Annotated in this window: 50 protein-coding genes (1 of these 50 only partly in view); 23 read left to right on the forward strand and 27 right to left on the reverse strand. The window is 58.4% G+C overall.

From position 1 onward, the window contains the following. Nucleotides 1–737, forward strand: partial view of a protein YgjJ gene (ygjJ, locus tag OTG14_RS12555; RefSeq protein WP_048989336.1) — the 3' portion only. It extends 322 nt beyond the left edge of the window; the window shows 737 of its 1059 coding nt (coding positions 323–1059); the start codon falls outside the window, past its left edge; the stop codon is at nucleotides 735–737. 14 nt (nucleotides 738–751) lie between these two features. Continuing rightward, nucleotides 752–3097, forward strand: coding sequence for an alpha-glucosidase (gene ygjK, locus OTG14_RS12560; protein WP_267215144.1), 2346 nt, complete (start codon nucleotides 752–754; stop codon nucleotides 3095–3097). 102 nt (nucleotides 3098–3199) lie between these two features. Here the strand turns inward: ygjK and OTG14_RS12565 are convergent, their stop codons facing one another. From OTG14_RS12565 to aegA, 3 genes are all read right to left on the reverse strand, one after another. Further along, nucleotides 3200–4243, reverse strand: coding sequence for a DUF1176 domain-containing protein (locus OTG14_RS12565; RefSeq protein ID WP_048989367.1), 1044 nt, complete (start codon nucleotides 4241–4243; stop codon nucleotides 3200–3202). 101 nt (nucleotides 4244–4344) lie between these two features. Beyond that, the gene (gene nudK / locus OTG14_RS12570) at nucleotides 4345–4938 is read right to left on the reverse strand and encodes a GDP-mannose pyrophosphatase NudK (RefSeq protein WP_032646762.1); all 594 of its coding nucleotides are present in this window, start codon (nucleotides 4936–4938) and stop codon (nucleotides 4345–4347) included. A gap of 66 nt (nucleotides 4939–5004) precedes the next feature. Next, entirely contained in the window at nucleotides 5005–6981 is a 1977-nt protein-coding gene (gene aegA / locus OTG14_RS12575) for a formate-dependent uric acid utilization protein AegA (protein WP_048989331.1), read from the reverse strand. 152 nt (nucleotides 6982–7133) lie between these two features. Here aegA and narQ point away from each other — a divergent pair, with 152 nt between their 5' ends. Together narQ and acrD are read left to right on the forward strand one after the other, a co-directional pair. Next, a complete protein-coding gene (narQ, locus tag OTG14_RS12580) occupies nucleotides 7134–8828 on the forward strand; it encodes a nitrate/nitrite two-component system sensor histidine kinase NarQ (RefSeq protein ID WP_267215145.1) in 1695 nt (564 codons plus the stop codon). A 142-nt stretch (nucleotides 8829–8970) separates the two neighbouring features. After that, on the forward strand, nucleotides 8971–12084 hold the full coding sequence (acrD, locus tag OTG14_RS12585) for a multidrug efflux RND transporter permease AcrD (RefSeq protein WP_267215146.1): 3114 nt from the start codon (nucleotides 8971–8973) through the stop codon (nucleotides 12082–12084). A gap of 109 nt (nucleotides 12085–12193) precedes the next feature. Here acrD and ypfM read toward each other — a convergent pair whose 3' ends face one another. Continuing rightward, a complete protein-coding gene (ypfM, locus tag OTG14_RS12590) occupies nucleotides 12194–12253 on the reverse strand; it encodes a protein YpfM (protein WP_015572204.1) in 60 nt (19 codons plus the stop codon). 387 nt (nucleotides 12254–12640) lie between these two features. On the opposite strand from ypfM, the gene OTG14_RS12595 reads away from it, so the two are divergent. Genes OTG14_RS12595 through OTG14_RS12605 form a run of 3 tightly spaced genes read left to right on the forward strand, consistent with a single transcriptional unit; the run spans nucleotide 12641 to nucleotide 14351 of the window. Next, complete coding sequence (locus tag OTG14_RS12595) at nucleotides 12641–12991, forward strand: ArsC family reductase (protein ID WP_024907571.1); 351 nt, start codon at nucleotides 12641–12643, stop codon at nucleotides 12989–12991. A gap of 10 nt (nucleotides 12992–13001) precedes the next feature. Continuing rightward, nucleotides 13002–14129, forward strand: a complete 1128-nt coding sequence (gene dapE, locus OTG14_RS12600; RefSeq protein WP_267215147.1) for a succinyl-diaminopimelate desuccinylase — start codon at nucleotides 13002–13004, stop codon at nucleotides 14127–14129. Between the two features lie 24 nt (nucleotides 14130–14153). After that, entirely contained in the window at nucleotides 14154–14351 is a 198-nt protein-coding gene (locus tag OTG14_RS12605; protein WP_014171111.1) for a YpfN family protein, read from the forward strand. 38 nt (nucleotides 14352–14389) lie between these two features. Here the strand turns inward: OTG14_RS12605 and ypfH are convergent, their stop codons facing one another. From ypfH to dapA, 6 genes are all read right to left on the reverse strand, one after another. Beyond that, a complete protein-coding gene (ypfH, locus tag OTG14_RS12610) occupies nucleotides 14390–15085 on the reverse strand; it encodes an esterase (protein ID WP_048991268.1) in 696 nt (231 codons plus the stop codon). Between the two features lie 73 nt (nucleotides 15086–15158). Beyond that, nucleotides 15159–17105, reverse strand: coding sequence for a tRNA(Met) cytidine acetyltransferase TmcA (locus OTG14_RS12615; protein ID WP_248165342.1), 1947 nt, complete (start codon nucleotides 17103–17105; stop codon nucleotides 15159–15161). Next, complete coding sequence (gene ypfJ, locus OTG14_RS12620; protein ID WP_023308754.1) at nucleotides 17105–17974, reverse strand: KPN_02809 family neutral zinc metallopeptidase; 870 nt, start codon at nucleotides 17972–17974, stop codon at nucleotides 17105–17107. The genes OTG14_RS12615 and ypfJ overlap by 1 nt, the downstream gene beginning before the upstream one ends. A gap of 120 nt (nucleotides 17975–18094) precedes the next feature. Continuing rightward, complete coding sequence (gene purC, locus OTG14_RS12625; protein WP_023332985.1) at nucleotides 18095–18808, reverse strand: phosphoribosylaminoimidazolesuccinocarboxamide synthase; 714 nt, start codon at nucleotides 18806–18808, stop codon at nucleotides 18095–18097. Nucleotides 18809–18917: 109 nt separating this feature from the next. After that, nucleotides 18918–19952, reverse strand: coding sequence for an outer membrane protein assembly factor BamC (bamC, locus tag OTG14_RS12630; protein WP_032646781.1), 1035 nt, complete (start codon nucleotides 19950–19952; stop codon nucleotides 18918–18920). Nucleotides 19953–19968: 16 nt separating this feature from the next. Continuing rightward, nucleotides 19969–20847 carry a 4-hydroxy-tetrahydrodipicolinate synthase gene (dapA, locus tag OTG14_RS12635; RefSeq protein WP_008501633.1) on the reverse strand — a complete coding sequence of 293 codons (879 nt, stop codon included), beginning with the start codon at nucleotides 20845–20847 and terminating at the stop codon, nucleotides 19969–19971. A gap of 145 nt (nucleotides 20848–20992) precedes the next feature. Between dapA and OTG14_RS12640 the strand changes: the two genes are divergently transcribed. Together OTG14_RS12640 and bcp are read left to right on the forward strand one after the other, a co-directional pair. After that, nucleotides 20993–21562: a glycine cleavage system transcriptional repressor gene (locus OTG14_RS12640; protein ID WP_023325845.1), complete on the forward strand. Its 570-nt coding sequence runs from the start codon at nucleotides 20993–20995 to the stop codon at nucleotides 21560–21562. Further along, nucleotides 21562–22032 carry a thioredoxin-dependent thiol peroxidase gene (gene bcp, locus OTG14_RS12645; RefSeq protein WP_008501635.1) on the forward strand — a complete coding sequence of 157 codons (471 nt, stop codon included), beginning with the start codon at nucleotides 21562–21564 and terminating at the stop codon, nucleotides 22030–22032. Before OTG14_RS12640 ends, bcp begins: the two co-directional genes overlap by 1 nt. A gap of 95 nt (nucleotides 22033–22127) precedes the next feature. On the opposite strand, the gene OTG14_RS12650 is transcribed toward bcp, so the two are convergent. Then, nucleotides 22128–23192 (reverse strand): AI-2E family transporter, encoded by a 1065-nt coding sequence (locus tag OTG14_RS12650; RefSeq protein WP_024907566.1) that lies wholly within the window; start codon nucleotides 23190–23192, stop codon nucleotides 22128–22130. 221 nt (nucleotides 23193–23413) lie between these two features. Between OTG14_RS12650 and bepA the strand changes: the two genes are divergently transcribed. Continuing rightward, complete coding sequence (bepA, locus tag OTG14_RS12655; protein WP_208763149.1) at nucleotides 23414–24877, forward strand: beta-barrel assembly-enhancing protease; 1464 nt, start codon at nucleotides 23414–23416, stop codon at nucleotides 24875–24877. A gap of 18 nt (nucleotides 24878–24895) precedes the next feature. Next, on the forward strand, nucleotides 24896–25252 hold the full coding sequence (gene arsC, locus OTG14_RS12660; RefSeq protein ID WP_024907564.1) for an arsenate reductase (glutaredoxin): 357 nt from the start codon (nucleotides 24896–24898) through the stop codon (nucleotides 25250–25252). Here the strand turns inward: arsC and OTG14_RS12665 are convergent. Beyond that, a complete protein-coding gene (locus tag OTG14_RS12665) occupies nucleotides 25249–26073 on the reverse strand; it encodes an XRE family transcriptional regulator (RefSeq protein WP_208763150.1) in 825 nt (274 codons plus the stop codon). The genes arsC and OTG14_RS12665 overlap by 4 nt on opposite strands. Nucleotides 26074–26219: 146 nt before the next feature. Between OTG14_RS12665 and celB the strand changes: the two genes are divergently transcribed. From celB to OTG14_RS12680, 3 genes are read left to right on the forward strand one after another with little or no spacing between them, the layout of a single operon-like run. Continuing rightward, complete coding sequence (gene celB, locus OTG14_RS12670) at nucleotides 26220–27539, forward strand: PTS cellobiose transporter subunit IIC (RefSeq protein ID WP_024907562.1); 1320 nt, start codon at nucleotides 26220–26222, stop codon at nucleotides 27537–27539. A gap of 3 nt (nucleotides 27540–27542) precedes the next feature. After that, nucleotides 27543–28499 carry a glycosylasparaginase gene (locus tag OTG14_RS12675; protein ID WP_267215148.1) on the forward strand — a complete coding sequence of 319 codons (957 nt, stop codon included), beginning with the start codon at nucleotides 27543–27545 and terminating at the stop codon, nucleotides 28497–28499. Continuing rightward, nucleotides 28499–29917, forward strand: a complete 1419-nt coding sequence (locus OTG14_RS12680; RefSeq protein WP_267215215.1) for a leucyl aminopeptidase family protein — start codon at nucleotides 28499–28501, stop codon at nucleotides 29915–29917. The genes OTG14_RS12675 and OTG14_RS12680 overlap by 1 nt, the downstream gene beginning before the upstream one ends. 77 nt (nucleotides 29918–29994) lie before the next feature. Here OTG14_RS12680 and OTG14_RS12685 read toward each other — a convergent pair whose 3' ends face one another. From OTG14_RS12685 to OTG14_RS12700, 4 genes are all read right to left on the reverse strand, one after another. Next, complete coding sequence (locus tag OTG14_RS12685) at nucleotides 29995–30696, reverse strand: DnaA inactivator Hda (RefSeq protein ID WP_166792068.1); 702 nt, start codon at nucleotides 30694–30696, stop codon at nucleotides 29995–29997. A gap of 95 nt (nucleotides 30697–30791) precedes the next feature. Further along, nucleotides 30792–32087, reverse strand: a complete 1296-nt coding sequence (uraA, locus tag OTG14_RS12690; protein WP_267215149.1) for a uracil permease — start codon at nucleotides 32085–32087, stop codon at nucleotides 30792–30794. An 86-nt stretch (nucleotides 32088–32173) separates the two neighbouring features. Next, nucleotides 32174–32800, reverse strand: a complete 627-nt coding sequence (gene upp, locus OTG14_RS12695) for a uracil phosphoribosyltransferase (protein ID WP_008501641.1) — start codon at nucleotides 32798–32800, stop codon at nucleotides 32174–32176. A 215-nt stretch (nucleotides 32801–33015) separates the two neighbouring features. Then, the gene (locus tag OTG14_RS12700; RefSeq protein WP_048991281.1) at nucleotides 33016–34446 is read right to left on the reverse strand and encodes a 6-phospho-beta-glucosidase; all 1431 of its coding nucleotides are present in this window, start codon (nucleotides 34444–34446) and stop codon (nucleotides 33016–33018) included. Between the two features lie 266 nt (nucleotides 34447–34712). Here OTG14_RS12700 and purM point away from each other — a divergent pair, with 266 nt between their 5' ends. The 4 genes from purM to ppx all read left to right on the forward strand — a co-directional run bounded on the left by purM (nucleotide 34713) and on the right by ppx (nucleotide 40198). Next, entirely contained in the window at nucleotides 34713–35750 is a 1038-nt protein-coding gene (purM, locus tag OTG14_RS12705) for a phosphoribosylformylglycinamidine cyclo-ligase (RefSeq protein WP_024907556.1), read from the forward strand. Next, the gene (gene purN, locus OTG14_RS12710; protein ID WP_024907555.1) at nucleotides 35747–36388 is read left to right on the forward strand and encodes a phosphoribosylglycinamide formyltransferase; all 642 of its coding nucleotides are present in this window, start codon (nucleotides 35747–35749) and stop codon (nucleotides 36386–36388) included. The genes purM and purN overlap by 4 nt, the downstream gene beginning before the upstream one ends. A gap of 207 nt (nucleotides 36389–36595) precedes the next feature. Beyond that, nucleotides 36596–38656, forward strand: coding sequence for a polyphosphate kinase 1 (gene ppk1 / locus OTG14_RS12715; RefSeq protein ID WP_024907554.1), 2061 nt, complete (start codon nucleotides 36596–36598; stop codon nucleotides 38654–38656). Nucleotides 38657–38659: 3 nt separating this feature from the next. Beyond that, a complete protein-coding gene (ppx, locus tag OTG14_RS12720) occupies nucleotides 38660–40198 on the forward strand; it encodes an exopolyphosphatase (RefSeq protein ID WP_024907553.1) in 1539 nt (512 codons plus the stop codon). A gap of 4 nt (nucleotides 40199–40202) precedes the next feature. On the opposite strand, the gene OTG14_RS12725 is transcribed toward ppx, so the two are convergent. Then, nucleotides 40203–42443, reverse strand: coding sequence for an EAL domain-containing protein (locus OTG14_RS12725; RefSeq protein ID WP_148769808.1), 2241 nt, complete (start codon nucleotides 42441–42443; stop codon nucleotides 40203–40205). A 351-nt stretch (nucleotides 42444–42794) separates the two neighbouring features. Here OTG14_RS12725 and OTG14_RS12730 point away from each other — a divergent pair, with 351 nt between their 5' ends. Next, nucleotides 42795–42983, forward strand: a complete 189-nt coding sequence (locus OTG14_RS12730; RefSeq protein WP_021241815.1) for a YfgG family protein — start codon at nucleotides 42795–42797, stop codon at nucleotides 42981–42983. Here OTG14_RS12730 and OTG14_RS12735 read toward each other — a convergent pair. Further along, complete coding sequence (locus OTG14_RS12735; RefSeq protein ID WP_267215150.1) at nucleotides 42980–43870, reverse strand: LysR family transcriptional regulator; 891 nt, start codon at nucleotides 43868–43870, stop codon at nucleotides 42980–42982. The two genes, OTG14_RS12730 and OTG14_RS12735, sit on opposite strands and share 4 nt — an antisense overlap. A 97-nt stretch (nucleotides 43871–43967) precedes the next feature. Between OTG14_RS12735 and OTG14_RS12740 the strand changes: the two genes are divergently transcribed. Genes OTG14_RS12740 through OTG14_RS12750 form a run of 3 tightly spaced genes read left to right on the forward strand, consistent with a single transcriptional unit; the run spans nucleotide 43968 to nucleotide 46471 of the window. Continuing rightward, nucleotides 43968–45197: an MFS transporter gene (locus tag OTG14_RS12740; protein ID WP_267215151.1), complete on the forward strand. Its 1230-nt coding sequence runs from the start codon at nucleotides 43968–43970 to the stop codon at nucleotides 45195–45197. A gap of 51 nt (nucleotides 45198–45248) precedes the next feature. After that, nucleotides 45249–45716, forward strand: a complete 468-nt coding sequence (locus OTG14_RS12745; RefSeq protein WP_267215152.1) for a DUF6130 family protein — start codon at nucleotides 45249–45251, stop codon at nucleotides 45714–45716. Nucleotides 45717–45727: 11 nt separating this feature from the next. Beyond that, nucleotides 45728–46471: an alpha/beta fold hydrolase gene (locus OTG14_RS12750; RefSeq protein ID WP_267215153.1), complete on the forward strand. Its 744-nt coding sequence runs from the start codon at nucleotides 45728–45730 to the stop codon at nucleotides 46469–46471. A gap of 13 nt (nucleotides 46472–46484) precedes the next feature. On the opposite strand, the gene OTG14_RS12755 is transcribed toward OTG14_RS12750, so the two are convergent. Further along, nucleotides 46485–46928, reverse strand: a complete 444-nt coding sequence (locus tag OTG14_RS12755) for a winged helix-turn-helix transcriptional regulator (protein ID WP_032646804.1) — start codon at nucleotides 46926–46928, stop codon at nucleotides 46485–46487. 116 nt (nucleotides 46929–47044) lie between these two features. Here OTG14_RS12755 and OTG14_RS12760 point away from each other — a divergent pair, with 116 nt between their 5' ends. Then, nucleotides 47045–48259, forward strand: coding sequence for an MFS transporter (locus tag OTG14_RS12760; protein WP_232473027.1), 1215 nt, complete (start codon nucleotides 47045–47047; stop codon nucleotides 48257–48259). On the opposite strand, the gene iolB is transcribed toward OTG14_RS12760, so the two are convergent. From iolB to iolG, 8 genes are read right to left on the reverse strand one after another with little or no spacing between them, the layout of a single operon-like run. Beyond that, nucleotides 48225–49049 (reverse strand): 5-deoxy-glucuronate isomerase, encoded by an 825-nt coding sequence (gene iolB, locus OTG14_RS12765; RefSeq protein WP_267215154.1) that lies wholly within the window; start codon nucleotides 49047–49049, stop codon nucleotides 48225–48227. The two genes, OTG14_RS12760 and iolB, sit on opposite strands and share 35 nt — an antisense overlap. 9 nt (nucleotides 49050–49058) lie before the next feature. Continuing rightward, nucleotides 49059–49949 (reverse strand): myo-inosose-2 dehydratase, encoded by an 891-nt coding sequence (iolE, locus tag OTG14_RS12770; protein WP_048991300.1) that lies wholly within the window; start codon nucleotides 49947–49949, stop codon nucleotides 49059–49061. A gap of 11 nt (nucleotides 49950–49960) precedes the next feature. Further along, nucleotides 49961–51865: a bifunctional 5-dehydro-2-deoxygluconokinase/5-dehydro-2-deoxyphosphogluconate aldolase gene (locus tag OTG14_RS12775; RefSeq protein ID WP_267215155.1), complete on the reverse strand. Its 1905-nt coding sequence runs from the start codon at nucleotides 51863–51865 to the stop codon at nucleotides 49961–49963. 12 nt (nucleotides 51866–51877) lie between these two features. Beyond that, complete coding sequence (locus tag OTG14_RS12780; RefSeq protein ID WP_032646810.1) at nucleotides 51878–53011, reverse strand: Gfo/Idh/MocA family protein; 1134 nt, start codon at nucleotides 53009–53011, stop codon at nucleotides 51878–51880. An 8-nt stretch (nucleotides 53012–53019) separates the two neighbouring features. After that, complete coding sequence (locus OTG14_RS12785; RefSeq protein WP_008502116.1) at nucleotides 53020–54048, reverse strand: ABC transporter permease; 1029 nt, start codon at nucleotides 54046–54048, stop codon at nucleotides 53020–53022. A gap of 11 nt (nucleotides 54049–54059) precedes the next feature. Continuing rightward, nucleotides 54060–55607 carry a sugar ABC transporter ATP-binding protein gene (locus OTG14_RS12790; protein WP_024907543.1) on the reverse strand — a complete coding sequence of 516 codons (1548 nt, stop codon included), beginning with the start codon at nucleotides 55605–55607 and terminating at the stop codon, nucleotides 54060–54062. A 48-nt stretch (nucleotides 55608–55655) separates the two neighbouring features. Beyond that, a complete protein-coding gene (locus OTG14_RS12795; RefSeq protein ID WP_008502118.1) occupies nucleotides 55656–56585 on the reverse strand; it encodes a sugar ABC transporter substrate-binding protein in 930 nt (309 codons plus the stop codon). A gap of 31 nt (nucleotides 56586–56616) precedes the next feature. Beyond that, nucleotides 56617–57603 carry an inositol 2-dehydrogenase gene (iolG, locus tag OTG14_RS12800; RefSeq protein ID WP_267215156.1) on the reverse strand — a complete coding sequence of 329 codons (987 nt, stop codon included), beginning with the start codon at nucleotides 57601–57603 and terminating at the stop codon, nucleotides 56617–56619. Nucleotides 57604–57671: the final 68 nt, after the last annotated feature.

Below are 57671 nucleotides of genomic sequence, written 5' to 3' on the forward strand. Positions count from 1 at the left end.
GCTGGGGCGGATTCGAAGGTGGGCTTAACCGCTTTTACGGCGGCTACAAAACCGACGGCAACACCGAGATCATGCTCAGCCTGCGTCAGGACTCCTCCCTTGATGACCTGCAGTGGTGGGGAGATTTCACGCCCGATCTGGGCTACGTGATCCCCAACACTCGCGACATTATGTACGCGCTCAAGGTACAAAACCGCTCCGGGAACCTGCGCTACAGCGTCACCGCCACGCCTGCGGGGCACCATGACGAGAGCAAAGCCTGGCTGCATTTTGGTAAATACGATCGCTATGACGATAAGTATACCTATCCGGCGATGGCGAACGGCTATATCCAGTATGACATCGTCAAAGATGTCACCTGGATGAACGGACTTGAGGTCACCGACGGCACGGGACAACTGTTTCTGACCGGCATTCTGTCGCCCAACCTGGCAGCGCGCGCCTGGCATCACACCGGACGCGCCAGCGGCAAGGACGTCTCCGGGACTGAAACCGGCTATATGGTCAGCGCCATGGTTGAAGCGTTAAAAGGCGTCTATCTCTCCACCGCTTACAGCTACGCAAAGCATCGCCCGGACAATGCCGCCGATGAAACGACCTCATTTATGCAGTTCGGCATCTGGTATGAGTACGGCGGTGGACGCTTTGCCACCGCAGCCGACAGCCGTTTCTATATGCAAAATGCCTCCGGCGACCCGAGCGACCAGGTCTTCCTGATGCAATACGTCTACTGGTAAAAGGATCTTCCAATATGAAACTCAGCCTTACACCGCTGGCCTGCGCGCTGGCGCTCAGCTTTTCGGCTCACGCCACCGCTCCTGCTGATTTTAAAAACGTCATCAACCGTACCGGTGCGCCGGAATACATGCACGATTTCGACGCTGACGACCACCAGCGGTTTAATCCCTTTTTCGATCTGGGTGCCTGGCATGGTCATTTGCTGCCGAACGGGCCGCAGACCCAGGGAGGATTTCCCGGCGTAGCGCTGCTCACCGAAGAGTACATCAACTTTATGGCGACCAATTTCGATCGCCTGAATGTGTATCAGAACGGCAAAAAAATCGATTTTACCCTTGAGGCTTACAGCCTTCCCGGCGCGCTGGTGCAAAAGCTGAGCGCGAAAGATGTGCAGATCGTGATGACGCTGCGCTTTGCCACCGCGCGCACCTCGCTGCTGGAGACCCGCATCACCAGCAAGGCACCGCTGGAACTGGTGTGGGACGGCGAACTGCTGGAGAAGCTGGAGGCCAAAGAGGGCAAACCGCTGTCGGATAAGACCATCGACAGCGCGTATCCGGATTACCAGCGCAGGCTGGTCCCCACCCGTGACGGCCTGAAAGTGACCTTTGGCAAAGTGCGCTCCACCTGGGATCTTCTGACCTCCGGCAGTTCCGAATATCAGGTGCATAAATCCCTCCCCGTCGAGACCACCGTCGACGGGCATCGCTTTACCAGCCGGGCACACATTACCGGCAGCACCACGCTGTATACCACCTACTCCCATCTGCTGAATGCCGATGAGGTGAAGCGCGAGCAGGTGCAGATCCGCGATATTCTGGCGCGCCCGGCCGCTTATATGACGGCCTCGGAGCAGCGCTGGGAGGGCTATTTGCAGAAAGGGTTAACTAACCCTAACGCCACGCCAGAGCAAACCCGCGTGGCGGTGAAGGCCATCGAGACGCTGAACGGCAACTGGCGCTCGCCGGGCGGCGCGGTACGCTATAACACGGTGACGCCATCCGTCACCGGACGGTGGTTCTCCGGCAACCAGACCTGGCCCTGGGATACCTGGAAACAGGCGTTTGCCATGTCGCATTTCAATCCGGATATCGCCAAAGAGAACATTCGCGCGGTCTTCTCCTGGCAAATCAAACCCGACGATCCGGTACGCCCGCAGGATGCCGGCTTTGTGCCGGATCTCATCGCCTGGAACCTGAGCCCGGAACGCGGCGGCGACGGCGGCAACTGGAATGAGCGCAATACTAAACCGAGCCTGGCAGCGTGGTCGGTGATGGAGGTATATAACACCACGCAGGATAAAGCCTGGCTGGCAGAAATGTACCCTAAACTGGTGGCCTACCACGACTGGTGGCTGCGCAACCGCGACCATAACGGCAACGGCGTGCCGGAGTACGGCGCGACGCGTGACAAAGCCCATAACACCGCCAGCGGGGAGATGCTCTTTACGGTCAAAAAAGGTGATAAAGAGGAATCGCTTTCCGGCCTGAACAACTATGCCCGGGTGATCGACAAGGGCCATTACGACAGTCTGGAGATCCCGGCGCAGGTTGCGGCCTCGTGGGAATCAGGCCGCGATGACGCCGCCGTATTCGGTTTTATCGATAAAGCCCAGCTGGATAACTACGTCGAAAACGGCGGCAAGCGCAGCGACTGGACGGTGAAGTTTGCTGAAAATCGCGATAATGAGGGCAAGCTGCTGGGCTATTCGCTGCTGCAGGAGTCCGTCGACCAGGCGAGCTACATGTACAGCGACAATCACTATCTGGCGCAGATGGCGAGCCTGCTGGGTAAAGAGCAGGAGGCCAGCCGCTACCGCCAGCTGGCGGATAAGCTCGCGACCTACATCAATACCTGTATGTTCGACGCGAAGAGCGGTTTTTACTATGACATCCGTATCGAGGATAAACCGCTGGCGAACGGCTGCGCAGGCACCCCTATCGTCGCGCGCGGTAAAGGACCGGAAGGCTGGTCGCCGCTGTTTAACGGTGCGGCAACACAGGCGCATGCGGATGCCGTGGTGAAGGTGATGCTGGATCCGAAAGAGTTCAACACGTATGTGCCGCTCGGGACTGCAGCGCTAACCAACCCGGCCTTTGGTCCGGATATCTACTGGCGTGGCCGGGTGTGGGTCGACCAGTTCTGGTTTGGGCTGAAAGGGATGGAACGCTATGGCTACCGGGAGCAGGCTCAAACGCTGGCAGAAAACTTCTTTAAGCACGCGAAGGGGTTAACGTCCGACGGCCCGATTCAGGAAAACTACAACCCGCTGACCGGTGCGCAGCAGGGCGCACCTAACTTCTCCTGGAGCGCGGCGCATCTTTACATGCTGTATAACGACTTTTTCCGTAAACAGTAACGAGGGTGCGGTCTGCTTTGCCGGGTGGCGCTGGCGCTTACCCGGCCTACGGTTCGGGCTTTTGTAGGCCGGGTAAGGCGAAGCCGCCACCCGGCAGAAAAGCTACCGCGTAATCCACAGCGTGGGCCAGGCATCTGGCCCATTCCAGTTGTCGCAGCTGGGCTCCTCGGCGTAGCGCACCAGGCGGAAACGCTGGCCGTCAAAACGCCAGCGCGTCTGGATCCCACAATCGCCCATACCGCGTCCCAGCGCGAGCGTTGTCAGCTCGCGCGTCTTCTCATCGAAGCTGGCGTTCATCAACTCCATCTCACTGCCGTCGCTTGACGGCGTAAACGGCAGACGCAGCCTGACGCTGCGGGCGGTGAACGGTTTTTCACGTGATACCAGCCACGCCAGATCGACCGTGTTATAGGCCCCCGCCTCGCAGCTGACGATCAGCAGCGCTTTGTCATCGGTTAACGCGGTGACGCGCACTTCCCGGCGGTTAGGATCCAGCGAACACTGGCTGCTGTTCATCCGTCCGGTACCATAGTCCAGCAGGTCGTTCAGTTCGGCGTGGGAGAGTGGCGTCGGGGTCGGATTGACAACCGCCACCTTTTTTAAGGCGGGTGCGGGCGGAACGCTTAACGGCGGATCGTCACCTTTCTTGATCCACGCGGTTTCGCTGCCGACGCGCTTTTGCTGCGCATCAATGAACAGCAGCGCGGCTTTCAGACCGCTCAGTGAAATGACCTGCTTACCGCCGCGCAGGGTCAGGGACTTCCCTTCCTGGATGTTTTTCAGAAAGGCGGTGATGGTGGCCGCATCGTCCGTTTTCAGATGCCAGGGCGTGAGCTGCCAGCGCTGTTTGTCGAGCTTCAGAGGAATGTTATCCAGCAGCAGGCGGGGAGCAATCTCAGGCTCTTTAACGGAGGGAGTATCAAGACCGCCGAGATCGATACGCAGCGTGGCATCCGTTTTCGCCCCGGCGCTTCGGGTGAGCGTCATGACCAGACCACGATGTTCGCCCGTGTTGCGGGCAAGGCAAAAGTTCTGGTTATTGCAGGTCACCTGCCAGTCAGAAAAGGCTTGCTGCGCGGGTGCAGCCCGCACCTGCGGCGCGAGGAGCACCCAAAACAGGGAAAATAAAAAGACGCTGTAGCGCATGAATGACACAATCCCGGAACGAAAACGCATAACTGGGCAGTATCTTCGTGTTCCCGCCGGGGTTGCTCAATCGGATTTATCAGATATACCCGAAAAACAGGCTATATCCGTTCGAAAGGGGTATTCATCAGCCCGGTAGTCTGTAAATACTGCAGTAATATCACCGCCTTACCGTCCCTGATTTCTCCTGTTCGCACCATCTCCAGCGCTCGGGCAAAAGGAAGCTCCAGCACTTCGATATCTTCATCCTCGACGCCACCGCCCCGGTGAGTGCGCTGCGCGTCGCTGTATTCCGCGATGAAGAAATGGACGATTTCCGTCACGCCGCCGGGCGACATAAACAGCTCGAAGACCTTTTTGACCTCGCCCACTTCGAAGCCGGTTTCTTCAACGGCCTCTTTGCGGATGCAGACTTCCGGTTCATCATCATCGAGCAGGCCCGCGCAGGTTTCAATCAGACGTCCGTCAGGGTTGCCATTGACCCATGTCGCCACCCTGAACTGGCGGATCAGCACCACGCTCCGCTTTTCACGGTTATAGAGCAGAATAGTTGCTCCATTGCCACGGTCGTAGACCTCGCGTTTGTGGCGGATCACTTCACCGTTGTTACGTGTAAGATCATAGGTGATGTTACGCAGGACAAAGTAGTTTTCAGAGAGAATTTTGTCTTTGATAACGTCAATTTTCAGGGTCATACTGGCTCCACGACACAATGAGTCGTCCTATACTACGCCGTGAATCCCGCTTTGTCGCCCGCCGGTTTAATGATGTTTTGGCGCGTTAACCCCAAGCCAGTCGAGTATCCCTTGCGCCGCATGACGCCCTTCCGCCATGGCGGTCACCACCAGATCCGCGCCGCGTACCGCATCGCCCCCGGCGAAGATCTGCGGGTTAGTCGTCTGGTAACGGTAACGGCTCTCGACGGAGGCTACGATCCGCCCCCAGTCATCCGTTTCGACACCCTGCGCCTGCAGCCACGGCATCGCGTGCGGGTTAAAACCAAACGCCATGATGACTGCATCCGCGGCCATCACGAACTCACTGCCCGCCACGGGAACCGGTCGCCGCCGTCCCTGCGCATCCGGCTCTCCGAGTTCGGTACGCAGCATCCGGATACCGTTGACTCTACCGTTCGGATCCAGCGTCAGCTCAACCGGCTGGACGTTAAATTCAAACGCCGCGCCCTCTTCTCTGGCGTTCTTCACCTCTTTCTTCGAGCCCGGCATGTTGGCCTCATCCCGACGATAGGCGCAGGTCACCTTCGCCGCACCGTGGCGTAACGCGGTGCGGACGCAGTCCATGGCGGTATCGCCCCCGCCAAGCACCACCACGTTTAAGCCATGGGTGTCGATGAACGGTTCGCTGGCCGTCGCCTCCAGCCCCATAACATGCCGCGTGTTGCCCACCAGGAAAGGCAGCGCGTCATAGACCCCTGGCGCGTCTTCATGCGGGATACCCGCCTTCATCGAACGATAGGTTCCCACGCCAATAAACAGGGCGTCGTAATCGTGCTTTAACTGCGACATCGACACGTCCTGGCCCACCTCGCAGTTCAGCTCGAAGCGGATCCCCATCGCAGTAAATATCTCTCTGCGCCGCGCGAGCAGCGATTTGTCCAGCTTGAATGCCGGGATGCCAAAGGTCAGCAATCCACCGATTTCCGGATGCCGGTCATAGACCGTCACGCTCACGCCGCGACGCGCCAGCACGTCGGCGCACGCCAGCCCGGCAGGCCCCGCGCCGACAATCGCGACACGTTTATCTGTCGGCGTGACGGCGGACATATCCGGCCGCCAGCCCATCGCCAGCGCCCGATCGGAGATATAGCGCTCGATGTTACCGATGGTCACGGATCCCGCCTCTTCACGTATTGCGCAGGCCCCTTCGCATAATCGGTCCTGCGGGCAGACGCGGCCGGTAATTTCAGGTAAACAGTTGGTCTGATGAGAAAGCTCGACCGCGCCGGCGATATCCCCCGCGTTGAGGCGCTCAATCCACTGTGGGATGTGGTTATGCAGCGGGCAGGTCCATTCGCAAATGCTGTGCTCTCCGCATTTCAGGCAGCGCGACGCCTCGCGGGCGGCCTGCCCGTCCCGGAACGGCAGGTAAATTTCGTTAAAATGGCTTACGCGCTCTGCGGCAGCCAGTTTATCGGGCTCGCCGCGTGGCGCCGTCCCCTGCATCTGCTGCAGTTTGGTGCGCGGAGCATCTTCTCCGACGGCCTCCGCATGCCAGGGCCGCGCCTCCAGGCAGGCCGTGCGCTGTCGGCGCGATTTCGCCAGATGATCAAGGACAGCAGGCGTCGCCAGTGAGAGGACATCTGCCGGGCAATTTTCGATACAGGCCGGGCCGTGTGGCCGCGTCAGACAGAGATCGCATTTATTCGCCGAGGCCTTCACGCTGCCGTTGTCGAGCGGGGTGACGATAATCTCCATCGTGCCAAACGGGCAGGCCACCACGCAGGCCTTACAGCCGATGCATTTTTGTTGATTCACCTGTACGCTGTCATCGCATTTGCTGATGGCACCGTTCGGGCAGCTTTGCGCGCAGGGTGCATTTTCACAATGATGACAGGTCACGGGGCTGCTCTTCTCACCGGATCTCAGGACCGTAATACGGGGATGAAAATGGCGCTCGCTCAGGACATGCTGCTCATCGTTGTGCGCCATCACGCAGGCCACTTCGCAGGCGCGACACCCGATGCACTGCTGGCTGTTAGCCATAATAAAACGATTCATAACCACACCTGTTTTTGGTTCAATAACCTTTCTCTTTATAAGAGTATGGTATTTACGCATCACGGCGCGATCGGGCAATGTTCAAATGCCCGGAATGCCCAATTATTTCCAGTGAACCTGTGGCAGATCAATTTTATTCAGAGAGCCGTTCTGTGACCGTTAAACGACCCGTTTCCGGAAGCCTTGCCTGGGCTTTCTTTTCGATCATTGTCTTATCCGTGCTGACCAGCACCGTCGCGCTGCTGACGCTGGCCAGCAGCCAGCGTGATGCCGAAGCCATTAATATCGCCGGCTCGCTGCGCATGCAGAGCTATCGTCTGGGCTACGAGATGCAGCGCAACAGCCCTTCCCTTGCTGCACATCGCGAGAGCTGGCAACAGACGCTCGGCGCGCCTGCGCTGCAGAAGCTGAACCGCTGGTACGTTCCGGACAATGTTAAAGCACGCTACCAGCAGCTGCACGTGGCCTGGCAGGAGATGGATGCTCACATCGCCCGCGGCGACAGCGCGTGGTATCAACACAATATTGAAGATTTTGTCGGCCGCATTGATGCCTTTGTCCTCGCCCTTCAGCACTACACCGAACATAAAATTCAGACGGTGACCCTGCTTTCCCTGGCAGGCGCTCTCGGGATCCTGCTGCTGACGCTGTTTACCCTGCGACGCATCCGTCGCCAGGTGGTGCTGCCGCTTAACAATCTGGTGGCGGCCAGCGAACGGGTTGAGCGCGGGGAATTTGCAACCCCGGCGCCGGATTCCGCCCTGCCGAATGAGCTGGGCCAGCTCTCCCGCGCCTTCAACCACATGTCCGCCGAATTAGATACGCTCTACCGTTCGCTTGAGGCTTCGGTCGCGGAAAAAACGCGGCACCTGCACGAAGCCCACCAGCAGCTCGACATGCTGTTCAAGTGCTCGCAGGCGCTGAATACCGGCCAGATAGACAGCCACTGTTTCCGGCATATCCTGCAGATTGTCCATGACTATACGCAGATGAATTATCTGGAGCTGCGCACCAGCGACGACTGGCGGCTGTGTGAAGGGAAGGAGTCCAGGGGGATCCCTCTACAAAACCTGCCGGTACTGATGCAGGACACCCTTTACGGCGAGCTGCGCTGGCAAAGCGAAACGGACAGCGTCCCCCTTCCGCTGATGCGAAGCGTGGCGACCATGCTCGGGCGCGGGCTGTACTTTAACCAGGCGCAAAAACATTACCAGCAGCTGCTGCTGATGGAAGAGCGCGCCACCATCGCCCGCGAGCTGCACGATTCGCTGGCGCAGGTGCTGTCGTATCTGCGCATTCAGCTTGCGCTGCTCAAACGCGCCGTGCCGGAGGAAAATACTCCGGCGCAGACCATCATCTCCGACTTCTCCCGCGAGCTGAACAACGCCTGGCAGCAGCTGCGCGAACTGCTCACTACCTTCCGCCTGACGCTGAACCACGCGAATTTACCCGCGGCGCTACAGGAGTCCCTCGACGTCCTGCAGAGCCAGACGCAGGCTAAGCTGCATCTCGACTGTCGCCTCTCCTCGCTGGCGCTGGACGCGCAAAAGCAGGTGCATCTTTTACAGATCGTGCGTGAGGCCGTGCTGAACGCCATTAAGCACGCGCAGGCCAGCGAAATCGCGGTGAACTGCGTGACGGCAGCGAACGGTACGCACTGCGTCAGCATTCGTGACAACGGGATCGGAATTGGCGAGGCCAGCGAGCCGCCGGGACACTACGGGCTGAACATTATGCGTGAACGCGCGCAACGGCTTGGGGGAACACTACACTTTTCACAGCCGCAAAACGGCGGCACGCTGGTCAGCGTGACGTTCCCGGTGCCCACACCGTTAACAGGTAAATAACGGTAAAGGGGCAAGCGCAGGGAAAAGCGCATGATAATTTACATTATCTCCTTTATTTCTCCACGTTTGACCTGGCCCTTACCGCTAAAGTTATGCGGGCAATAAACAATAATGACGTGCAGCAAAACGAGGTCACACTTTCATGGCGAATTTCTTCATCGATCGCCCCATTTTTGCCTGGGTGCTTGCCATCCTGTTGTGTCTGACAGGTGTCCTGGCGATTACTTCACTTCCCGTTGAGCAATACCCCGACCTGGCACCGCCGAACGTGCGCGTCACCGCCAACTATCCCGGCGCGTCGGCACAAACGCTGGAAAATACCGTGACGCAGGTTATCGAGCAGAACATGACGGGTCTGGATAACCTGATGTACATGTCCTCGCAAAGTAGCGCCACGGGTCAGGCGACGGTGACCCTGAGCTTTAAGGCGGGTACCGATCCGGACGAAGCGGTACAGCAGGTCCAAAACCAGCTGCAGTCGGCCATGCGCAAGCTGCCCCAGGCGGTGCAGAACCAGGGCGTGACCGTGCGTAAAACTGGCGATACCAACATATTGACCATCGCGTTTGTCTCGACAGATGGCTCGATGGATAAACAGGACATCGCGGACTACGTCGCCAGTAATATTCAGGATCCTATCAGCCGGATTAACGGCGTCGGGGATATCGACGCCTACGGCTCACAATACTCCATGCGTATCTGGCTCGATCCCAACAAGCTGAACAGCTACCAGATGACGGCAACCGACGTGACGGATGCCATTAAAGCCCAGAACGCCCAGATTGCAGTGGGGCAACTGGGGGGAACGCCTTCCGTTGATAAGCAAGCCCTGAACGCCACCATTAATTCGCAATCCCTGCTGCAGACGCCGGACCAGTTCCGCAATATCACCCTGCGCGTGAATCAGGACGGGTCGGAAGTGCGTCTGGGCGATGTCGCCACGGTGGAAATGGGGGCGGAGAAATACGACTACCTGAGCCGCTTTAACGGCAATCAGGCCTCCGGCCTGGGGATTAAACTGGCCTCCGGCGCGAACGAAATGGCGACGGCGAAACTGGTGTTAGATCGTCTGGACGAGCTGTCGCAGTATTTCCCGCACGGGCTGGAGTATAAAGTCGCCTATGAAACCACCTCCTTCGTTAAAGCGTCGATTGAGGACGTGGTGAAGACCCTGCTGGAAGCCATCGCGCTGGTGTTCCTGGTCATGTACCTGTTCCTGCAAAACTTCCGCGCGACGCTGATCCCCACCATTGCCGTCCCGGTGGTGCTGCTGGGGACCTTTGCGGTGCTGTACGCGTTCGGGTACAGCATTAATACCCTGACGATGTTTGCCATGGTGCTGGCGATTGGCCTTCTGGTGGATGATGCCATCGTGGTGGTTGAAAACGTCGAGCGCATCATGAGCGAAGAAGGACTCACTCCGCGCCAGGCGACGCGCAAATCCATGGGGCAAATTCAGGGGGCGTTAGTCGGGATTGCGATGGTGCTGTCGGCCGTCTTTATCCCGATGGCCTTCTTTGGCGGCACTACCGGGGCGATTTACCGTCAGTTCTCGATAACCATTGTCTCGGCGATGGTGCTCTCCGTGCTGGTGGCGCTGATCCTCACCCCCGCGCTGTGCGCCACCATTCTGAAACCGCTGCACAAAGGGGAGCATCACGGTCAGAAAGGCTTCTTCGGCTGGTTTAACCGGATGTTCAACCGCAACGCCGCGCGGTATGAATCTGCCGTCGGTCGCGTACTGCATCGCAGCCTGCGCTGGATGATGATTTACGTTGTGCTGCTGGGCGGCATGGTCTGGCTGTTCCTGCACCTGCCCACCTCGTTCCTGCCGATGGAAGACCGGGGGATGTTCACCACCTCGGTGCAGCTTCCGAGCGGCGCAACGCAGCAGCAGACGCTGAAAGTGGTCCAGAAAGTAGAACAGTACTTCTTCACCAAAGAGAAAGATAACGTGGTGTCGGTCTTCTCCACCGTCGGCTCCGGTCCGGGCGGGAACGGTCAGAACGTCGCCCGCATGTTCGTCCGTCTGAAGGACTGGGACGAGCGCGATACCAGAACGGGAACGTCATTTGCCATCATTGAACGTGCGACTAAAGCCTTTGCGCACATCAAAGAGGCGCGCGTCTTTGCCAGCAGTCCGCCGGCGATAAGCGGGCTGGGCAGTTCTGCCGGTTTCGATATGGAGCTGCAGGATCACGCAGGGGCGGGCCACACGGCGCTGATGGCGGCACGCGATAAGCTGCTAGCGCTGGCGGGCAACGATCCGGGCCTGACCCGCGTTCGCCATAACGGTCTTGATGATAGTCCACAGCTCCAGGTGGATATCGATCAGCGTAAGGCACAGGCGCTGGGCGTCTCGATCAACGATATCAATGACACCCTGCAGACGGCGTGGGGCTCGAGCTATGTGAATGACTTTATGGACCGCGGCCGCGTGAAAAAAGTGTATGTCCAGTCCGCCGCGCCGTTCCGCATGCTCCCGGACGATATAAACCGCTGGTTTGTCAGGAATAACGCTGGCGGCATGGTGCCATTCTCCGCCTTTGCTAATTCGCACTGGGAGAGCGGCTCGCCGCGCCTGGAGCGCTATAACGGCTATTCTGCGGTTGAAATCGTCGGGGAAGCCGCGCCGGGCGTCAGTACCGGTACCGCCATGGACACCATGGAAAAACTGGTGCAGCAGTTGCCCGCCGGTTTTGGTCTCGAGTGGACGGCCATGTCTTACCAGGAGCGTCTCTCCGGGGCGCAGGCCCCTGCGCTTTACGCGCTCTCTCTGCTGGTGGTCTTCCTCTGCCTTGCCGCACTGTATGAGAGCTGGTCGGTCCCGTTCTCGGTCATGCTGGTGGTACCCCTTGGGGTTGTCGGTGCGCTGCTGGCGACCTGGATGCGCGGCCTGGAGAACGATGTCTACTTCCAGGTGGGCCTGCTCACCGTTATTGGGCTGTCGGCGAAAAACGCCATTCTGATCGTTGAGTTTGCCAACGAGATGAATGCCAAAGGCCACGAGCTGATGGCCGCTACGCTGCACGCCTGCCGTCAGCGCCTGCGTCCGATCCTGATGACGTCGCTGGCGTTTGTCTTTGGTGTTCTGCCAATGGCAACCAGCACGGGCGCGGGCTCCAGCAGCCAGCATGCGGTCGGGACCGGGGTGATGGGCGGCATGATTTCGGCCACCATTCTGGCCATTTACTTCGTTCCGCTGTTCTTTGTGCTGGTGCGTCGCCGCTTCCCGCTGAAGGAACGTCCTGAGTAAGTGGTTGAAATAAAAAAAGGCGGCTTTATCGGCCGCCTTTTTATTGTGTGATTAATTCACACTATGGTTATTTTACTTATTTTAGTGCTCTTGCAATTCTTACTGAATGTCATTTACGAAGCATGCCTTCGATAAAATCTTTCCAGTTCCCCAGTTCACGTTCAATCATAACAACCTCTCTTATTATTATGCGCATTCTACAAAAACGTACCATCATTGTGAAGACTATTTAACCAATTGCTGTGATTGTACCCCACGTCCTGCGGGGATTTATGATAAATATGAACGGAGAGCCCTCAATTTTTTGTGACGGCCAGCAATATTTTGAAATAACCCTACGGACGGGTGAGTTTTATTTTATTGGCTGACTTTATTGGGTTTTTAAAGTTTATGGACATCTATGCTTAAATGATGAAAGAATATTCAGCGTACAGTTGTGAGTCGAATTAAGAAGACACATTAATCCAGACGATTCCTGAATGTGTTATATTCCACTTAAGGATATATCTTCGAATTTACTGAACATTTAATTATCAGAACATCAAAAGGATTCACCATGGTTGTGATGTACGGCATTAAAAATTGCGACACCATCAAAAAAGCCCGCCGCTGGCTGGAAGCAAACAGCGTGGAGTACCGCTTCCACGATTACCGTGCCGATGGGCTCGATGCAGAATTCCTGCATAGCGCTATTCGCGAACTGGGCTGGGAAGCCCTGCTGAATACCCGCGGTACCACCTGGCGTAAACTGGACGACTCTCTGCGCGCCAGCATCAAAGATGCCGACAGCGCGGCAAAACTGATGCTCGAGATGCCGGCAATTATCAAACGCCCATTGCTCTGCGCGCCAGGGCAGCCTATGCTGCTGGGTTTCAGTGAAACCCTTTATTCCGACTTTTTTCGTTGAGGTGTAGTTTATGTCATGCCCGGTCATTGAGCTGACTCAGCAGCTTATTCGCCGTCCTTCCCTTAGCCCGGACGACGCAGGTTGTCAGGCTCTTATGATTGAACGCCTGCGTGCCATCGGTTTTACCGTTGAACGCATGGATTTTGGCGATACCCAGAACTTCTGGGCGTGGCGCGGACAGGGCGAAACGCTGGCCTTTGCCGGGCATACTGACGTCGTTCCCGCCGGTGACGCGGATCGCTGGATTAACCCGCCGTTTGAGCCGACCATTCGCGATGGCATGCTGTTTGGTCGCGGCGCGGCAGACATGAAAGGCTCTCTGGCGGCGATGGTCGTAGCGGCAGAGCGCTTTGTGGCGCAGCATCCGAACCACAAAAACCGTCTCGCGTTTTTGGTCACCTCCGACGAAGAAGCCAGCGCCCATAACGGTACCGTAAAGGTCGTTGAAGCGCTGATGGCGCGCAACGAGCGTCTCGACTACTGCCTGGTCGGTGAGCCGTCCAGTACCGAAGTGGTGGGTGATGTCGTCAAAAACGGGCGCCGTGGCTCGCTGACCTGTAACCTGACCATTCACGGCGTTCAGGGGCACGTTGCGTATCCGCATCTGGCCGATAACCCGGTACATCGCGCTGCGCCGATGCTGAACGAACTGGTGGGCATCGAGTGGGATAAAGGCAACGAATTCTTCCCACCAACCAGCATGCAGATTGCGAACGTCAAGGCCGGGACCGGCAGCAACAACGTGATCCCGGGTGATTACTTCGTCCAGTTTAACTTCCGCTTCAGCACCGAACTGACCGATGAGATGATCAAGGCGCGCGTTATCGCCCTGCTGGAAAAATATCAGCTGCGCTACACCGTGGAGTGGTGGCTTTCCGGCCAGCCGTTCCTGACGCAGCGCGGTAAGCTGGTGGATGCGGTGGTGAACGCCATCGAGCACTATAATGAAATTAAGCCACAGCTGCTGACAACGGGTGGCACTTCAGACGGACGCTTTATCGCCCGTATGGGCGCCCAGGTTGTCGAACTGGGGCCAGTAAACGCAACCATTCATAAAATAAATGAGTGTGTCAATGCGGCAGATTTGCAACTGCTGGCCCGTATGTATCAACGTATTATGGAGCAACTCGTCGCCTGACGAACGCTCTGAGAGGAATAGCGAATGGATTGGCTTTCAAAGTACTGGTGGATTCTGGTGTTGGTTTTTCTGGTTGGCGTATTGCTGAACGTGATTAAAGACCTTAAGCGCGTTGACCATAAAAAATTTCTCGCCAACAAACCGGACCTTCCCCCGCACCGTGATTTTAACGATAAGTGGGACGATGACGACGACTGGCCGAAGAAAGACCAGAAGAAGTAATCGGTCTGTATCCCCTCTCCTGTGGAGAGGGGATAACCTCACATAAACTCAACAATATCATCATTATCCGGCTTACCGCCGCTGAGCGCTTCATCAAAGTAGTGCTTCGGTACGGTATAGCGCAAACGATCGAGCGCGAACTGCATGCTGCGGTCGTCGATGGCGTGGCCCAGATCGTCAACGATATCCAGCGTCACATCCCCACCTTCGCGAATCAACGCTTCCTGGGCAGCAACCGCATGCGAGAGCTCGATCACCCGGTCTTCGCCGCCGTGGATCAGGTGGATCGTGGTCTGCGTGGTTGCGCTTGTCGGTAACGTCGCAAAACGGCCGTTAAACGCGATTACCCGTGAAACCAGACCCGGCTGCGCTTTAACGCTTTCCAGCGACATGATTGACCCCTGTGAGAAGCCAATCAACGCGGTCGCGTCGGCACCCACGCCGCTCTGCTGTTGCCAGTAGCGGACGATATCGATAAAGGTGGGCATGATGGCATCGATGCGCGCCTGACGGTTCTCTTCCGTCACGCCCTGAACCGAGAACCACTGGCGTCCGTTCGGACCGCATGGCTCAACGCCACCGATGCTTACAATCAGCGCTTCGGGGAAAACGGGCGCAAACCAGCTGCCAATCTGACCCATATTGACGGCATTATCGCCAACACCATGAAACAGAAGCAGTAACTGTTTAGCCGGTTTGTCAGGGCTTTGAACAACAAAATGGTCGTGTTTCATGGTGGTCTCCTTAATAGATGACCTGGATTCTACGCCTCCCGGCGGGAATGACCATGCCACTTTACTGAAGAAGTCATTGAAAAAATTGCCATTGCAAAATGGCTTCCTTCAACCGCTGGCAGCGCGGATAATCAAGGCTTTCAAGCGCTTGCGCGGTTTCACTGCGCAGCTTTGCCAGCAACGCTTTTCGCCCGACCTCATCCGCTTTTCCTGCCATTTTCCCCCGTAGGGCCGGAAGCGGCATATCAACGGTGAGCAACAACCGCGTCAGCGCGGCAACCGAGGTTGAAAACGCCCGATGGGCAAACGCAAATCCCGCCAGCTCCAGCCAGTCGTCACTATTAAGGGTAGCTTCCCAGCCGTCTTCCACCGGGATCTTTTCACCGTTCCGGGCCGACAGGACGCGCATATCCCGGCACAAACGCTGATGTTCCTGCGCGCACAGCTGACGCCCGGCTTCGCTCAGCGGCAGCAGCGCCATCGCCGTGTAGCAGCCGCTGCTGGCTTCCCGATGGCTCCCCATCCGCACCAGAACAAACCCACATTGATGCCAGAAATGCCACAGCTCGTCGGTATAACCGAAACTCACCGAAAGATAGTCTTCCCCGCTGGCGCTACGGATAAGCCGTTGCCCGATGCCTTCCCGCTGGCGCAGGGGGTGAACCGCAATGCGGCTAACCCGTCGCCCTTTCAGCGTCGCCGCGAGTGGCGATCCGCCGTGCGCCGCCAGCGACTGCGCCACGAGATTCCCGCGTGGACGCCGGTATCCCGCCCACACGGCGCGGCTAAGCTCAGGGGACAGCCCGCCCTCTTCCACCAGCCAGAGCGCGCCTGCAATCTCTGCCTCCGTTCCGGCAACAGCAAAGTGCTGGCCGGGCGCGTCCATCATCCGGCGTAAATCGAGCGGTGAAGTACGGTAGTGTGCAGCACACAGCAGTTCATAAACGCTTGCCACGCGTGCCGGGTCACTCTCCCACATCCGCGGCGCCAGCGGCGTTATACGCACGTCGCCTTCCGGTTTGCGATCGATAAGCGCATCATCAAATAACAGTGCATTCGCCACGAATCGCTCAAGCGGGCATCCGGCAGCCCAGCGAATGGGGGTCGATAAGGCATAATGCCGCAATCCGCTAAAACGGGCGCAGAACTTCAGCAGGAATCCCCTGCCCGTCCCCTCATAGCCCTGGACCGTGGTGGTTAACACTACGCGCGGAAAACGCGTCACCAGCTTCTCCAGCAGCGGACCAGGGATCGCAGCCGCTTCATCGACAATCAGCCAGTCAGCCTGGCGTGAAGAGGCCAACAGCGCGTCCGGAGCCATAAAGTGGAAATGCTCGCCCGCAAAGCGCGCAATGACATCCGTTGCCCCTTTAGCCGGTGCCGTGACCAACGCACTCCCCTGAATGCGACTGAGCAGCATCCCCGCCAGCGCTGACTTTCCGCGTCCGCGCGGTGCCGTTACCGCGGCAATGCCCGCAGGCATGGTCAGAAGCACGTCGAGGATCTCCGCCTGCTCGCGCTGCGGTGCGCCGCTGGCAGGCTGCCAGGCGGGTAAATCCGGCGCAACGGGAACGGACAAGGGACGATACTGATGCCAGACAATCGCATCCGAATCGGCGGCAAGCGTCCGGCAGAAGTGGTGCACAAAGTGTGGAGTGGCGATCGGCTCCGCGCTGTCGCTCCAGCGCAACGAATCGCTGTCAGGCCTGTCGGCCCAGTCAGCAAGCGGCGGAACTCGCAGCACCAGAAGGCTTCCGGCGCTCAGCGTTCCGCTCAGGGCGGCAAAGGCGGCGACATCAAACCCGGTGCTGGCGTCAAAAACGGCATGCCGGAACTCGCGTCCCAGCAGGCCGCTGATGGCTTTTGAAGGATGTTCGTCAAGCCTTACCCAGTCTCCGGGCAAGGCGTCACGCAGGGCAACCGCCTGGCTTAACGTCCACTGCGCCTCACCGCTGAGCACCACCAGCCGACGATGGCCGGTGCGCTCAAGCTCGCGTATCAGCTGATCAAACGCCAGCATTACATCGCTTTGCCGAAGGTATTACACTGCGCCGGGTCGCCGCTGTCGAAACCGCGTTTAAACCAGCTGTAGCGCTGCTGTGAGGTACCGTGAGTGAAGCTGTCCGGTACGACGCGCCCCTGGCTCTGCTGCTGAAGACGGTCGTCACCGATCGCCTGAGCGGCATTCAGCGCCTCCTCAAGATCGCCGGATTCCAGCACGCCCTGCTGCTGCATGCTGTGACCCCAGACGCCCGCGAAGCAGTCCGCCTGCAGCTCCATTTTGACGGACAGGCGGTTCACTTCCGCCTGAGACGCATTTTGCTGCAGCTGGCGTACTTTTGGCTCAATCCCCAGCAGCTTTTGCACGTGATGGCCAACCTCATGTGCGATCACGTAGCCCTGAGCAAAATCACCGTCGGCACCAAGCTTGCGTTTCATGTCATCGTAAAAAGAGAGATCGATATAGACGGTACCGTCTGCCGGGCAGTAGAACGGCCCCATAACGGATTGTCCGGTGCCGCATCCGGTGCGGGTTGCCCCCCGGTACATCACCAGCTTCGGCTGCTGGTAGGTACGCCCCATTTTCTCAAACAGCTGACTCCAGGTGTCTTCTGTTGTGGCGAGAATAACGGAGGTAAATTTGGCCGCTTCATCTTCATTCGGGCTGATGGAGCGCTGAGAATGCTGCTGCTGTTGCAGCGGCTGACCGGTCATCAACCCGGTGAGGTCAACGCCGTAGTAACCCGCGACTAACACCACAATCAGCAGGATGATGCCGCCCTTGCCGCTGGGTAACCGGAAGCCGGGCCCCCCCATTGAAGGACCGCCGCCACCATCACTGCGTCTGTCTTCTACATTGTCACTTTCACGACGCCCTTGCCAGCGCATAACCACCTCGAACTATTCCATTTATAATAGCTATGATCGTAGGCGGTTAACGGCAAGATTACCATAGGAAACAAAGGTAAGACGCCAAAGGATGCGAACATCCTTTGGCAGGTGAGGGAGTTAGTCGAGCTTAACGCCTAAACGGTGAGCAACCGCTTCGTACGCTTCAATCAGGCCACCCAGGCTCTGACGGAAACGGTCTTTGTCCATTTTATCCAGGGTTTCTTTGTCCCACAGGCGGCTACCGTCTGGTGAGAACTCATCGCCCAGCACCACTTCGCCTTTGAACAGACCAAACTCGAGCTTGAAGTCGACGAGGATCAGGCCCGCGTCATCAAACAGTTTTTTCAGCACGTCGTTGGCTTTATAGGTCAGCTCCTGCATACGCGCCAGGTTCTCTTTGCTCACCCAGCCGAAGGTTTCGCAGTAGGATTCGTTGACCATCGGGTCGTGCATGGCGTCGTTTTTCAGGAACAGGTCGAACAGCGGTGGGTTCAGTTCGATACCTTCTTCAATGCCGAGACGCTTCACCAGGGAGCCCGCCGCACGGTTACGAATAACGCACTCAACCGGAACCATATCCAGTTTCTTCACCAGACATTCCGTATCGGACAGCAACGCTTCCATCTGGGTCGGGATACCCGCTTCGGCCAGTTTGGTCATAATGAAGTGGTTGAACTTGTTGTTCACCATGCCTTTACGATCGAACTGCTCAATGCGTGCGCCATCCCCTGCTGACGTATCATTGCGGAACTCGAGCACCAACAGATCCGGGTTTTCCGTGCTGTATACGGTCTTCGCTTTGCCACGATACAACTCAGCTTGCTTCTGCATCTTCATTACTCCTGGTGTGATGATTTGTGTTCAAAACTGGGCATATTATGCCACGCACACGTTTGCGTAGCACGAAAATAAAAAGGGCTGGATTCACCAGCCCTCGTATTTATTTGCTGAATGCTGCCTGGAAGACAGCGACCAGCGCATCGTTCTGCGACTGGGTCAGCGTGTGACCTTTTGGATCGATAAACTGCAGGCTACTGCGGTTATCAAGGTCACCGACCTGAATTTTGTAGTCACCGGAGGCAAGCTGAGGATCTTTCGCGCCCAGTTCCTGCCATGCGCTGTCGGAGAGCGGCTTATAGGTTGCCGTCATGCTACCGGTTGAGCGGGTGCTGTCGGTCACTTTCATGCCCACTTTTTCCAGCGTCGCTGGCAAACGCTGCCAGGTCTGGTTAAACGGTGCACGAACCACCAGCATTGGCAGGCCGGTATCATCCGCACCGCTTTGCACATCGAAGGTCACACCGTTGCGGCTCTGCGCGGCGTTGGCGGCATCGGTCGCGGTTTTATCCAGACCCGCGGCAATCACGTTCAGCATTTCGGTGCTGTAACGCTGCAGGGACGCGGCATCCGCAACCGGTTTACCCGCCTGCTCCAGGTTCAACAGCTTAACGTTGACCGCCTGCTGGTAACCCTGTGGTTTTACGGAGACTTGATAACGACCGCGGTATTGCTGGTCTTCATCCAGACGGTTCCACTCGATCCAGTCGGTGGTTAACGTCTGGCTGGCGTCATCGCGTTTATCGATGGTGTAGTTCTTCGACTGAATGACGCTGACAACCTGCGGCCACAGCGTGCTACCGCGCGCGCTCTCAACCATCAGAGACGCCGTATCACCGGTGAACTGGGTACGCGCCCCGTTAACCAGCGCCAGAGGCTGTGCTGGCGGACGAATATCAAGCGCTTTACCGACCGGGCCGCTGCCGTTGGTCACGGGAATATTATAATCGCCGTTCTGAATCGGCAGGATCATACCAGCCGGTGCGTGAAGTTCAGCAAGCGGGGTCGCATCCAGATAGGATTCATCACCGCTCACCTGGCGCTTGTAGCGCGAGTCTGAACTACAGGCAGCGAGCAGCATAACAAGCGAAACACTCGCAACCTTCGCCAGGCGCGACTTCTGTACTGAATAAGCCATCAAATCTCCCTAAACTCTACAGCAAACCGGCATGCTTCAGCGCCGCTCTGACGATGTCACGACCGTGGTCGGTAATCGGTGTCATTGGCAGACGCAGCGTATCGGTTGCTACAAGCCCCAACTCCTTACATGCCCATTTCACTGGGATCGGATTGGGTTCGACAAATAATTTATTGTGCAGCGGCATCAGACGCTGATTAATGACACGGGCTTCATCAAAGTGACCGGCTGCGGCCAGTTTGCACATTTCAGCCATATCGCGCGCCGCAACGTTTGCCGTTACGGAAATCACGCCATGGCCACCGAGCTGCATAAAGTCCAGCGCGGTCGCATCATCACCACTCAACAGGATAAAGTCGTCTGAAACCAGCTCTTTGATCTGATGAACGCGGCTTAAGTTCCCTGTCGCCTCTTTAATACCGATAATATTTTTTACTTCCGAGAGACGACCAACGGTTTCCGGCAGCATATCGCAACCGGTACGGGACGGCACATTATACAGAATTTGTGGCAAGTCAGTATGTTCAGCGATGGCTTTGAAGTGCTGGAACAAACCTTCCTGAGTAGGACGGTTGTAATAAGGGGTCACCGTCAGACAGCCAACGATGCCGCTGTCGTTAAAACGTTTGGTCAGGCTGATAGCTTCTGCGGTTGCATTAGCCCCTGTCCCCGCGATGACCGGAATACGTCCGTCAGCCAGTTCCAGGGTCAGCATCACTACATCGCCGTGCTCGTCGTGGCTCAGCGTTGCGGATTCACCGGTAGTCCCTACCGAAACGATCGCCGAGGTTCCATTGGCGACATGGTAATCAATGAGCTTCTTCATGCTTGACCGGCAGACATTACCTTTTTCATCCATCGGTGTAACAAGCGCGACAATACTTCCCGTGAACATGAGCCATCCTCTGTGCGAACAAGAGCCTCAATGTTACGTTTGGAACTGTAATAAAAGCAAGCGACCTGAGGCTCTCAGGCGGTTGTATGCATGTTTTTTTTATGCTTTCCTTAGGAAGACTTAACCATGCAAAGGAAGAACAGGTTTGACAACCTCATCACAACATTACCTGGTTATCACTGCGCTGGGTGCCGACAGGCCGGGTATCGTGAACACCATCACCCGCCACGTAAGCAGCTGCGGCTGTAATATCGAAGACAGCCGTCTGGCCATGCTTGGCGAAGAGTTCACATTTATTATGTTGCTTTCCGGGACATGGAACGCCATTACGTTGATTGAATCGACCCTGCCGCTGAAAGGCGCCGAGCTGGATTTGCTGATTGTCATGAAGCGCACCACGGCGCGACCGCGTCCGGCTATGCCTTCTACCGTCTGGGTGCAGGTTGAAGTGCCTGATTCTCCCCATCTGATAGAGCGCTTCACCGCGCTGTTTGACAGCCATCAGATGAACATTGCCGAGCTCGTTTCCCGCACACAGCCGGGCGACGCAAGCACGGTTCCCACGCTCTTTATTCAAATTACCGCGCACAGTCCTGCATCACAGGATGCGTCAAATATCGAGCAAGCGTTCAAAGCCCTCTGTACAGAATTAAACGCGCAGGGCAGTATAAGCGTCGTCAATTATTCGCAGCACGAACAGGATGGAGTTGAGTAATGAACCCACTGAAAGCCGGTGACATCGCACCGAAATTTAGCTTACCGGATCAAGACGGCGAGCAAGTAAATTTGACCGACTTCCAGGGACAGCGTGTTCTGGTCTATTTCTACCCGAAAGCCATGACCCCCGGCTGCACCGTACAGGCCTGCGGCTTACGCGACAACATGGACGAGTTGAAAAAAGTCGGCGTGGAAGTGCTGGGTATCAGCACGGATAAACCAGAAAAGCTGTCACGATTTGCTGAAAAAGAGCTGCTGAACTTCACGCTGCTTTCTGATGAAGACCATCAGGTGTGCGAGCAGTTCGGCGTCTGGGGCGAGAAGACGTTTATGGGTAAAACCTACGACGGTATTCACCGCATCAGCTTCCTGATTGACGCTGACGGAAAAGTTGAACACGTGTTTGACGACTTCAAAACCAGCAATCACCACGACGTGGTGTTGAACTGGCTGAAAGAAAGCGCCTGATAAACAGCAAAACGGCAACCCAGGTTGCCGTTTTTCGTGTTTTCCCCCTCTTCCCGTGGGAGAGGGTCGGGGTGAGGGCATCAGGCCGCTCAAAACTACTTCTCTTCCACCGCCGGCACATCCGGCCACGCGTGAACCACGGCTTTAATCAGCGTCGCCAGCGGAATGGCGAAGAACACGCCCCAGAACCCCCACAGCCCGCCGAAAATCACCACCGATAAGATAATCACCAGCGGATGCAGGTTCACCGCTTCGGAGAACAACACCGGTACCAGCAGGTTACCGTCCAGCCCCTGAATAATCAGGTACACCGCGAAGCAGCTCCAGAACTCAGTCCCCAGCCCAAACTGGAACAGCGCGACCCCAACCACCGGAATGGTCACCACAAACGCGCCGATGTACGGAATCAGGACAGACAGCCCCACCAGCACCGCCAGCAGCAGCGAGTAGTTCAGGCCGAAAATCAGGAAGCCAATCCAGGTGGCGACCCCTACGACAATCATCTCCAACACCTTGCCGCGAATGTAGTTGGTGATCTGCTGGTTCATCTCTTCCCAGACCTGCCCCGCCAGCCCGCGGTTACGCGGCAGAATACGGCGCACGGCGTTGAGCATCTGGTCTTTATCTTTCACCAGGAAGAAGACCATCAGCGGCACCAGCACAAGGTAAACCGCCAGCGTCAGCAGTCCGACCAGCGAGGCCAGAGAGTATTTCACCACCGAATCGCCCATCGTCATGATGCGGGCGCGCATATTTTCCGCCATCGCGTCGATAATCCCGGCATCCATCAGGGCCGGGTAACGGCGCGGCAGCGTGGCGGCAAAATCAGAAAGCTTGTTGAGCATGCCGGGCATATCGCGAATAAGGTAGATCCCCTGCTGCCAGGCAACCGGCATCACCACAAAGGCCATTAACAGCAGGATGCCGACAAACAGCACCAGGACGATGCTGGTCGCCCAGCGACGGGAACAGCCGATGTGCTCCAGGCGCGCCGTTGGCCACTCCAGCAGGTACGCCAGCACAATCGCCACCAGCAGGGGCGCGAGCAGGCCGCTGAAAAAGAACAGAATACCGAACCCGGCAACCAGAATAACCAACAAAGCAATGGCTTCCGGGTCGCTGAACCGACGCCGGTACCACTGCATTAACATTTCGAGCATACAACCCTTCCCTGAATCGAATGGCGGGAGTGAGACGATGAATTGTATCTAACTGTCACAAAAAAGACTTTCGCTTTTTGTATCCCGATCACAATCCGCAAAAGCCTGATGAATGGGATTTTCTTCATGCTACAACACGGCTACACTCCCAGAGCAGCAGAGATGAACGATATACCGGTTCATCGGTCAAATTAGCACATCCAACATACAGGACAGTGGTTATGTTCAGGCAGTTGAGAAAAACACTGGTTGCGACACTGATTGCCGCGGTGACGGTCGGTCAGGTGTTGCCCGCTTTTGCTGACTCGTCCGATACATTGCCGGACATGGGCACCACAGCAGGAAGCACGCTCTCTATTGGGCAAGAGATGCAAATGGGGGATTACTATGTTCGCCAGCTGCGCGGCAGCGCCCCGCTGATTAACGACCCTTTGCTGGTACAGTACATTAACGGGCTGGGGATGCGTCTGGTTTCGCACGCCGACTCGGTAAAAACCCCCTTCCATTTCTATTTAATCAATAACGACGAAATCAACGCCTTCGCCTTCTTTGGCGGTAACGTGGTGCTGCATTCGGCGTTATTCCGTTACTCTGACAACGAAAGCCAGCTGGCCTCGGTAATGGCGCACGAAATTTCGCACGTCACCCAGCGTCACCTGGCGCGAGCGATGGAAGACCAGAAACGTAACGCCCCCCTCACCTGGGTGGGTGCACTGGGCTCTATTCTGCTGGCGATGGCCAGCCCGCAGGCCGGGATGGCGGCCCTGACCGGTACGCTGGCGGGAACACGCCAGGGGATGATCAGCTTCACCCAACAAAACGAGCAGGAAGCGGACCGCATCGGGATTCAGGTGCTGCAGCGTTCGGGCTTTGACCCGCAGGCCATGCCGAGCTTCCTCGAAAAACTGCTCGATCAGGCGCGTTACTCTTCCCGTCCGCCGGAAATTCTGTTGACCCACCCGCTGCCGGAAAGCCGTCTGTCGGACGCGCGTAACCGTGCCAACCAGATGCGCCCGGTCGTGGTCCAGTCTTCACAGGATTTCTACATGGCGAAGGTGAGAACCCTGGGGATGTACAATTCCGGGCGTAACCAGCTCACCAGCGACCTGCTGGATACCCTGGCAAAAGGCAACGTGCGAGAAAAAAACGCCGCGCAGTATGGTCAGGCGCTCCAGGCGATGGAAGCCAGCAAATACGACGAGGCGCGTAAGGCGCTGCAGCCGCTTCTGGCAGCCGATCCGAACAACCCGTGGTACCTCGATCTGTCGACGGATATCGATCTGGGGCAGAAGAAGCCTTCCGATGCGATTAACCGCCTGAAAGGAGCGAAAGACGTCCGTACCAACCCGGTGCTGCAGCTTAACCTGGCGAACGCTTACTTGCAGGGCGGCCAGCCTGGCGAGGCGGCGACCATCCTCAACCGCTACACCTTTAATAATAAAGACGATCAAAACGGCTGGGATCTGCTCGCTCAGGCGGAAGCCCAGCTCGGCAACCGCGATCAGGAGCTGGCGGCGCGTGCCGAAGGTTTTGCCCTGGTGGGCCGCCTCGATCAGGCGATTTCCGCGCTCAGCAGCGCCAGCTCGCAGGTCAAACTCGGCAGCCTCCAGCAGGCTCGCTACGACGCGCGTATCGATCAGCTACGCGGCCTGCAGCAGCGCTTTAAGCCGTACGAGAAGATGTAATAAAGGAGAATTCACGTCATGACAGACGCCGTAAAAATCTATCATAACCCTCGCTGCTCCAAGAGCCGCGATACCCTGAGCCTGCTGAAGTCTAACGGCGTGGAGCCGGAGGTGGTGCTGTACCTTGACACCCCACCTGACGCGCAAACCCTCCGCCAGCTGCTGCACATGCTGGGAATGGGCAGTGCAAGAGAACTGATGCGCCAGAAAGAAGATCTGTATAAGTCGCTTAACCTGGATGACAACCGTCTCACCGAGGCTGAACTGGTCCAGGCGATGGTTGAAAATCCAAAGCTGATTGAGCGCCCGATTGTGGTGGCGAACGGCCAGGCGCGCATTGGACGCCCGCCGGAAGACGTGCTCGAGATCCTCTAGTCCTTATGCCGCAGCGCTTCCAAGAAGGCCTGCGGCGTACTCTCTCCCAACTTTTTCTGGGCTTTCTCCCGGTTGTAAAATTCGCACAGCTGGATCAGCAGCTCGCCTGCCGGTTCACTGTTCAGACGTGGAATGATGTCGCATAGCGGCAGAGCAACCTGAACGGCGGGGTATTGCTGTGGATGTACTGTCACGGCGGTATTGCGTTTCTCAAGCTTCACCTCGAAACCAAAAGTCTCAATAGATTGAATATCAGCCGGACAGGCTTCCAGCACGTCGTTCACCCAGTGGACCAGCAGCTGTGGAGAAATGCCCGCGTACAGCCGAACGGAGCACCAGCCGCTCACGGGTTCACGCGCCCAGAGCAGATGCTGTTCACCGCCATCGTCCATATGCAGAGACAGAGGCTGATGATGTAACAGGAGTTTTTGCGGCACGATACCTGCCCTCAGCGCCTTTTTCCCCTGCAACGTCGCGCCCTTCTGCTTTACCGAAGCCGGTTTGAGGTAGCGATTGAGGGTCGCGCGGGATACGGCGATCCCGAGTCCGTTATTGACCATCTGCAGCAGTTCGTCCAGCGGGGCACCCGTGATATCCCGCAGGGCATTGACCAGCGCAACCTGCTCCTGTCTCAATGCTTTGTGTATCACTTTTGGCGTCGTGTGGTTATCCGAAACCTGATCGCGGTTACGCCAGCGCCTGACTGTAGTGACCGAGATCCCCAGCTCAACGGCCAGCTCCCTGTCGCTTTTATCTGATTGCTGAAGATAGCGACGGATGCGCGGCGTCGTGGTGGCATTAGCATGCAGTTTAATTTCCATCGCAGGATCCTCAGAACCAATCTTGTGAGATTTATACTATACCAGCGATTGCTTTGTGACCGATTTCACCTTTCGCTCACCACGCTTCACTGATAATCCTCAGACATAACACAAACAACACCCCTCAATCTTGTACGGAGTTCACAATGAACAATGTTCTGGGATTTCTTGAAGCAAAACTGATGCCGCTGGCGGCCAAAACGGCCCAGCAGCGGCATCTCGGGGCCATTCGCGGCGCCTACGTCTCCTTCATGCCGTTTATCATCGTCGGCTCTATTCTGCTGGTGATCTCGTCGTTCCCGAATCAAGCCTATCAGCAGTTTATGTCTCAGGCCTTTGGTGAGAGCTGGAGCGCCATTATCGAAATCCCGTTCAACGCGGTGTTCTCCACCATGTCGCTGTTCATCAGCTTCCTGGTCGCCTTCCGCCTGGCGGAACACTATGGCGAGGATCGCATCTCCTGCGGCATCCTGGCGCTGGTCGCCTTTCTCATCCTGACGCCCTTTATCAAAGTGGCGGAGAACGGCGGTATCACCGTCATTCCAGTGGAGTGGATTGGCAGCAAAGGGCTGTTCGTGGCGATGATTGGTTCTCTGCTCTGGACGGAGCTGTTCTGCTGGCTCAAGCGCAAAAAACTGGTGATCAAAATGCCGGACGGCGTGCCTCCGGCGGTGCAGGAGTCGTTCGCCGCGCTGATCCCGGCCCTGCTGGTGATGATTCTGGTGCTGGGTATCCGCATCGTGTTTGAAAACACCCACTACAACACCATCCACCAGTTTATTTACGAAGTGGTTGCCACGCCGGTGCGCCACTATGGCACCTCATACTTTGGCGCGCTGATGACGGTGTTCAGCATCACCATTCTGTGGTCCGTGGGCATTAACTCCGGCTCGATGATCAACGGCATCATTCGACCGCTGTGGATGGAGAACCAGACCGACAACATCGCCGCGATTCAGGCAGGCACGACGCCGCCGCACATTATCACCGAACAGTTTTTTGACATGATCTGGATGGGCGGCGCGGGGGCCACGCTGTCGCTGGTGATTGCAATGCTGATTTTCGCCCGCAGCAAAAACATGCGTGAAGTGGCGCGCCTCGGCGCCGGGGCATCGGTGTTTAACATCAACGAACCGATCCTGTTTGGCCTGCCGGTGATCATGAACCCGATCATGCTTATCCCGTTCAACCTGGTGCCGCTGGTGCTGGTCACCGTGCAGTATGCGGCGATGAAGATTGGCGCGGTTGCCGTCACCACCGGGGTGTTTATTCCCTGGACGCTGCCGCCGGTCATCAGCGGTTTTATCGTCACCGGTCACCTGAGCGGCAGCGTGATGCAGCTTATCAACCTGCTGATTGGCGCCATGCTGTATCTGCCTTTTATGCGTATCGTGGACAAACAGTACCGCGCGGCGGAAATGGCCACCGTTACGCAAACCGACACCACCCTTGCAAAACAGGAGTAACGCATGTGGGGAATTATCGCGACCTGGCGAATGGCGCTTGAAGGCGTCACCGAGTCTGCATCTGCGCTGGCTGCGGGGAAACCGGTCTCGGCAGCGGTGGTGGATGCCGTCGCCGCCGTCGAAGACTTTCCGTTTTATAAATCCGTCGGCTACGGCGGGCTGCCCACCGAAAATGGCGAGGTGGAGCTGGACGCCGCCTATATGGACGGCGACACGCTGGCGTTTGGTGCCGTGGGCAACCTGGTGGATATCGCCAACCCGGTGCGCGTGGCGCATGCGTTAAGCCGCCAGCGCTACAACAGCCTGCTGGTCGGCCAGGGCGCGAGGGAATGGGCGCTGAGCCAGGGCTTTGCCGACAAAACCATGCCCACTGACCGCGCCATGCAGCACTACCGCAAACGCTGCCGCGAAACGCTGGATAAGGGCTTAAGCCCTTACGACGGACATGACACCGTCGGCATTATCGGCCTCGATAAACAGGGCTCAATGAGCGTCGCCACCTCCACCAGCGGCCTGTTCATGAAAAAACGCGGTCGACTCGGGGATTCGCCCATTATCGGCTCCGGCTTTTACTGTGACAGCGAAACCGGCGCCGCCACCGCCACGGGCGTCGGTGAAGATCTGATGAAAGGCTGCACCAGTTACGAAATCGTTCGCCGCATGGCGCAGGGTATGACGCCGCAGCAGGCGGCGGATTCGGTGGTGTTCGAACTGGAGGACAAGCTGATGTCGCGCTTTGGCCGCGTGGGCGATCTCTCCGTGGTGTGCATGAACAACAGGGGCGAATTTGGTGCCGCTACCAACATCAAAACCTTTTCGTTCGTGGTGGCGACGGCTCGCCAGCCCCTCACCGTTTTTCGTACCGAACGCCTGCGGGAGAAAACACATTATCACGCGGTAGACGATGAGTGGATGCAGGCCTATGCCGCGCGGATCCGCGCGCCGATTGAGGAGTCATGATGATTACGTATCAGTTTATCACCGCGCTTTCCGACGCGAAGCCGCAGAGCCATTTGATTGCCTCCGCCTCCTGTACGCATTTGCCCGAAACGGCGCTTGTCGCGGAAATGCGCGAGTCTGCCAGCGTCGCTGACACCCGATTTGGCTGCGCCCCGTTTGCCCGGATCACCCTGCTGCCCGATGCGCTCTGGCAGGATAGCCTAACCGAAGAATTACTGACGGCGCTGCGCCCGCTGCTGGCCTCGCCCGTCAGTCCCGAGCTGATACTGGACGTGACTGATATTGACGATGTGGTGCTGGCGCAGGTGCTGCGTTTTCTCTTTAATCAGGCGCACAGGCTAAGCGATTTGCAGTTGAAGAAAACCAGTGACAGCGTCCGTCTTGAGCGCATCACCGCGCTCTGCTTACCCAAACAGCAGGAGCGACTGGCGGTTATTTTCCGCCAGCAGCAGGCCATCGCCCACGGCATGGTCGCGGCGCGACGTCTGGCGGATACCCCGTCCGACCAATGCACGCCGCAGTTTGTGGTGGAAGAGGCGCAAAAACTGTGTGCCGCCTTCCCTGCACTGCGGTGCGAAGTGCTGAATGAAAAGCAAATCGTTGAGGACGGTCTGGGGCTGCTGCACGCCGTCGGCAAAGGGGCGACCTGTCCGCCGCGCCTGCTGGCGATTCATTATGACGGTGTCAACGACGGCCCGGTGCGCTGCTATGTGGGTAAAGGCATTACCTTTGATACCGGCGGCCTGTGGCTGAAGGAAGGCGCGGGCATGTACACCATGAAATACGACATGTGCGGTGCGGCTAACGTGCTGGGCCTGATGCTGACCGTCGCAGAGCTGGCGCTGCCCGTACGCATTATGGGCGTGCTGGCGCTGGCAGAAAACGCCATCGGCCCGGACGCCATGCAGCCCGGCACGGTAGCAACGGCCTGCAACGGGATCACCGTTGAAATCAACAACACCGATGCCGAAGGCCGACTGGTGCTGGCGGACGCCATCGCCTGGGCCAGCCAGCGGCATCCGCAGGCGCGCTATATCATTGATATGGCCACCTTAACCGGTGCGGTCGTGAAGGCGCTGGGGTATGAGCTGAGCGGGCTGATGACGCAGGATGAACCGCTGCGCGCGGCGCTGACGCTGGCGGGTAAGCAGAGCGGCGATGAAGTGTGGTCCCTGCCGCTGGATGCGCGGCTGAAAAAGCAGACCGACAGCGCGATTGCCGATCTGTGCAACACGCCGACCAACAATGCGGCGATCAGCGCCTCGGCTGCGTGGCTGCTCCATTACTTCTGCCCGCCGACAATTCCGTGGGCGCATCTGGACATCAGCGGTACGGCGCTGTGGCGTGAAAACGGACGGAGCGTGGCGTCGGGAAGACCGATTCCACTGCTGGTTGAGCATCTAATGGGGGATCTTTAGCCGGGTGGCGGCTGCGCCTTACCCGGCCTACAAAGTGCGGCAGGTTTTCGTAGGCGCGGTACACCGGGCGAACAAACTCAAAGCTTGAGAATATCTTTCACAAACGGAATGGTCAGCTTGCGCTGGGCAGTAATGGAGGCGCGATCGAGCTGATCGAGCGTATCAAACAGGGTGCGCATTTCGCGATCCAGACGCTTCAGCAGGAAGCGCCCTACGTCCTCCGGCAGCTCAAACCCGCGCTGCTTTGCACGCAGTTGTAACGCCTGAAGCTTATCTTCATCCGACAGTGGCTGAAGCTTGTAGATTTGCCCCCAGTCCAGGCGAGACGCCAGATCCGGCAGTCCCAGATTCAGCTGGCGAGGCGGACGATCGCCGGTAATCAGCAGCCGGGTTTTCCCCGATTCCAGAATGCGGTTGTAGAGGTTAAAGATCGCCATTTCCCACGGCTCATCCCCCGCCACGCATTCGATATTATCAATGCACACCAGCGAAAGATGTTCCATTCCCTCAAGCACCTCAGGCACGAACCAGGTACGTTTATCCAGCGGCACGTAGCCTACCGCATCGCCGCGCGCCGAAAGCTCCGCGCAGGCGGCATGCAGCAGGTGGCTGCGCCCCGCGCCTTCGCGTGACCAGATATAGATGTATCCGCTGTGTTCCTGGCGCAGCACGTTTTGCAGTGCAGCCAGTAAAGAGGGGTTATCACCCGGCCAGAAACTCGCGAAAGTTTCGTCGTCAGGGAGATAGAGTGGCAGAGAGAGCTGTGCCGGTCCGTTCAGAAGTACCTCAACCAGATCTTACATAAAATCGGAACGGAGTTTAGCACGGAACCTGCAAGGAGAGAACCGGGCGGATCGTCCACCCGGTTAAAGGATCAATGTGGTGCTTTTTCGCTGTCGTCCGCGTCCAGAATTTGTTCTTCCGGGCGAATTACCGAGATCAGCTTGAAAATCAGGCTCAGGCCCACGCCGACGATGGTCGCCAGCGCCATGCCTTTCAGCTCGGCCGCACCAATGTGCACCTTCGCACCGCTGACGCCGATAATCAGGATCACCGAGGTCAGGATCAGGTTCTGCGCCTTGCTGTAATCCACTTTGGATTCAATCAGCACGCGAATACCGGAGGCACCGATCACGCCGTACAGCAGCAGAGAAACGCCGCCCATCACCGGAACCGGGATGATCTGAATCGCTGCCGCCAGCTTGCCGACGCAGGAGAGCAGAATGGCGATGATCGCCGCGCCGCCGATAACCCAGGTGCTGTAGACGCGGGTAATCGCCATCACGCCGATGTTTTCACCGTAGGTGGTGTTTGGCGTAGAACCAAAGAAACCGGAGATGATGGTGGAGAAACCGTTCGCAAACATGGAGCGGTGCAGACCCGGGTCGCGGATTAAATCGCGCTTAACGATGTTCGCCGTTACCACCAGGTGGCCGACGTGCTCCGCAATCACCACCAGCGCCGCAGGCAGAATGGTGAAAATCGCAAACCATTCGAAGCGCGGCGTGTAGAAGGTTGGCAGCGCGAACCAGTGCGCCTCGGCAATCGGGGTGGTATCCACCACGCCCATCACGAAGGAGAGCGCGTAGCCCGCCAGCACGCCGATCAGGATCGGGATAATCGCCATAAAGCCGCGGAACAGCACGGAACCAAACACCGTTACGCCCAGGGTCACCAGCGAGATGATAATGGTTTTGGAATCCGGTGACTGGCCGTCAGCAGGCAGCAGACCGGCCATATTCGCCGCGACGCCCGCCAGTTCGAGACCGATGACGGCCACGATGGCGCCCATCGCCGCAGGGGGGAACATCACGTCCAGCCAGCCGGTACCGGCTTTCTTCACAATGAAGGAGACCAGGCAGAACAGCACGCCACACATGATAAAGCCGCCCAGCGCGACCTCATAACCCAGCGGCAGCGGCAGCAACAGCAACACCGGCGAGATAAAGGCGAAGCTCGACCCGAGATACGCCGGAATTTTGCCTTTACAGATGAAGAGGTACAGCAGCGTACCGATGCCGTTGAACAGCAGCACGGTAGCCGGGTTAATGTGGAACAGGATTGGCACCAGCACGGTTGCGCCAAACATGGCGAACAGGTGCTGCAAACTAAGCGGGATAGTCTGTAAAAGCGGCGGTCTTTCACTCACCCCGATAGCACGGCGCGTCATAGTGTTTTCCTCTGAGTAGTATCGTTGTTGGTGTTTTATTCAAAAAAAAGCCGACTATCAAAGTCGGCTTATTTATCGTTATTCGATTATTTCGTACCAAAGATCTTATCGCCGGCATCGCCGAGCCCCGGGATGATGTACCCGTGCTCGTTCAGGCCCTGGTCGATAGAGGCGGTATACAGCTCAACGTCCGGGTGCGCTTTTTCCAGCGCCGCGATCCCTTCCGGTGCCGCAACCAGCACCAGCACTTTAATGCTGCTGCAGCCCGCTTTTTTCAGTAGGTCGATGGTGGCAATCATTGAACCGCCGGTTGCCAGCATCGGGTCAACCACCAGCGCCATACGCTCGTCGATGTTGGACACCAGCTTCTGGAAGTAAGGAACCGGCTCGAGGGTTTCTTCGTTACGGTAGATCCCGACCACGCTGATGCGCGCGCTTGGCACGTGCTCCAGCACGCCTTCCATCATGCCGAGACCGGCACGCAGGATTGGCACAACGGTAATTTTCTTACCTTTGATCTGCTCAACCTGCACCGGGCCGTTCCAGCCTTCGATGGTGACTTTTTCCGTTTCCAGATCGGAGGTCGCTTCGTAGGTCAGCAGGCTGCCGACTTCAGAGGCCAGTTCGCGAAAACGCTTCGTGCTGATGTCATGCTCACGCATCAGGCCCAACTTGTGTTTAACGAGTGGGTGTTTCACTTCCACAATCTTCATTCTCTTTCTCCTCTGAATGGCATCCGCAAAAAAATCGCGGGATTATACCGCTTTTTTCGGATTAGGCCATACCCATGTTGCTTGACAGGGATCAAGCAAAGACAAAAAAGCCGGAGGCTGAGTTCCGGCTTGGGTGCGGGTTCTGCCCGGTGGCGCTGCGCTTACGCGGGCCTACGTGTATTGTAGGTCGGGTAAGCGTTAGCGCCACCCGACAATTACAGGTTATCCCCGTTGCTCGCAATCACCTGCTTATACCAGTCGAACGACTTCTTCTTGCTGCGGTTCAGCGTGCCGTTGCCTTCGTTGTCTTTATCGACAAAGATAAAGCCGTAGCGTTTTTTCATTTCACCGGTACCGGCAGACACCAGGTCGATACAGCCCCACGGGGTATAGCCCATCAGGTCTACACCATCTTCCACCACCGCTTTTTTCATCTCGCGGATGTGAGCGGCCAGGTAGTCAATGCGGTACTGGTCGTTCACCGTGCCGTCGCTCTCCTGCACGTCGATTGCGCCAAAGCCGTTCTCAACGATAAACAGCGGCAGCTGGTAGTGATCCCAGAACCAGTTGAGGGAGTAGCGCAGCCCCACCGGGTCAATCTGCCAGCCCCAGTCGGATTTTTGCACGTACGGGTTAGAGACCAGGCTCTTGCTCTCGTCGTAATCCAACTGCGGGTTGTCCGCCGTCGCCTTGGTGGCGAAGGACATATAATAGCTAAACCCGATGTAGTCCACGCAGCCCTGCGTCAGCGCCGCTTTATCTTCTTCGGTAATATCCAGCGCGAAGCCGCGACGTTCGAAGTAGTTGAGCAGATGCTGCGGGTACTTGCCGCGCACGTGCACGTCGGTGAACCAGTAGCGGCGGTGCATGGCATTCATCGCCATCATCATATCGTCCGGCGCGCAGGTCAGTGGATAGATAGGACACATGGCAATCATGCAGCCGATCTGCAGGGACGGGTTAATCTCGCGCCCCGCCTTCACCGCCAGCGCGCTGGCCACCAGCTCATAGTGCGCGGCCTGGAACATTACCGGCTCGCGATCTTCGCCCGGCGCGTACTTCAGCCCCGAGTTGGTGAATGGGGCAAAGTCTTCGTGGAAGTTGGCCTGGTTGTTGATCTCGTTAAAGGTCATCCAGTACTTCACCTTGTGCTGATAGCGCTGGAAAACCACTTTTGCAAAACGAACGAAGAAGTCGATCAGCTTACGATTGCGCCAGCCGCCGTATTCCGTGACCAGATGGAACGGCATCTCGAAGTGAGACAGGGTAATAACCGGTTCGATGCCGTGCTTCAGACACTCGTCGAACAGGTCGTCATAGAATTTCAGGCCTGCCTCGTTCGGCTCAAGCTCGTCGCCTTTCGGGAAAATCCGCGTCCAGGCAATAGAGGTGCGGAAGCATTTGAACCCCATCTCGGCAAAGAGTTTGATGTCTTCTTTATAGCGGTGATAGAAATCGATGGCTTCATGGTTAGGGTAGTTTTTCCCGTCCAGCACGCCGTTGGTGATTTCACGCGGCACGCCGTGCGCACCTGCGGTCATCACATCGGCCACACTCACCCCCTTGCCTCCCTCTTTCCAGCCGCCTTCGAGCTGGTGCGCCGCAACCGCACCGCCCCACAGAAAATCTGCTTTAAATCCTGACATTCACTTTCCCTCATTCTGCGTTATTTTCTGCAAAAACAATTACAGAAACCGGTTTCAGTTGAATGATGTGCAAAGCCGTTTCGGGTTGCAAGGAGAATACCGAAACCGGTTTCATTTTCGTGAACAGACGCAAGTTTGGGCGCACTGGCAGGCTGCGCGTAAAAAAAGATCCCTACGTCCAGAATAGGCTCGCAAACGTTTGCCTGGACTGTTAGAATTGCGCCGATTTTTCTTACTAGCTATGCAATCGCGTGGGGATTTAAGCCGTGACCAACAAAACTTCTCTCAGCTACAAAGATGCCGGTGTTGATATTGACGCAGGTAATGCGCTGGTTGACCGAATCAAAGGTGTGGTGAAAAAAACCCGCCGCCCGGAAGTGATGGGTGGTCTGGGTGGATTCGGCGCACTGTGCGCGCTGCCGCAAAAATATCGTGAACCTGTTCTGGTCTCGGGAACTGACGGTGTAGGCACTAAACTGCGCCTGGCGATGGATTTAAAGCGTCACGACACGATCGGTATCGATCTGGTCGCGATGTGCGTGAATGACCTGGTGGTTCAGGGCGCAGAGCCGCTGTTCTTCCTCGATTACTACGCGACCGGCAAACTGGACGTAGATACCGCGGCAAGCGTGATCAACGGTATCGCCGAAGGGTGCCTGCAGTCTGGCTGTGCGCTGGTTGGCGGTGAAACCGCGGAAATGCCGGGCATGTATCACGGCGAAGATTATGACGTCGCGGGCTTCTGCGTCGGTGTAGTAGAAAAATCAGAAATTATCGACGGCAGCAAAGTGGCCGATGGCGATGTGCTGATCGCGCTGGCCTCCAGCGGCCCGCACTCCAACGGCTACTCCCTGGTGCGTAAAATCATCGAAGTGAGCGGCTGTGACCCGCTGACGACCGAGCTTGACGGTAAACCGCTGGCTGACCATCTGCTGGCCCCGACCCGCATCTACGTGAAAAACGTGCTTGAGCTTATCGAGAACGTCGACGTTCACGCTATCGCTCACCTGACCGGCGGCGGCTTCTGGGAAAACATCCCGCGCGTCCTGCCGGACAACACCCAGGCGGTGATCGACGAATCCTCATGGCAGTGGCCAGCCGTGTTTAACTGGCTGCAGACCGCAGGCAACGTGAGCTCCCACGAAATGTACCGCACCTTTAACTGCGGCGTGGGCATGGTTATCGCCCTGCCGGCAAGCGAAGCGGATAAAGCGGTCAAGCTGCTGACTGAAAAAGGTGAAAACGCGTGGAAAATCGGTACGATTAAAGCCTCCGATTCCGAACAGCGTGTGGTCATTGAATGAAAAACATCGTGGTGCTCATTTCCGGCAACGGAAGCAATTTGCAGGCGATAATTGACGCCTGCAAACAGAAGAAAATCAATGGCACCATTCGGGCAGTTTTCAGCAACAAGGCCGACGCGTTCGGCCTTGAGCGCGCGCGGGAAGCGAACATCCCTGCGCACGCGCTGGAAGCCAGCCAGTTCGCCGGGCGTGAAGCCTTTGACCGCGAGCTGGTGCAGGAGATTGATGCCTACGCACCGGACGTGGTCGTACTGGCGGGCTATATGCGTATTCTGAGCCCGGCTTTTGTAGAACACTTCGCCGGACGTCTGCTGAATATCCACCCTTCTCTTCTGCCGAAATATCCCGGCCTGCACACCCATCGTCAGGTCCTGGAAAACGGCGATGAGGAGCACGGCACCTCCGTGCATTTCGTTACCGACGAGCTGGACGGCGGTCCGGTGATCCTGCAGGCTAAAGTCCCGGTCTTTGACGGCGATAGCGAAGAAGACGTGACCGAACGTGTGCAGACCCAGGAGCACGCCATTTACCCGCTGGTGGTAAGCTGGTTTGTCGACGGGCGTCTCGAAATGCGCGACGGCGCAGCCTGGCTGGATGGCGTGAAGTTACCCCCGCAGGGTCATGCTGCCGAAGAGTAGTTTGTTATGTCGGGTAGCGCAGCTGCGCTTACCCGACCTGTTCATTGCATTACCCGATATCCCCTTCTCCAACCTTCTAAAATCCCCAACAAAAAAAATAACTGTCATACTTTTCTGGCACTGTTGGACATATCGTGGAAATGCTCGCCATAATAAGGACGAGACGGATTTACCACGTCCTGTGATTGAACTGGAGTGTGAGCTGTAATGGGTCAGGAAAAGTTATATATCGAGAAAGAGCTAAGCTGGTTAGCATTTAACGAACGTGTACTCCAGGAAGCGGCAGACAAAAGTAACCCGCTGATCGAGCGCATGCGTTTTTTGGGCATCTATTCCAACAACCTGGATGAGTTCTACAAGGTTCGCTTTGCCGAGCTGAAAAGACGCATCATCATCAGCGAAGAACAGGGCCTAAACTCGCACTCGCGGCACCTGCTGGGCAAAATCCAGTCCCGCGTGTTGAAAGCCGATCAGGAATTTGACGGCCTGTATAACGAACTGCTGCTGGAGATGGCGCGTAATCAAATCTTCCTGATTAACGAACGTCAGCTTTCCGTTAACCAACAAAACTGGCTGCGCCACTATTTTAAACAGTACCTGCGCCAGCACATTACCCCGATTCTCATCAACCGCGAAACCGATCTGGTGCAGTTCCTGAAAGATGACTACACCTATCTGGCTGTGGAAATTATTCGCGGTGAATCCATCCGCTACGCGCTGCTGGAGATCCCGTCCGACAAAGTGCCGCGCTTTGTGAACCTGCCGCCGGAAACCCCGCGCAGACGCAAGCCGATGATCCTGCTCGATAACATCCTGCGCTACTGTCTGGACGATATCTTCAAAGGCTTCTTCGATTACGATGCGTTAAACGCCTACTCGATGAAGATGACCCGTGACGCCGAATATGACCTGGTGCACGAGATGGAAGCCAGCCTGATGGAGCTGATGTCGTCCAGCCTGAAACAGCGCCTGACGGCCGAGCCGGTACGCTTTGTCTATCAGCGCGATATGCCGGACGCCATGGTGGAAATGCTGCGCGAGAAACTGACCATTTCGCGCTATGACTCCATCGTACCGGGTGGTCGTTACCACAACTTTAAAGATTTTATTGGTTTCCCGAACGTCGGCAAAGCCAATCTGGTGAACAAGCCGCTGCCGCGCCTGCGCCATCTGTGGTTCGATAAATTCCGCAACGGATTCGACGCCATCCGCGAACGCGATGTCCTGCTCTACTATCCGTACCACACCTTCGAGCACGTGCTTGAGCTGCTGCGTCAGGCCTCGTTCGACCCGAGCGTGCTGGCGATCAAAATCAACATCTACCGCGTGGCAAAAGATTCCCGCATCATCGACGCGATGATCCATGCGGCGCACAACGCCAAAAAAGTCACCGTGGTGGTTGAGCTGCAGGCGCGCTTCGACGAAGAGGCGAACATTCACTGGGCGCGTCGTCTGACGGAAGCCGGTGTGCACGTCATCTTCTCTGCGCCAGGGCTAAAAATTCACGCCAAGCTGTTCCTCATCTCCCGTAAAGAGGGCGACGAGGTGGTGCGTTATGCCCACATCGGTACCGGGAACTTTAACGAGAAAACGGCGCGAATCTATACCGACTACTCGCTGCTGACTGCCGATGCCCGCATCACTAACGAAGTGCGCCGGGTCTTTAACTTTATTGAGAACCCGTACCGTCCGGTGAACTTTGACTATCTGCTGGTCTCGCCGCAGAACTCGCGCCGTCTGCTGTACGATATGATCGATAAAGAGATCGCCAATGCCCAGAAAGGGCTGTCGTCCGGCATCACGCTGAAGCTTAACAACCTGGTTGATAAAGGGCTGGTGGACAGGCTGTACGCGGCGTCCAGCTCCGGCGTGCCGGTTAATCTGCTGATCCGAGGTATGTGCTCGCTGATCCCGGAACTGGAAGGCATCAGCGACAATATTCGCGTGATCAGCATTGTTGACCGCTACCTGGAACACGATCGCGTCTATATTTTCGATAATGCGGGTGATAAACAGGTCTATCTCTCATCGGCAGACTGGATGACGCGCAATATTGACTACCGAATTGAAGTCGCGGCACCGCTGCTGGATCCGCGCCTGAAGCAGCAGATCCTCGACATCATCGAGATTCTGTTCAGCGATACCGTGAAAGCACGCTATATCGACAAAGAACTCAGTAACCGCTATGTACCGCGCGGCAACCGCCGCAAAGTGCGGTCGCAACTGGCGATTTACGACTATATCAAATCACTCGAGCAACCCGATTAACCTATGCCGATAAATGATAAGACCCCACGCCCGCAGGAATTCGCCGCGGTCGATCTTGGCTCTAACAGTTTCCACATGGTCATCGCCCGTGAGGTGGATGGCGCACTGCAGATCATCGGTCGTCTGAAGCAGCGGGTACACCTGGCGGATGGCCTTGATGAACGCAGCATGCTCAGCGAAGAGGCAATGGAGCGTGGGTTAAACTGCCTGTCGCTGTTTGCTGAACGCCTGCAGGGCTTCTCGCCCTCCAGCGTGTGCATCGTGGGCACCCACACCCTGCGCCAGGCGCTGAACGCGCCGGAGTTTCTCAAACGGGCCGAAAAAGTGATCCCCTACCCGATTGAGATCATCTCCGGCAACGAGGAAGCGCGTCTGATTTTCATGGGCGTTGAGCACACCCAGCCGGAAAAAGGGCGCAAGCTGGTTATCGATATCGGCGGCGGCTCAACGGAGCTGGTGATCGGCGAAGACTTTGAGCCACGCCTGGTGGAAAGCCGCCGTATGGGCTGCGTCAGCTTCGCGCAGATGTATTTCCCGGGCGGCACCATCACCCGCGAGAACTTCCAGCGTGCGCGTATGGCGGCCGTCCAGAAACTGGAAAACCTGGCCTGGCAGTACCGAATTCAGGGCTGGAACGTGGCGCTGGGCGCGTCAGGCACCATCAAAGCGGCGCATGAAGTGCTGCTGGCGATGGGTGAAAAAGACGGGTTTATCACGCCTGAACGCCTGACATTGCTGACAGAAGAAGTGCTGAAGCATAAAAGCTTCGACGCCCTGAGCCTGCCGGGTCTTTCCGACGAGCGTAAGGCGGTCTTCGTGCCGGGGCTGGCCATCCTCTGCGGCGTGTTTGATGCCCTCGCCATTAAAGAGCTGCGCCTTTCCGACGGCGCGCTGCGCGAAGGCGTGCTGTACGAAATGGAAGGCCGCTTCCGCCATCAGGATATTCGCAGCCGCACCGCGCAAAGCCTGGCTAACCAGTACAACATCGACCGCGAGCAGGCGAAGCGCGTGCTGGACACCACGGTGCAGATGTACGAGCAGTGGGAAGAGCAGAATCCGAAGCTCGCGCACCCGCAGCTTGCCGCGCTGTTAAAATGGGCCGCGATGCTCCATGAGGTGGGGCTGAACATCAACCATAGCGGGATGCACCGTCATTCGGCCTACATTCTGCAAAACAGCGATCTGCCCGGCTTCAACCAGGAGCAGCAAACCATGATGGCGACCCTGGTGCGTTATCACCGCAAAGCCATCAAGCTCGACGATCTGCCGCGCTTCACGCTGTTTAAGAAGAAGCAGTTCCTGCCGCTTATTCAGCTGCTGCGCCTGGGCGTGCTGCTCAATAACCAGCGCCAGGCCACCACCACGCCGCCCACGCTGAAGCTTAAAACTGACGATCATCACTGGACGCTGAGCTTCCCGCACGACTGGTTCAGCCAGAACGCGCTGGTCCTGCTGGACCTGGAAAAAGAGCAGCAGTACTGGGAAGCGGTCACCGGCTGGCTGCTCAAAATTGAAGAAGAGAGCGCCGACGTCGCCGCGTAACGGCTCAGGCGTCCGCGCAGGACGTCTCAGCTTCCAGCAGTGACTCAAGCGGTGCCGGCCTGCCAATCAGATAGCCCTGCACATAATCGATACCTAGCGCGTGAACCGCGCTACGTATCTCTTCCGTCTCGACATACTCAGCCACCACCAGCATCTTCTTCATGCGCGCCAGATGGCAGATAGACGCTACGATCTGATAATCCAGGCTGTTATTGACGATATTGCGGATAAAGCTGCCGTCAATCTTGAGAATGTCGGCATCCACGCTTTTCAGCCGCGCATAGCTCGCATACCCGGTACCAAAATCATCAATCGCAATGCGTACCCCCATTTTCTGCAACTGCTGGAGGATGTGTAGCGCCTGCTCCCCGCTGCCGAAGGTGCTGCACTCCGTCACTTCAAAAATCAGCTGCCACGGCTCAATGGCGTATTTCGCCAGCAGGCGACTTACCTCAAGCGGGAACTGTACCCGACACACGGTCGACGGGGCCAGATTAATGGCAAAGCGCTGACCGGGAAGTGTTTCGCGATGCGCTGCAAGGAAGCGCAGGGTATGCTCCAGCACCCACAAATCCACCCGCGAGGAGAGACCAAACTCCTGCGCGACGGGCAGGAATTGGTCGGGGGAGATCAATAGCCCGTTGATATCCGGCATCCGCAGCAGAACTTCGTGATAGCGATCGCCACGCAGGCCGCGAACGGGTTGAACCAGCAGGGCGAATTCGTCGTTATCGAGTGCCTTTTGCAGGCGGCTCATCATCGCGACTTTATCCTTCAGGCTGCGCTGCAAATGGATGGCCCCACGCTGCTGAAGATTTTCCGGATGGTTGGAGGAGAGCGACAGATCGGCAACCACGCCCAGTTCGCCCAGCACCAGATAAAGATGGTTAACCGGGGACCGGACATAGCAATAGCTCACGCCCACCTGCGGCTGCAGCGGCATCCCGTCCCAGACAAAGCGAAACTGTTTGATATGCTCGTCCAGGGCTTCAATCCGCTGCTGGTGTGATTCCGCATTGAGCCGTACCGCCATGTCATACCCGGTGAGGTGATACACCTGCTCATTGGGCTGGAGCGTGCCATTCACCCACTGCGCCAGCTGCTGTTTGTACTGAATGCGCAGCAACACGCCATAATTTCGGCCCAGAATTTCCAGCTCCGGAATGCGCAGCAGGCAGAGCGCCGACCACGGGTTTTTCGCCAGTTCGCGCGACAGCGCCCGCAGGTTAGGCATATGGACGACCGGGTCGAGTAGCGCCAGCCTGCGGGAGCGTTTGTTCACCGCGCGCTGCCGGGTCGCCAGCATCGACATATAAATCACCACAAACGAGAAGACCAGGTAACTGGAAGAGGTGATCGCCAGCTGAATGTCATACCCCTGGTTCACCGGGATATAGTGGTAAAAATAGTGAATAGACACCAGCAGCACCGGTATCCAGATCAGCGACACCAGCTTATAGCCAAAACGCATCGCGCCCCAGAGCATCACCGGCATCAGCAGCGACAGGGTGTAGTTAGTGGTAAAAATGGAGCTGTTTTCATTCATCGGGAGCAGCAGCAGCGAAAGCAGCCCGCCAAGCGCGATTGCCCACACCAGAAACTCAACGATCGTCACCTTTTTGTCTATCTGGGAACGGACCTGCGAGATAAGGCTTTTAAGATAGCGCGGATGACGAATCAGGCGGATCAGCAGATAGCTCAGCGGCACGCCCGTCAGTCCGCTGACCAGCAGCGCCTGGTAGTTGATGAGCGTGCGAATATTAAGAGGGTTTAATCCCGCCAGGCTCTGGCGGCTCTCATACACGCCTAAATACACCGCAAACTGAAACAGCAACAGAAACAGCGTCGCGGGGCAGAAGGCCTGCCAGAAGATGCGCTGCGCCATCAGCCGGATGTCGCCGTACGCGGTCATATTCCGTCTGGGCGCAAACACCCGGTAGCCGCCCCAGCTGAGCACTAAAGGGACGATAAAATGGAGCACGCCGGCGACGGTTTCAAACATCCCGACCGAGGGGTAATAGCGGATAAACAGCGACAATACGATCCCGGGCAGCGCTTCCAGGCCAAAGAACATCATCAGCGAAAGCAAAAATGAGAGGGGTAAATAATAGAGTGCCACAATGCCGTCGCCCAGCTGCGTGAGCGTATTCGCAATGCTCAGCACGGGAAGTAAAACCACCGGTAAAATAAGCGGCAATGCCCACCAGCGGTTTTCATTTTTTTTCAGGAAAGCGAGAATGTTCATAGATGCCCGGTTAAACCCCTATCGCTCCAGAGGGAAATAAAGACAGGCATCCGACCTGACGTACGTCCCGCCCGGCAGCGTGCCGGGCGAACAGTGTGGAGGAAGGATTTTAAATATCAGGGCCAGGAATCCGTTGACATAAATCAAACTACTTTACGCAAATAACGTTTTGCGACGTTTTTCTACAATTATTTTCTTCATATTATCAATATGGTAAATGTATTAATTAATCTCAATAACATTAATTAATGTAAACATTGACGGTTATTTACACATCACAGAATTGACCCCATCTTCCCGCTGTGCCTTAATATCCTTATCGCCCAAAAGGGCTTACCCAGGAAAAACAGAGTGAGTCAGGTCACGCGTATGCGCAAACGACATCGATTTAACACCCGAATGACCCGCATCATACTGCTCATCAGCTTCCTGTTTTTCTTTGGCCGCTTCGTTTACTCTTCGATTGGCGCCTGGTACCACCATCAGGATAAAACCCAGTCGCAGCAGTCCAGCCTGACCGTCGACACAGCTGACCGCTAAACCGCCGAAGGCTGTTGCACGAGCCGAATAAGGGCCGCGATCCCTTTGCTGAGGATTTTATCCTGCCGCATGACCACCGCCAGCTGCCGCTGCAGCATGGGCATCAGCGACATCACGCATAGCCCTTCGCGATCGACCTCCTGTTCCACCGCCATGCGCGGCACGATGCTGTAGCCCAGCCCTGCGCGAACCATGCGTTTGATCGCCTCGATGCTGCCAAGCTGCATCACCGGCGCGATTGCTAATCCACTGGCTGCAAACCAGCCGTCGATCAGCGCCCGGGTCCCGCTGCCTGATTCAAAGGCAATCAGCGGATGAGCGTGCAGCGCCTCCGGCGTGAAATCCCGGAAAACATCCTGCTGCTCCCGCGAGGCGATAAACACAAACTCTTCGTCCATCACCGGCATAACGTCCAGCGCTCTGCCGCTCACCGGCAGCGTGACCAGACCCACATCGAGACGGTTCTCTTCGATGGCCCTGACGATGTCGAGGGTGTTGCCCGTTGTCACCCCCACGCTCAGGAGCGGATAGTCGCGGCGCAGCTGCTCCAGCAGGGGCGGGAGAAGATGGATGCAGGCCGTTGCCCCCGTGCCAAGCGTAATGGTGCCGCTCACGTCGTGACTGAACGCACTCACGGACCGGATGGCGTCATCCACCGCCTGCTGAATACGCTCCCCATGCGTCAGCAAAGCCTGCCCGGCAGCCGTCGCCTTAATCCCCCGCCCGGTACGCTCTACCAGCCGCGTTTGCAGAAACTGCTCCAGCTGGCGTATTTGCAGGCTGACGGCGGGCTGTGAAATGCCCAGCACGTCCGCTGCCGCTGAAAAGCTGCCGCGCTGGATCACCAGACGGAAGGTGGCGAGATAGCCCAGATTAAGCGTCGTCATTCAAAGTTTCTCTTATACCGCGCATAAGGTTACGGCCCTGCCAGCACAATACCGCGCCCGTTATGCTCAGGACAACTGCATAGCGGAATGAAAAATAATGGAAACACCTGCCCTGCCACGCCGCCTCGCCCTCATGGCGGGATGTAATCAACTCATCAACTGGGGGATCTCGTTTTATATGCCCGGCACCTTTGCGCTGGCCATTGCAGCCGACCGGGGATGGTCGTCACCGCAGATTTACCTCGGCCTGACGCTGGCGATGCTGGTGACGGCGGCGGTTTCCCCCTTTGTGGCCCGCCTGCTGGCAAGCTTTGGCGGCCAGACGGTGGTGATGAGCGGCACGCTGCTGATCGCCGCAAGCTGCGCAGGGATGGCGTATACCCAGACGCTATTTGGCTGGTACTGCGCCTGGCTGGTCACCGGCGTAGGAATGCGCCTGTCGCTGTACGATGCGCTATTCGCCGCGCTGGTGAATCTTTTCGGACAGCAGGCGCGCAGAACAATCTCCCGCGTCACGCTGGCGGGCGGGCTGGCCTCCGCCGTCTTCTGGCCGCTGGGCGATGCTCTGCTTCAGGTGATGAGCTGGCAGGAGGCGCTGCGCGTCTATGCTCTCTTCGGCCTGCTGAGCGCGGCGCTGATAAGAACGCTCCCCCGTCAGCGGCTGACGGTAACGACACAGGTCGCCGCGCCGCCCCTGAACAACGAGCGGCGCAACGGCTGGCTTTATGCCGCCTTCATTGCCCTCATCACCTTTGTCTCTAACGGCACCTCCACCCATCTGCCGGAGTTTATTGCCCACTTCGGCCTGCCGGTCGCCATCGGCATGCTGTGGGGGATCGGCCAGACGGGCGCCCGCTCGCTGGAAGTGCTGGCGGGTGCCCGTTTAACCCCCTTCAAACTCACGCTTTTTACCGCGCTCGCCATGCCGCTCTGCTTTCTTCTGGGGTTGAGCAGCGCTCTGTTTGTGTGGTGTGCGGCCGGGTTTGTGCTGGGCTATGGCGCCATCAACGGGCTGGTCACCATCGTGAAAGCCACGCTGCCGCTGGAACTGTTCAGCGCGGAAAGCTATGCCCGCCGCACCGGCATGCTGCTTATCCCCGGCCAGCTGATGGCGGCAGCCTCGCCGTTTGCCTATGCGTGGCTGAATAAAACGCTGGGGATCGCGGGTGCAATGTGGGTTTCAACGGGGCTGACGCTGGTGATTGCCGGGCTGGCGATAGCCATTGTGCGCCGTCCCGGAAGGCAAAGTGTATCGCACTGTATCCCGCGGGCCGCGGTGACAAACGGGTACAAAACGCCCCCTCCGACAAATATCTCCGATACATAAAAATGATTTTCTTTCCCTGTCGCCATTGAGAACCGATGAGGAGAGAGAGCAATGATTCGTCGCTATGTACTTTTCCCCCTGCTTGTCCTGACATCTGTAGCACGTGTCCAGGCCACACCGCTGGACAATCTGAGCGCCGCGGACGTTAACGGCCCCGCCGCCGTTGCGCCACTGGCACAGCCGCAACCGCCTGCAAAACTGATCGTCGATCCGCCGCTTGCCGGGCCGCTGAGCAAAGGTGCGGTGTTTATACAGTACCGTGCCGAAAACCTGCGCATCGAGCCGGTATTCGGCCCCGAAGCTCTCAAGGTTACCCCGCGCATCGGTCACATTCACGTGGTGGTGGACGACGCGCCGTGGCACTGGGCTGACGCCAGCGGAGAGCCGGTGATCCTGGTGGGGCTGCCCGCAGGGAAACACAAGGTGACCATTATTCTGGCCGACCCGACGCATAAGCCGCTCGATCACAAAACCCTTGAATTCACCGTCCCGCCCCACGCGGCGGTCCACCATTTTTAAGGAATCTGAAAATGAAAGCACTGTCTGTACTGACGGCAGGCCTGCTGGCGCTTTCCGCCAGCGCCTTTGCACAGAGCAAAACCAGCGTCGTGCTGGTCCACGGCGCGTTTGCCGACGGCAGCAGCTGGAATAAGGTCATTACCCTGTTGCAGAAACAGCACGCAGAGGTCATTGCCGTCCAGCTACCGCTCACGTCGCTAAAAGATGACGTTGCCGCCACGCGACGAGCCATCGAACGCGCCCAGGGGGATGTCGTACTGGTGGGTCACTCCTGGGGCGGCACCGTGATTAGCGAAGCAGGCAACGATGCGCGAGTAAAATCACTGGTGTATGTGGCGGCGTTCGCGCCGGATTCCGGTCAGTCGACGGCGGATCTGGCAGAAAGATTCCCTGCGCCGCCGGGCAGCGCGGGCATTGCCAAAACGGCGGACGGCTATTTATATCTGCCAACGGACGCCGTCAGGAAGGATTTCGCGCCGGATGTGACGCCAGACATTCAAAACACGATTGCAGCGACGCAGGGGCCGATTAAGGCCGGGGCGTTTGGTGAAAAGGTCGCCCATGCGGCGTGGCATGATAAACCGAGCTGGTTTGTGGTCAGCAAGAATGACCGAATGATCAACCCCGATCTTGAACGGGCGATGGCGAAGACGATCCATGCGAAAACCGCAGAGGTGGCCGCGAGCCACGTGTCGATGGTCAGCCAGCCGCAGATCGTTGCCCGCACGATTGAGCAGGCGATCAGGAGCAATTAACAACAGCGGCGGCTTATTCAACTTTCTGCACTTCCGTATCCCCAGGCAGCAGCGCAGTGCCGTCCTGCGCTGCTGGCGCCATAAAGGGAACCGGCTTGCCCGTTCGCCTGTCGACCAACAGCGAGTGGCGCTCGCCCTGCGCAAACAGATGCTGTTCTCCCCACTGACGCAGCGCCACGACCACGGGGAAAAGGCTCTCACCTTTGTCGGTCAGGACATATTCCTGATACGCCGTACCGTCTGATGCCCCCTGTAACGTCAGGATGTCCGCATCTACAAGCTTGCGAAGCCGGTCAGAAAGGATGTTGCGCGCCACCCCGAGGCTACGCTGAAAATCCCCGAAGCGCGTCATGCCGTCAAACGCATTGCGCACGATAAGCAGCGACCAGCGATCCCCGATCGCCTCGACGCTGCGGGCAACGGGACAATATTCCGCTTTAACCGTCTTTTGGGACATCTCGTATTTTCCTCGCAAAGGCCACCCCGCAACCAGTTGCATTTTAAAACCACATAGCCTAGCATTCAACCAGTTTCATTTTAAAACCAGATTATCTCAGGCGAGGAATGTTAAACATGTCAGTGACATCAGCTCCTCTTTCAGCCGACATGCCACGCAGCATGGTCTGGCTGTTCGCCACTGCCAGCGGCTTAAGCGTGGCAAATGTCTATTACGCCCAGCCTTTGCTTGACGCGCTGGCGAACGATTTCGGCATCAGCCATGCGGCCGTGGGTGGCGTGGTGACCGCGACACAAATTGGCTGCGCGCTGGCTCTTTTGCTTGTGGTTCCTCTGGGTGACAAAGTGGATCGTCGAGGGCTGATGGCAATACAGCTGATTGCTCTGGTGGTTGCGCTGATTTCCGTCAGCCTGGCACAGTCCCCCTCGGCGCTGCTTTTCGGTATGCTTGCGACCGGTATGCTGGGTACGGCCATGACACAGGGGCTGATTGCCTACGCCGCCAGCGCCGCGTCGCCGCATGAACAAGGCCGCGTTGTCGGCGCAGCGCAGGGCGGCGTGTTCATGGGTCTGCTGCTCGCGCGCGTCTTTGCTGGCGGCATCAGCGATATCGCGGGCTGGCGCGGGGTTTATCTGTGTGCCGCCGCGCTGATGCTCATCATTGCGTTACCGCTGTGGTGGAGGCTCCCCACTCTGCCAGCCGTCACTGCCACGATGAGCTACCCGCGGCTGATTGGCTCAATGCTTACACTGTTGCGGCAGGAAAAAGTGCTGCAGATACGCGGCGTGCTGGCGCTGCTGATGTTTGCATCGTTCAACATTTTCTGGAGCGCGCTGGTGCTGCCGCTGAGCGCCCCACCCTATAGCTTCTCGCATACCGCGATTGGCGCGTTTGGACTGGCAGGCGCGGTGGGGGCGCTGGCGGCTGGCCGGGCAGGACGCTGGGCCGATCGGGGATATGCCCAACGCACCAGCGCCGCGGCGCTGGTGATGCTGCTGTTGGCATGGTGGCCGTTGTCGCTGATGGACCGTTCACTCGGAATCATGCTTATCGGCATCATACTGCTCGATTTGGGGGGACAGGCACTGCACGTCACCAACCAGAGCATGATCTTTCGCACCCGTCCCGAGGCGCACAGCCGGCTGGTCGGGCTTTACATGCTGTTTTATGCCGCCGGCAGCGGGCTCGGCGCACTCGGCACGACGATGACGTATGCCTTTGCCGGCTGGCCGGGCGTCTGCCTGCTTGGCGCCTCGGTCAGCCTGCTGGCGCTGGTGTTCTGGTGGCTAACCCGCGTTAGCTACCACCATCCGCGGGATAATCCCGATTAATCCACGCGTGGTCCTCCTCCCAGGTGAACATCCATTTGCGCACCGGCCCCGCCATCACGTTGAGGTAGTAGCTGTCATACCCGGCCATCGTCGCCACCGGATGGTAACCCTTCGGCACCATGACCACGTCACGGTTATAGACTGCCATACACTCATCCAGCGTTCTGTCGTCAGTGTAGACGCGCTGCATGCAGAACCCCTGCTCCGGATTGAGGCGATGATAGTAGGTCTCCTCCAGATACGTCTCCTGGGGCGGGTTATCCGTGTCGTGCTTGTGGCTCGGATACGAGCTGGTGCAGCCCTCGTTGGTCCACACCTCCACCACCAGCAGGCTGTCGGCAGGCCTGTCTTCCGGCAGAATGTTATGCACATAGCGCTGGTTGTGGCCCTTACCGCGCGCCTCGCCGTCGATATCCTGCGGGGCAATCAGCCGCGTCGGATGCGTGCCCTTGCCCGGCGCGGCGCAGACCGCCAGCTCCAGCGTCGTCAGCGCCTTCACCTGCACCGTCTCCTGCGGTGTGACGTACACCGCCCACGGCTTGATGCGCTCGAACGGGCTCATCCGCTCGCCGATGTCGTTAAACTGCGCGGAAGGCGTGCTGATGGAGGCGCGCCCGGCGACCAGCACCAGGCAGCGCTCTTCGCGGACGGCGGGCAGCGTCAGCGTCTGCCCCTCCTGCAGCTCATACGCCTCAAAGCCGACGTACCCCCACCCTGCACTTTCCGGCGTGACGGACTGGGTGCGTCCCTCCGCGTTCGGCTGTTGCCAGCGTGATAACAGACGTGACATGTCACCTCCTCAAATCAGTCCGGCTTCGCGCGCCAGGCGGTTCAGGTTGTTATATCCCAGACGGGCGTAGGTCAGCGGATGGGCGATGGCCGGATCCTGCTCGGCCTCGACCACCAGCCAGCCGTGATAGTCCTGCGCCTTCAGCAGCCGCATAATCGGCGGATAATCCACGCAGCCGTCGCCCGGCACGGTAAACACGCCGCTCAGCACCGCGTCGAGGAAGCTGGTTTTGCGGTTTTTCACGTCCGCCAGCACGTCGGCGCGCACGTCTTTACAGTGAACGTGGTTGATGCGCGACGCCCAGCGCTGCGCCACCGCCAGCGGATCGGCCCCGGCAAAGGTCAGATGGCCGGTATCCAGCAGTAGCCCCACCGCGTCGCCGGTGTGGGTCATCAGGTTGTCTACGTCGTCGGCGGACTCAATCACCGTGCCCATATGGTGATGGTAGGCAATCTGGACTCCCTGCTGCTGGGTGTAGCGGGCAAATTCGGTGAGCTTCTCGCCGTACTCTTTCCAGCGAGCCTGCGGGAAGCGCGGGCGCAGGTGCACCGGGGTCTGCTGCTCGCCGTGAATGCAGCCGCTCACTTCCGCAAAGACCAGCACCTTCGCCCCCAGCTCGCGCAGCAGCGTCAGGTGGGACTGCACGGCGGCGATCTCCTCCTCCACGCTGCGCTCCAGCAGGCGGCCGGAGTACCAGCCGGAGACCAGCTGCAGGTCGTGGCGCTGCAGGATGGGGCCAAGCAGGCGCGCTTCGCGCGGGAACTTATTGCCCAGCTCGAAACCGGCGAAACCGGCCTCTTTCCCTTCGCTCAGGCAGGTCTCCAGCGACGTTTCCGCGCCGAGAGAAGGCAGATCGTCATTCGTCCACGTCAGCGGGTTAATGCCCAGTTGTACACTCATTGTCGTCTCCATTATGCGTGTCCGCGCTCGCGCCACCAGGCGATAAGCTGCAGGTAGTTGTCCCGGATGCGCGCCACCAGCTGCGCATCGTCAATATCGTGTTTCAGCCACGCGCGGGAGGCATCGCCAAACAGCGTGCGCCCCACGGCGAAGCCTTTCACCAGCGTCTGCCCCGCTGCGGCTTTAAAGTCGGCGCGCAGCTGTTCCGCCGGGGCGTCCAGACCGAGGATCACCACCCCGCGGCAGTGCGGATCCCGACGTTCGATAATCTCGCTCAGCGCCGTCCAGCCGTCGGCGGAGAGCGGCGGCAGCTTCCACCAGTCCGGGTAAATGCCGAGGTTGTAGAAGCGGGAGATGGCGCGCAGGTAGAGCTCGTCGCTGCGCGGCATGCTTGCGGGCAGGATCACCTCCAGCAGCAGCTCGTGCCCGGACTGGCAGCAGGCGTGATACACCTCGGCGATTTTCTGCTCCTGCTCCAGGCGCAGGCCGTGGGCGTCTTCCGGGTGGAAGAAGACCAGGCACTTCACCACATGCTCCTGCGGCCAGCTGATGAGCTGGGTGCCGATGTTGCCGTGCTCCATCTCCAGCGGACGCGAGCCCGGCAGCTCGATGGGGCGACCAATCCACCACCCTTCCCCGGTGATGGCGTTCAGCGCGTCCTGACCAAAGGTGCCGTCGCACAGCAGACCGGCTTTGCCCTCCAGCCCGGCACGGCTCGCCGCCTCGCGGCTGGCCTGCAGGATCAGCTGCTTCAGCGCCGGAATGCGCTTAAGCGACGCGCCGCACTGCAGCGCCATATCCTCAAGCTGGCTGCGGTGGTCGAAGGCCATCACGCACAGCTCCGGCCACTCGCGGCGGCGGGTGGTCACCCGGTGGAGGTGGTTAAGACGCGGGTCGAGATCCGGGCGCGGCACGTTCGCAGCGCGGGAGAGATAGTCATCCAGCTCGATTTTGCTCGGCATCGCCGGGGCGCAGCCGTGGCGCGAGACCACCAGCGCGCCGCAGGCGTTGGCGTAGCGGCACGCCTGCTCCCAGCCCTCATCGTTCAGGTAGCCGCGCAGCAGGCCGGACATAAACGCGTCCCCCGCCCCGAGGACGTTCAGCACCTCCACGCGCACGCCGGTCACCGTCAGGCCGTCGTCCAGCCGGGGCGGAATGGCGTCGGTGTAGACCGAGCAGCCGAGCGCACCGCGTTTGCAGACCAGCGTAGCTTCACTGACTGAGCGCACCTGCCCCAGCGCCTGCAGGGTCTCCGTGCTGCCGCCCGCAATGTGAAACTCCTCTTCGGTGCCGACAATGACGTCGAAGAGGTGCAGCACCTCCTGCAGCTCGCGGGTGACCTTATCGGCGGCGATAAAGCGCGTTTCACCGTCGCCTAAGGAGGTCAGCCCCCACAGCACCGGACGGTAGTCGATGTCCAGCACCGTGCGCACGCCGTGACGGCGGGCATAGCCCAGCGCCGTCAGCACCGCCTCGCGGGTCTGAGGATGAGAAAGGTGAGTCCCGGTGATGGCAAGACAACGTGCGGAGGCAATGTAGCGTTCGTCCACATCGCTGGCCGTAATGGCCATATCCGCGCAGTTATCGCGATAAAAAATCAGAGGAAAGGTGTCCCGGTCTTTAATGCCGAGTAGCACCAGCGCCGTGAGGCGGTCTTTATCGGTGATCAGATGGCTGGTATCGCAGCCCACCTGGTTGAGCTCTTCGCGCAGGAAGCGGCCCATATGTTCATCGCCGACGCGCGCCAGCATCGACGAACGTAAACCCTGACGCGCGGTGCCGTACGCCACGTTGCCCGACGACCCGCCGAGATATTTGGCGAAGCTCGACGCGTCCTCCAGACGGGCACCAATCTGCTGGCTGTAGAGGTCTACCGCCACGCGGCCCATGCATATCACATCAAACTGCTTTTCCACGTTGATACCTCATCAGACAATGTCGTTCACGTTCAGCCAGCGGCCTTCCCGGTGCGAGAGCGCGATCGCGTCCAGCACGCGCGACACCTTCCAGCCCTCTTCGAAGTCCGGCCACATTGGCGCGTCGGCGGCAATCCCGTCCACCAGGTCGCGCACCTCCACCGTTTTTTGATCGTTAAAGCCAATCCCGTGGCCTGCGCCCATGCAGAACGCGGCGTAGTCGGGGTGCGCCGGGCCGACGAGCAGCGTGCGGAACCCCTGACGGTTTACCGGATCGTCATGCAGATAGAGCTTCAGCTCGGCCATGCGCTCCTGGGTGAAGCTGATGGCGCCTTTCGTGCCGGTAATGACGTACGACAGCCCCATCTTGCGGCCGCAGGCAACGCGGGAGGTTTCAATCACGCCCTGCGCCCCGCCCGCGAAGCGCACCATCGCGTGGGCCTGATCCTCGTTTTCGACGGCAACCATGTCCGACGAGCCGGCCTTCGCCGGGCGTTCCGGGACCACGATCTTCAGGTCGCCGCAGACCTGCTCAATCTCCCCGACCAGGTACTGGGCCATGTTGACGATATGCGCCGCGAGGTCGCCCAGCGCCCCCAGCCCGGCGGTCTCTTTAAAGCAGTGCCAGTGAATGGGCGAGCGCGGGTCGGCCATATAGTCTTCGTTGTGGGTGCCGTAGAAGTGGATCACCTCGCCAATCTCGCCGCGGGCGATAATCTCCTTCGCCAGCTGCGCCGTCGGGTTTTTCATGTAGTTGAACCCCACCAGCGTTTTCACCCCGGCCCGCTTCGCGGCGTCGACCATCTCCCGTGCGTCGTGGGCGTTCAGCGCCAGCGGCTTCTCCGAGTAGACGTGCTTGCCGTGGCGGATCGCCTCCAGCGCCATCTCCTTATGCAGATGGTTGGGTGAGCAAATATCCACAACGTCAATCGCCGGGTCGGCCACCAGTGCCCGCCAGTCGCCGGTGGAGCGGTTGAAGCCAAACGCCTGCGCGCGCGCTGCCGCCAGCTCCGGCGTGACTTCCGCCACCATCTCGCGCACCAGCCTGCCGCGCAGGTTGAACACCGTCGGGGCCTGGGCATAGGCGATAGCGTGCGCCTTGCCGATATACCCGGTGCCAATCAATCCAATACGAACCTCTTTCATCGTGATCCTCACAGTGCGCCGCGACGGCTCTTGGCGTAGGTATCAAACGCCACCGCCAGAACGATAATTAATCCGGTGATAATCTGCTGGTAGTAGGCCGAGACGTTCATCAGCACCAGGCCGTTAATCAGAATCCCCATGATGATGGAGCCGATAATGGTGCCGCCGATGCGCCCGTAGCCGCCCATCAGCGAGGTGCCGCCAATCACCACCGAGGCAATGACGCGCAGTTCAAAGGAGATCCCGGCCACCGCCTCGGCGCTCCCCAGACGCGCGCTCAGAATGAAGCCCGCCAGCCCCGCCAGGCAGCCAATCAGCACGTAGACGCTGACCAGCACGCGCTTGACGTTCACCCCCGCCAGGCGCGCTGCCTCCGGGTTACCGCCGATGGCGTAGACGAAGCGGCCCCAGCGGGTTTTATGCAGCGCCAGATAACCGCCGAGGGCGACGATGGCGAAGATCCAGATCGGAATGGAGATGCCGAGCAGCTCCCCGCGCCCCCACCAGCGGTAGCCCTGATCGAAACCGGCAATCGGCGCGCCGTCGTTGATCACCAGCGTCAGGCCGCGCCAGATGGTCATCCCGCCGAGGGTCACGATGAACGGCGGCAGGCGCAGGCGGGTCACGCCCAGACCGTGCAGGAAGCCAATCGCCGTGCCCATCGCCAGACAAATCCCCAGCCCGATCAGCCAGCTCATGCCGCCCCAGGCGTTCGGATCGACGGTGGTGAAGTTGTCGCCCTTAATCACGTACGCCGCGGTCATGGCGCACACCGCCAGAATGGAGCCCACGGAGAGGTCAATCCCGGCGGTCAGGATGACAAAGGTCATCCCCACGGCCATGATCCCGTAGATGGAAACTTCGGTCAGGATGTTGAAAATATTGCGTTCAGAGAAAAAGTTGCTGTTCTGCGACTGGAAGAAGATCAGCAGCAGGATCATGAAAATCAGTACCCCGAAGCGCTCGAAGAAGGCGATGGGATCGATGCGTCCGGCGCGTTTGACCGGGGCCTGCGTTTTAGAAATCATCTGCGTCATGAGAAACTCCGTTATGCCGCGTTCAGGGCGTTGTGGTTGATGGCCATCATCGTCATCAGCCGTTCTTCGTTAGCGTCGTCACCGTGGATCTCGCCGGTCACCCGGCCTTCGCTGAGGGTGATGATCCGGTCTGACACCGCCATCACTTCAGGCAGATCGGAGGAGATCACGATCACCGCCACGCCCTTTTTCGCCATGTCAAACAGCACCTGGTGCACTTCCGATTTGGTCCCCACGTCAATGCCGCGCGTCGGCTCATCGACAATCAGCACCCGCGGGTTGAGCGCCATGCAGCGCGCGAGGATCACTTTTTGCTGGTTGCCGCCGGAGAGCTTGCGCACCTCCTGCGCGCTGTTGACCATTTTGATCTGCAGCGCCTTGCGGTAGGACTCGATCAGATCGTCCTCTTTGCGGGTGTTCACGAACCAGCGCCACTGCAGCAGCGAGGAGAGGCAGGAGAGCGACAGGTTGTCGCGAATCGACAGTCCCAGCACCGCCCCCTCTTTTTTGCGGTCTTCCGGCACCAGCGCCACGCCCTGGTCGAGGGCATAGAGCGGGTCGCGCGGCTGGTACGGTACGCCGTCCAGCTCAAAGCTCCCGGCGGTAAACGCGTCCGCGCCAAACAGGCAGCGCGCCACCTCGGTGCGCCCGGCGCCCACCAGCCCGGCAATGCCTAAGACCTCCCCGGCGTGGACGTGGAAGCTGATGTCGTGCAGGGCGATGCCGTGCGGATCCAGCGGCGGCTTTTCGCGGCTCAGCCCCTTCACCGCCAGGCGGACGGGTTTGTCCTCATGATGCGTTTCGCTGGCGGGACGACGGTTAAAGGCCACGTCGCGTCCGACCATCAGGCGGATGAGCTGTTCGACGTTGGTCTCCGCCACCGCGCCGGTGCCGGTGAAACGGCCGTCCTGGAAAACGGTGAAGCGGTCGCAGAGCTGGAAAACTTCGTGCAGGCGGTGGGTAACGTAAATAATGCTCACGCCGCGGTTTTTAAGCTCCCGCACCACGCGGTGCAGGCTTTCCACCTCGCTGTCGCTCAGCGCGGCGGAAGGTTCGTCCATAATGATGAGCCTGGCGTTGAGGGTCAGCGCCCGGGCGATCTCCACCATCTGCTGCTGGGCAACGCTCAGACGGGCGACCGGCGTGGTCGGCGCAACGTTCAGCTGCAGATAGTCGAGAATGACCTGCGCCTCCTGATTGACCGCCTTTTCGTCGACGATCAGGTTACGTTTACGCGGCTCGCGCCCGAGAAACATGTTTTCCGCGACGGTCATGTTGGGCAGCAGGTTGAATTCCTGATAGATGGTGATAATGCCCTTGTTCTGCCGTTCCACCGGGGAGTCGTCCACCGGCAGCGTTTCGCCGTTGAACCAGATATCCCCGCGGGTTTGCGGCTGCGCCCCCGCGAGCGCCTTCAGCAGCGTGGATTTACCCGCCCCGTTTTCCCCCAGCAGGGCGTGGATCTCGCCCGCACCGACGGTCAGCTGGGCGCTGCTTAACGCCCAGACGCCGGAAAAGCTTTTTGCCAGGTCGGTCACTTTCAGTAAGGGTTGCGACATCAGTCTGCTCCTCCTCATGATGAGCCGCCAGAGGCGGCTCGGGACATATTAGTTACCGGCCTCACCGATACGCTCAGCCTGCTGCAGGTTCTCTTTGGTGATCAGCGTCGGCGGGTAGTCGGCCCCGGTGATGGCTTTCTTCTCGCGCACGTTGGCCACCAGCTGGCTCATCGCCGTCTGCACCGCAAAGCCCGGACGCTGGTCCGCCGTCACCGCCAGCCAGCCGTCGCGCACGCGGGCAAGCGCTTCCGGCACCGCATCAAAGCCGGTGACCAGAATTTCGCCCGGCTTCACGCCCTGGCTCTGCAGCGCTTCAATCGCCCCCAGCGCCATGTCGTCGTTGGCGGAGAGGATTACCTGCGGGCGTTTCGGCAGAGAGGGCAGCACGCTTTCCACGATGCGCATCCCTTCAGAACGCATCCAGTTGCCGGTCTGATCGGCGACGATCTTGTACTTATCCCCGCCCGCCTTCAGGCTGTCGCGGATCCCTTTAGTGCGTTCGATGTTGGAGGAGGAGCCCGGCTGGCCGGTCAGCAGAATGATCTCCGCCCCGTCGGGGAATTTGGTTTTGACGAAGTCGCCAATCGCCTGGCCGCCTTTGTAGTTGTTGGCGCCGAAGTGCGGCACTTTTTTCTGGCTGTCGACGGAGCGGTCAAGGGTGACCACCGGCAGCTTCGCATCCTGAATTTCATCCACCGCGCTGGAGACCGCGTTCACGTCGTTCGGGGAGACGATAAAGCCCTGCGCCCCGCGGGTAATGGCGTTTTCCAGGTCAGCCACCTGCTTCGGCGAGCTGCCCTGCCCGTCCAGCACCTGAAGCTTCACGCCCATCTCTTTTGCGGCTTTCACCGCCGTGCGCTGCATGTGAACTTCAAACGGCATGGCCAGGTTTGGCGTACTGAAAACAATTTGCTCGTTTTCGGCGAGGGCGGCCCCGGACGTCATGGCGATGAGGGCGGCTACGATCAGTTTTTTCATTATTATGTCTCTCTGTGTAGGGTTGTTGTGTTTAGAGGACGATCTCGCGCTGGCTGCGCAGCGACTCCAGCGCTTTATCCGCAAGGTACAGCGCACGTTCACCATCATCGCCGCTGCAGTCAGGTACCGCTTCGCCGCGCAGGACCGCAACAAAGTGTTCCCATTCCGCGGCGTAAGCGGATTTGTAGCGCTGCAGGAAGAAGTGTTCCGGCAGCGCGCTGGTGCAGCCCTGTTTGCCGTAGTGCTGCACCTGGTTTTCAAGGATGTTGCCCGCGCACAGCAGTCCTTCGGAGCCGTGCAGCTCCAGGCGCTGGTCGTAGCCGTAAGATGAACGGCGGCTGTTGACGATGGTCGCCATCGCGCCGGAAGCGTATTTCAGAACGATAAACGCGGTATCGATGTCCCCCGCCTCGCCAATCGCCGGATCGACCAGGTTGCTGCCCTGGGCATACACCGACACCGGCTCTTCGCCCATGATGAAGCGGGCCATGTCAAAGTCGTGAATGGTCATATCGCGGAACATGCCGCCGGAAACGCGCACGTACTCCGCAGGCGGCGGAGACGGGTCGCGGGAGATGATCAGCAGCGATTCCGGCTTGCCGATGCGCCCGGCCTGCACGTCGGTTTTCAAGCGGCGGAACTGCGGGTCAAAGCGGCGGTTAAAGCCGATAAACAGCGGCACGTCGTACTCTTTGACCACCTTCAGGCAGTCGCGCACGCGGGCGAGGTCAAGGTGGACCGGCTTTTCGCAGAAGATGGCCTTGCCGTGGCGGGCGGCCATTTCAATCAGATCGGCGTGGGTATCGGTCGCGGAGGCGATCAGCACGGCGTGCACGTTAGGGTCGGTCATCGCCTCCTCCAGGCTCTGCTGGCGGGCCTGATACTGCGCGGCGAGACGGGTGGCAAATTCCTGATTCGGGTCAACCACGGACCAGAGCGTGGTCGCGGCGTGGCTGGCGATGTTAGCTGCATGTACCTGGCCAATTCGGCCAGCGCCCAGTAAAGCAATGTTAAACATAACGGCTCCCGGTGTTGGTGAATGCTGTGAACTAACGACCCTATAAATAAAACATTTATTTCATTTTT

Source organism: Enterobacter pseudoroggenkampii, assembly GCF_026420145.1.
GTDB classification, from domain to species: Bacteria; Pseudomonadota; Gammaproteobacteria; order Enterobacterales; family Enterobacteriaceae; genus Enterobacter; species Enterobacter pseudoroggenkampii.

Coding starts and splice junctions, on each gene's coding strand:
- ygjK (WP_267215144.1), top strand. CDS start 752: ATGAAACTCAGCCTTACACCGCTGGCCTGCGCGCTGGCGCTCAGCTTT.
- OTG14_RS12565 (WP_048989367.1), bottom strand. CDS start 4,243: ATGCGCTACAGCGTCTTTTTATTTTCCCTGTTTTGGGTGCTCCTCGCG.
- nudK (WP_032646762.1), bottom strand. CDS start 4,938: ATGACCCTGAAAATTGACGTTATCAAAGACAAAATTCTCTCTGAAAAC.
- aegA (WP_048989331.1), bottom strand. CDS start 6,981: ATGAATCGTTTTATTATGGCTAACAGCCAGCAGTGCATCGGGTGTCGC.
- acrD (WP_267215146.1), top strand. CDS start 8,971: ATGGCGAATTTCTTCATCGATCGCCCCATTTTTGCCTGGGTGCTTGCC.
- OTG14_RS12595 (WP_024907571.1), top strand. CDS start 12,641: ATGGTTGTGATGTACGGCATTAAAAATTGCGACACCATCAAAAAAGCC.
- dapE (WP_267215147.1), top strand. CDS start 13,002: ATGTCATGCCCGGTCATTGAGCTGACTCAGCAGCTTATTCGCCGTCCT.
- OTG14_RS12605 (WP_014171111.1), top strand. CDS start 14,154: ATGGATTGGCTTTCAAAGTACTGGTGGATTCTGGTGTTGGTTTTTCTG.
- ypfH (WP_048991268.1), bottom strand. CDS start 15,085: ATGAAACACGACCATTTTGTTGTTCAAAGCCCTGACAAACCGGCTAAA.
- OTG14_RS12615 (WP_248165342.1), bottom strand. CDS start 17,105: ATGCTGGCGTTTGATCAGCTGATACGCGAGCTTGAGCGCACCGGCCAT.
- ypfJ (WP_023308754.1), bottom strand. CDS start 17,974: ATGCGCTGGCAAGGGCGTCGTGAAAGTGACAATGTAGAAGACAGACGC.
- purC (WP_023332985.1), bottom strand. CDS start 18,808: ATGCAGAAGCAAGCTGAGTTGTATCGTGGCAAAGCGAAGACCGTATAC.
- bamC (WP_032646781.1), bottom strand. CDS start 19,952: ATGGCTTATTCAGTACAGAAGTCGCGCCTGGCGAAGGTTGCGAGTGTT.
- dapA (WP_008501633.1), bottom strand. CDS start 20,847: ATGTTCACGGGAAGTATTGTCGCGCTTGTTACACCGATGGATGAAAAA.
- bcp (WP_008501635.1), top strand. CDS start 21,562: ATGAACCCACTGAAAGCCGGTGACATCGCACCGAAATTTAGCTTACCG.
- OTG14_RS12650 (WP_024907566.1), bottom strand. CDS start 23,192: ATGCTCGAAATGTTAATGCAGTGGTACCGGCGTCGGTTCAGCGACCCG.
- bepA (WP_208763149.1), top strand. CDS start 23,414: ATGTTCAGGCAGTTGAGAAAAACACTGGTTGCGACACTGATTGCCGCG.
- arsC (WP_024907564.1), top strand. CDS start 24,896: ATGACAGACGCCGTAAAAATCTATCATAACCCTCGCTGCTCCAAGAGC.
- OTG14_RS12665 (WP_208763150.1), bottom strand. CDS start 26,073: ATGGAAATTAAACTGCATGCTAATGCCACCACGACGCCGCGCATCCGT.
- celB (WP_024907562.1), top strand. CDS start 26,220: ATGAACAATGTTCTGGGATTTCTTGAAGCAAAACTGATGCCGCTGGCG.
- OTG14_RS12675 (WP_267215148.1), top strand. CDS start 27,543: ATGTGGGGAATTATCGCGACCTGGCGAATGGCGCTTGAAGGCGTCACC.
- OTG14_RS12680 (WP_267215215.1), top strand. CDS start 28,499: ATGATTACGTATCAGTTTATCACCGCGCTTTCCGACGCGAAGCCGCAG.
- uraA (WP_267215149.1), bottom strand. CDS start 32,087: ATGACGCGCCGTGCTATCGGGGTGAGTGAAAGACCGCCGCTTTTACAG.
- upp (WP_008501641.1), bottom strand. CDS start 32,800: ATGAAGATTGTGGAAGTGAAACACCCACTCGTTAAACACAAGTTGGGC.
- OTG14_RS12700 (WP_048991281.1), bottom strand. CDS start 34,446: ATGTCAGGATTTAAAGCAGATTTTCTGTGGGGCGGTGCGGTTGCGGCG.
- purN (WP_024907555.1), top strand. CDS start 35,747: ATGAAAAACATCGTGGTGCTCATTTCCGGCAACGGAAGCAATTTGCAG.
- ppk1 (WP_024907554.1), top strand. CDS start 36,596: ATGGGTCAGGAAAAGTTATATATCGAGAAAGAGCTAAGCTGGTTAGCA.
- ppx (WP_024907553.1), top strand. CDS start 38,660: ATGCCGATAAATGATAAGACCCCACGCCCGCAGGAATTCGCCGCGGTC.
- OTG14_RS12725 (WP_148769808.1), bottom strand. CDS start 42,443: ATGAACATTCTCGCTTTCCTGAAAAAAAATGAAAACCGCTGGTGGGCA.
- OTG14_RS12735 (WP_267215150.1), bottom strand. CDS start 43,870: ATGACGACGCTTAATCTGGGCTATCTCGCCACCTTCCGTCTGGTGATC.
- OTG14_RS12740 (WP_267215151.1), top strand. CDS start 43,968: ATGGAAACACCTGCCCTGCCACGCCGCCTCGCCCTCATGGCGGGATGT.
- OTG14_RS12745 (WP_267215152.1), top strand. CDS start 45,249: ATGATTCGTCGCTATGTACTTTTCCCCCTGCTTGTCCTGACATCTGTA.
- OTG14_RS12750 (WP_267215153.1), top strand. CDS start 45,728: ATGAAAGCACTGTCTGTACTGACGGCAGGCCTGCTGGCGCTTTCCGCC.
- OTG14_RS12755 (WP_032646804.1), bottom strand. CDS start 46,928: ATGTCCCAAAAGACGGTTAAAGCGGAATATTGTCCCGTTGCCCGCAGC.
- OTG14_RS12760 (WP_232473027.1), top strand. CDS start 47,045: ATGTCAGTGACATCAGCTCCTCTTTCAGCCGACATGCCACGCAGCATG.
- iolB (WP_267215154.1), bottom strand. CDS start 49,049: ATGTCACGTCTGTTATCACGCTGGCAACAGCCGAACGCGGAGGGACGC.
- iolE (WP_048991300.1), bottom strand. CDS start 49,949: ATGAGTGTACAACTGGGCATTAACCCGCTGACGTGGACGAATGACGAT.
- OTG14_RS12780 (WP_032646810.1), bottom strand. CDS start 53,011: ATGAAAGAGGTTCGTATTGGATTGATTGGCACCGGGTATATCGGCAAG.
- OTG14_RS12785 (WP_008502116.1), bottom strand. CDS start 54,048: ATGACGCAGATGATTTCTAAAACGCAGGCCCCGGTCAAACGCGCCGGA.
- OTG14_RS12790 (WP_024907543.1), bottom strand. CDS start 55,607: ATGTCGCAACCCTTACTGAAAGTGACCGACCTGGCAAAAAGCTTTTCC.
- OTG14_RS12795 (WP_008502118.1), bottom strand. CDS start 56,585: ATGAAAAAACTGATCGTAGCCGCCCTCATCGCCATGACGTCCGGGGCC.
- iolG (WP_267215156.1), bottom strand. CDS start 57,603: ATGTTTAACATTGCTTTACTGGGCGCTGGCCGAATTGGCCAGGTACAT.